Source organism: Bradyrhizobium sp. S3.12.5 (genome assembly GCF_040548225.1).
GTDB lineage: Bacteria > Pseudomonadota > Alphaproteobacteria > Rhizobiales > Xanthobacteraceae > Bradyrhizobium > Bradyrhizobium cytisi.
In genome coordinates, this window is record NZ_JBEPRF010000022.1 from 57,052 (window position 1) to 113,694 (window position 56,643).

Consider the following 56,643-nt stretch of genomic DNA (forward strand, 5'->3'; position numbering starts at 1 on the left):
GATGGCGCGATTACGATCTGCTCGGCCCGAGCGCCTTCATGGCGGCGGGTCGGCCGGGGAGGGTGCGCAGCCTGCTCGAAGGGTTTGGCTACGAGAAGCTGGACTACGCGCTGAAGCGGCGCCTGATGGCGCTGATGCTGCTGCACCACGCCAGCGACCTCAACAGCCACATCTGCATCGCGGGCTGGCAGGACAAGGTGGACGATCTGATCGCGCTGCAGGAGTTGATCTGGGCGGGGTGAGCGCCTCCCGCTCCGTCATTCCGGGGCGCGCCGCATAGCGGCGAGCCCGGAATCCATCTTCCCTCGCGTTCCGTGGCCCGATGGATTCCGGGCTCGATGCTTCGCATCGCCCCGGAATGGCGGGCAACGCTCATTAAGCGGGCTCTGGCTTCGATGCGCCTAGAAAATAGGCAATTATGCGTCTCTGTATGCAATGATCCTGAGAACCCTTTGAGACCGAAATCTGAAATGCCTTATTCTTTCAGGCTGTTGGGCCGGCGTGCGTCGCTTCCAAGCCTTGGCACGAACCTTGCGAATCCAGTTCCAACCAGAAACTTTTTGAGTTGGAGCATTTTCATGAAGCGCCGTGATTTTCTCAAGTCCGTCTCCGGATTGGCCGCCGGCGCGACGCTTCCGGTCATTCCGTCCGTGGTCTCCTCGGCCTATGCCGACGCGCGCTCGGAGACGCTGCTGATCGTCTCGGAAGGCGGCCCCAACAATCTCGACATCCACGGCGTCGGCACCAACGTGCCCGGCTATGAAGTGTCCTGGAATTGCTACGACCGGCTGATCAGCCACGAGATGAAGACCGGCCCCGGCGGCGTGCCCTATTACGACCGCGACAAGTTCAAGCCCGAGCTCGCCGAGGAGTTCAAGATCGACGACATGTCGGTCACCTTCAAGCTGCGCAAGAACGCCAAATTCCACGACGGCACGCCCGTCACCGCCAGGGACGTGAAGTGGTCGCTCGATCGTGCGGTCAGCGTCGGCGGCTTCCCGACCTTCCAGATGAGCGCGGGCTCGCTGACCAAGCCGGAGCAGTTCGTCGTCATCGACGACCACACCGTGCGCGTCGACTTCCTGAAGAAGGACAGGCTGACGGTGCCCGATCTCGCGGTGATCGTGCCCTGCATCGTCAACTCCGAGCTCGTGAAGAAGAACGCAAGCGAGAAGGATCCCTGGGGACTCGAATTCACCAAGCAGCAGACCGCAGGCTCCGGCGCTTACAAGGTGACGAAGTGGACCGCGGGCACCGAAGTGATCATGGAGCGCAACGAGGATTGGGTCTGCGGTCCGCTGCCGAAGATCAAGCGTGTGATCTGGCGCATGGTGCCGCAGGCCGGCAACCGCCGCGCGCTGCTGGAGCGCGGCGACGCCGACATCTCCTACGAGCTCCCGAACAAGGATTTCCAGGAGATGAAGGCCAGCGGCAAGCTCAACGTGGTGTCGCTGCCGTTCTCCAACGGCATCCAGTATATCGGCATGAACGTCACCAAGCCGCCGTTCGATAATCCAAAAGTCCGTCAGGCGGTGGCCTACGCGCTGCCCTACCAGAAGATCATGGATGCCGTGATGTTCGGCCTCGCGAACCCCATGTTCGGCGCCGCGAAGGACAAGCCGACCGAAGTCGCCTGGCCGCAGCCGCACAAATACAACACCGACATTGAGAAGGCGAAGGCGCTGATGGCGGAAGCCGGCCTCGCCAGCGGCTTCGAGACCACGATCTCCTTCGATCTCAACTTCGCCGGCGTCAACGAGCCGCTCTGCGTGCTGGTGCAGGAAAGCCTCGCCCAGATCGGCATCAAGACCACCATCAACAAGGTGCCCGGCGCCAACTGGCGCACCGAGTTGAACAAGAAGGAGATGCCGCTCTTCACCAACGTGTTCTCGGGCTGGCTCGATTACCCCGAGTACTTCTTCTACTGGTGCTATCACGGCAACAATTCCGTCTTCAACACCATGAGCTACAAATCGGCGGAGATGGACAAGCTGATCGACGGCGCGCGCACCGCGGCCGCCACCGGCGACATGACCACCTACGACACCGACGTGAAAGGCTTCGTCGATCTCGCCTACGCCGACATCCCGCGCATCCCCCTGTACCAGCCCTTCGTCAACGTCGCGATGCAGAAGAACATCTCGGGCTACCAATACTGGTTCCACCGCCGCCTCGATTATCGCGCGCTGGCGAAGGGGTGATGCGTCATGAGCGCGCGCGACATGGCCGCGACGCTGGCTGGCCTGCTGAGTGAGGCGGGCACTGTCCTCTCATTCCCTCTCCCCTTGTGGGAGAGGGGTAGGGTGAGGGGTAGCCACGAATTCCGACCGCGCTTGGGGCCACCCCTCACCCCAACCCTCTCCCACAAGGGGAGAGGGGGCGCAGCTGAGCGCGCCTGTAGACCGTTCTCACAGGCCATCAACATCAGGAGTCCCACGCCATGCTGACCATGATCGGCAAGCGCCTGATGTTCGCGATTCCCTCACTGATCGGGGTCGTCATTGTCACCTTCCTGCTGACGCGCGCGCTGCCCGGTGATCCCGCCGCGTACTTCGCTGGCCCGGCCGCAACGAAAGAAGCCGTCGAGCAGATCCGCAAGAAGCTCGGCCTCGACAAGCCGCTGATCGAGCAGTTCTTCCGTTACACCAACGATCTCGCACACGGCGATTTCGGCAACTCGCTCACGACAGGCCAGCCGGTCGCGGCCGAAATTCGCAACCGGCTTCCGGCTTCGGCCGAGCTGACACTGCTCGGCCTGATCGTCTCCATCGTCATCGCCATTCCGCTCGGCGTGCTCGCGGCGACAAGACCAGGATCATGGATCGATCATCTCTGCCGAATAACAACGACAGCGGGCGTCTCGCTCCCCGTATTCTTCACTGGCCTGGTGCTGGTCTATTTCTTCTATTTCCGGCTCGGCTGGTCGCCCGCACCGCTCGGGCGTCTCGATGTGTTCTACAGCGCGCCGCCGACGGTCACCGGCTTCTATCTGATCGACACACTGATTGCGCGCGACTTCGAAGCGTTCCGCTCGGCGTTGAGCCAGCTCATCCTGCCCGCGACGACGCTCGCGATCTTCTCGCTGGCGCCGATCGCGCGCATGACGCGCGCCTCGATGCTCGCGGTACTGTCGTCGGAATTCGTCCGCACCGCGCGCGCCAGCGGCCTGTCGCCGACGACAGTCATCGTCACCTATGCGTTTCGCAATGCGATGCTGCCTGTCATCACTACGCTTAGCATGGTGTTCTCGTTCCTGCTCGGCGCCAACGTGCTGGTCGAAAAAGTGTTCGCCTGGCCGGGCATCGGCTCCTACGCGGTGGAAGCGCTGATCTCGTCGGACTTCGCGCCGGTGCAGGGCTTCGTGCTGACCATGGCGGTGATGTACGTGCTCTTGAATCTGGTCATCGACATTCTCTATGGCGTGATCGATCCACGCGTGCGGCTTGAAGGGTAGGGGGACACGCTATGAGCACCGTCGCGCCAGCCGTTGAACCCGGTCCCGCCCGCACCTCGGGACTGGTCGCGATCCTCGAACAGACCCGCTATGTCCTCGGTGAGAACAAGGTCACGGGCTTTTCCTTCGCCCTGCTGATCGTGATCCTCCTTGCGGCGATCTTCGGTCCCTACACGGTGCCGTACGATCCGCTCGCCTCCGACACCGCGGCGGCGTTGAAAGCACCATCGGCGGCGCACTGGTTCGGCACCGATCAGCTTGGGCGCGACATTTTCAGCCGCGTCGTGGTGGCGACGCGGCTCGATACCTTCATCGCGGTCGCCTCCGTCGTGCTGGTGTTCCTGATGGGCGGGCTCGCCGGCATCGCAGCCGGTTACTTTGGTGGCTGGACCGATCGCATCGTCGGCCGTATCGCCGACACCATCATGGCCTTCCCGCTGTTCGTGCTGGCGATGGGCATTGTCGCCGCGCTCGGCAACACCGTGCAGAACATCATTCTGGCCACCGCCATCGTCAACTTCCCGCTCTACGCCCGCGTCGCGCGCGCCGAGGCGAACGTTCGCCGCAATGCCGGCTTCGTGCAGGCGGCGCGTCTCTCCGGCAACGGCGAATTCCGCATCCTGCTGGTGCATATCCTGCCGAACATCATGCCGATCATGATCGTGCAGATGTCGCTGACCATGGGCTACGCCATCCTCAATGCCGCCGGCCTGTCCTTCATCGGCCTCGGCGTCCGCCCGCCGACCGCCGAATGGGGCATCATGGTCGCTGAAGGCGCGGGCTTCATGGTCTCGGGCGAATGGTGGATCGCGCTCTTCCCCGGCCTCGCGCTGATGATCGCCGTGTTCTGCTTCAACCTCCTCGGCGACGGCCTGCGCGACATCGTCGATCCCCAGCGGAGGACGTGATGGCCCCATTTCCGCGAGAATTCTCTAATGATTTCAACGTCGCTCTACTGTGCATGGGGTTGTTTTCGAGCTTTTTGAGTGACGGGAGGCATCCATGACCGCCCAGCCGCTGCTCGAGGTCCAGGACCTCACCGTCGAATTCACCACCCGGCGCGGCATTGTCAAAGCCGTGCAGCACGTCAACATCTCCGTCGCCAGGGGCGAGACGCTCGCCATCGTCGGCGAGTCCGGCTCCGGCAAGTCGGTGACGTCCTACGCGGTGATGCGCATCCTCGACCGGGCGGGGCGGATCGCCGAGGGCTCGGTGATGTTCTCCGGCATCGACGTCAAGGCCGCGACCGAAGGCCAGATGCGCGACCTGCGCGGCCGCGAAGTCTCGATGATCTTCCAGAACCCGCGTGCGGCGCTGAACCCGATCCGGAAAGTGGGCGACCAGATCGAGGACGTGCTGCGCACCCATGTGCAGCAGGCGATGGTTTCGGACCACGGAGAAAAGGCGATCGAGGCGCTGGAGCAGGTCAAGATCGCGCGCCCGCGCGAGCGCTATCACGCCTATCCGTTCGAGCTCTCCGGCGGCATGTGCCAGCGCGTCGTCATCGCGCTCGCGCTCGCCTGCAACCCGCAGCTCCTGATCGCTGACGAGCCGACCACCGGCCTCGACGTCACCACCCAGAAAGCGGTGATGGACCTGATTGTCGAGCTGACCAAGCGCAAGGCGATGTCGACCATCCTCATCACCCACGATCTCGGCCTCGCCGCCGCCTATTGCGACCGCGTCGTGGTGATGGAAAAGGGCCGCGTGGTCGAGACCGCCAAGGCCGCGGACATCTTCGCCAACCCGCAGCACCCCTACACCAAGAAGCTGATGCGCGCGACGCCGCGGCTCGGTGTGAGCTTGCGGGATCTGCTGCCGGAGGAGGAGGGTGCCGCGAGCGTGGAGCCTGCCCCGGCCGTCGCCGCAAGTGCAGAGGGCCAGCAGCCCCTCCTGCTCATCGAAAAGCTGGTCAAGGAATACCCCCGCCAGGGCGCCACCGCCACGCTCGGAAAACTGTTCGGCCGCAAGCCGCCGGTCGAGCCGGACGTGTTCCGCGCGGTCGACGGCATCAGCTTCTCGATCGGCCATGGCGAGAGCGTCGGTCTGGTCGGCGAATCCGGCTGCGGCAAATCGACCACGTCGATGATGGTGATGCGGCTGCTGGACCAGACCTCAGGCCTGATCCAGTTCGACGGCGAGGACATCGGCGGCATTCAGCCTGCCGCCTTCGCCCGGCTGCCGCAGCGCAGCCGGATCCAGATGGTGTTCCAGGACCCGACCGACAGCCTCAACCCGCGTTTTACTGCGGCGCGCGCCATCGTCGATCCGATCATGCAGCTCGGCGATATCAGGGGGCGCGATGCGCTTCGCGCCCGCTGCGAGGAGCTGGCCACCATGGTCGGCCTGCCGCACAATCTGCTCGATCGCTTCCCACACCAGCTCTCCGGCGGGCAGAAGGCCCGCGTCGGCATCGCCCGTGCGATTGCGCTGCATCCAAAGCTCGTCGTCCTCGACGAGCCGACCGCGGCGCTCGACGTCTCGGTGCAGGCAGTTGTCCTGAACCTGCTTCAGGATCTGAAGGCGCGGCTAGGTATGAGTTATCTGTTCGTCTCGCATGATTTGAATGTGGTGCGCTTGTTGTGCGATCGTGTCATTGTGATGCGGACGGGGCGGATCGTCGAGGAAGGCTCTTCCGAGCAGGTCCTGAGCGATCCGCAGGACGATTACACCAAGGAGCTGCTGACGGCGATCCCGCATCCGCCGTTGCAGATCCACTGAGAGTGCACTGATTGTTTGGGAGCGTGATGGCCGAGCCGCTGGACGACTATATCGACGCCGTATCGAAGGCGCTGGCGCTGCCGGTCGAGGAGGCCTGGCGGCCCGCGGTGCGCGCCAATCTCGAAGTCTCGCTGCGGCTTGGTCGCATCGTCGACGAATTCGCGCTGCCGGACGACACCGAGCCGGCGCCGATCTTCACGGCCTGATGCTGCCATGACCACCAAGCCAGAGATGACGGCCTCCGAGATCGCGAATGCGGTTGCGCGCGGCAAGATGACCGCGCTCGATGCCACCGAAGCGGCGCTCGCGCGCATCAAGCAGCGCGACACCCTGCTCAATTCCTTCACCGACGTCACCGCCGATCGCGCCCGTGCGAAAGCGCGTGCGATCGATGCCGACATTGCGGCCGGCAAGACCGTCGGCCCGCTCGCCGGCGTGCCCTTCGCGGTGAAGAACCTTTTCGACGTCGCGGGTCTGCCCACGCGGGCCGGCTCGAAGATCAACCGCGACCTCGCACCGTCCAGGCGTGACGCGACCTTGATCGAGCGACTGGAAGCGGCCGGCGCCGTGCTGGTCGGTGCGCTCAACATGGGCGAGTACGCCTACGACTTCACCGGCGAGAACGTCCATGACGGTCCCTCGCGCAATCCGCATGACATCACGCGGATGGCCGGCGGCTCATCAGGCGGCTCCGGCAGCGCCGTCGGCGGCGCGCTCGTGCCGATTGCCCTAGGCTCGGACACCAACGGCTCGATTCGCGTGCCGTCCTCCTTCTGCGGCATCTTTGGCCTGAAGCCGACCTATGGCCGGCTGTCGCGCGCGCGCTCGTTCCCGTTCGTGGCGAGCCTCGATCATCTCGGGCCGTTCGCGCGCTCGGTGACAGATCTCGCGCTCGCCTATGATGCGATGCAGGGCCCAGATGCCGACGACGCCGCCTGCACGACAACACGTGGTCTGGAGCCGACGACGCCGCTGCTCGCAAATCCGGTCTCGGACCTGCGCATCGCGGTCGCCGGGGGGCATTTTCAGAAGAACGTGTTTCCGGAAGCCGTCGAAGCCGTCAGCCGTGTTGCCCAGGCGCTTGGTGCAACGCGAGTGGTTGACGTGCCCGAAGCCTCGCGCGCTCGCGCGGCGGCTTATGTCATCACCACCACCGAAGGCGCTTCCCTGCATCTCGATCGCCTGCGCAAGCGCCCGAACGATTTCGATCCCGCCGTGCGCGACCGGCTGATCGCAGGCGCCATGGTGCCTGCACCGCTGGTCGACCGCGCGCAAAAATTCCGCCGCTGGTATCGTGCGCAATTCGCCGAGATTTTCAAGTCCGTCGACGTGCTGATCGCGCCGGCGACGCCCTGCACCGCGCCAAAGCTCGGCCAGGTGAATTTCAATCTCGATGGCGTCGAGCTGCCGGTGCGCGCCAATATCGGCATCCACACCCAGCCGATCTCGTTCATCGGCTTGCCCGTGGTTGCAGTGCCGGTGCCGCTCGAGCCGCTGCCGATCGGCGTGCAGATTATTGCCGCGCCCTGGCGCGAGGACATCGCGCTGCGCGTCGCCCACGCATTGGAGAAGATGGGCGTGGTCGCCGCGCCGTCACCAAAAGGATTCTGAGATGGAGATCGATCTCCCCGACGTGATCGCGGAAGTCAAAGCCGCGTTCGAGCGCTATGAGCAGGCCCTCGTCGCCAACGACGTCGCCGTGCTCGGCGAGCTGTTTCGCAACGATCCCCGCACGCTGCGCTACGGCATCGGCGAAAATCTCTACGGCTATGAGGCGATCTCCGGCTTTCGCGCCGGCCGCTCGCCGGTCGGCTTGAGCCGCCGCACCGCGAAGACCGTGATCACCAGCTATGGCCGCGATGCGGCTGTCGCCTCCACTCTGTTCTATCGCGACACGGCTCCCGGCAAGGTCGGCCGGCAGATGCAGACCTGGATTCGCTTCCCGGAGGGCTGGCGCGTCGTCGCTGCCCATGTCAGCATCATCGACGAGTCGAAAGAGACCTGACCGTATGACGCTTGACGATTTTCCGCCCGGGACACTGCCGGTGGTGCCGCGTGTCGACCGTGCCTCGCCATCGATGCAGAAGGTCACGCGCGCCGAGGAACTGCGTCTCCAGCTTGCCGACGAGATCGTGCGTGGAACTCTCGCGCCCGGCGCGCCGCTCGACGAGACCGACATCGCGCGACGCTTCAGCGTCTCGCGCACGCCGGTGCGCGAAGCGCTGCGGCAACTGGTCGCGAGCGGCCTGGTCGAGGCACGACCGCATCGCGGCGCGGTCGTTGCGCAGCCGTCGATCGAGCGGCTGACGGGCATGTTCGAGGCGATGGCGGAGCTGGAGGCGCTGTGCGCAGGCCTTGCTGCCGAGCGCATGTCGGCCGCCGAGCGTCACGGTCTCGAAGCGATCCACGAGGAGCTCCGCGTCCTCAGCTACGCCGGCAATCCCGATCGCTTCCACGAGGTCAACGAGCGTTTTCATAACGCGATCTATGCGGGTTCGCAGAACGGTTACATCGCCGAGATCACGCTGGCGACGCGGGTCCGCGTGCAGCCGTTCCGCCGCGCCCAGTTCCGCAACCTCGGCCGTCTCGCAAAGTCGCAAGCCGAGCACGACCGCGTCGTCGTCGCCATCATGCGCGGCGACAAGCAGGGCGCCGCCGCCGCGATGCGCGCGCATATCGAGCTGGTGCGCGGGGAGTATGAGATCTACGCGGTGTCGGTGTGATTTCGTCGCGATCTCGTAGGGTGGGCAAAGGCGCAGGGCGCCGTGCCCACCATCTCTCCGCGACGATGTCGGAATTGGTGGGCACGCTTTGCTTTGCCCACCCTACATCACTACGAGTTACGTTGTCGCAGCTTCCGCCATAAACTTCCGCCAGCCGCCATACGCGGTGATATCCCGCGCCGCGCCCAGCGCCTCCGGCTCGACGAGAAACCCCTTCACGCTGCGGCCATCCGCAAGTCGGATCGTACCGATCGCCATCGGCGCAGGGATCGCGTTGACGAACTTGCCGAAGGCCGATGACGACAGCGACCATATCTCGAGCTCGATCGACGCGCCCTTGCCGGTTTCGATGCGCAGCAGGCCCGGCTTTGGCGGCGTGGTCTTCAGTGCATAGAGCTTGTAGTCCGGCGCGGTCCTGGTCGCCTCGATCAGCTTTGCGTTCAGCGCCTTCAATTCGCCGTTCAGCGCCATCGCGGAGAGATGTGCGCCGACCACGGCGATCGGGATCTCGTCGCCGCTGCTTGTGGCAAGCGCCGCAAGCGGCGCTTGCGCCACGCCCTTCGCACCAAGCGTCAACTTCGTATCGGCATGGAACACGCGCCCGATGCTCGCAAGCATCGCATCGCGGCCGGCGGGCGCCAGCAGCGTGATGCCGAAAGGAGTGCCGTCCGTACGCATCGCCGCCGGCACGGCAAGGCCGCAGAGGTCGAGCAGATTGACAAAATTTGTATAGGTGCCGAGCCGGCTGTTGAGCTCGACCGGATTGGCGAGCACCTGTGCGGTCGTATAGGCCGTCGGCGCCGTCGGCAGCACCAGCGCGTCGATATTGGCAAATGTGCGCTCGGCGATCTTGCGCAGGCCCTGCAAGCGGTAGAGTGCCGAGAAGGTTTCGGCTGCTGTGAGCCGCGCACCGGCCGCGGTGATCTCGCGGGTCACCGGATGGATGGAGTCCGGCGCGGACGCCAGCAGATTCTTGATCACGAGATAGCGCTCGGCAACCCAGGGGCCTTCATAGAGCAGTCGCGCCGTCTCGTAGAACGGCTCGAGGTCGAACTCGACCAGCTCAGCGCCGAGTGTGGTCCAGCGCTTCAGGGCTTCGCCGTAAGCGGCTTCGGCTTTCTTGTCGCCGAAGAAGATCAGCTGCCCGTTGCGCGGCACGCCCAGGCGCAGATTTGCCGGAAGCGGCGTGATCGCGCCCAGCGGCCGGTCGCGTGAGAACGGATCGGCCTGATCGGGACCGGTCATCACCGACAGCGCGAGTGCGGCATCATCCACCGTCAGCGCAAACACTGAGATACAGTCGAGCGTGCGACACGCCGGCACGAGGCCTGCGGTCGAGATCATGCCGAGGCTCGGCTTCAGCCCGACGATGTTGTTGAGCAGCGCCGGCACGCGGCCGCTGCCGGCTGTGTCCGTGCCGAGTGACAGCGGCACGAGGCCTGCGCCGACCGCCACAGCGGAGCCCGAGCTCGATCCGCCCGGAATGAGGTCCGCACGGACCGAATTCCTGGGAATGCCATAGGGCGAACGCGCGCCCACGAGGCCGGTTGCGAACTGGTCGAGATTGGTCTTGCCGATGATGATCGCGCCTGCCGCGCGCAGCCGCTCGACTGCCGTCGAGTCATGCGTCGGCGCATAGGAGAAGGCCGGGCAGGCCGCCGTGGTCGGAAAGCCCAGCGCGTCGATATTGTCCTTCACGGCAACAGGCACGCCATAGAGCGGCAGGCTGGCGGTATCCTTCGCGGCAAGCTTCCCGGCCTCCGCGATCGCGTCCTTCTCGTCGCGCAGGCTGATGAAGATCGCGGGATCGTTGTGGTCGCGAATGCGCTGATAGGTCCGCGCGACCGTCTGCGCCGGCGTCATTGTGCCCGCGCGATGCGCGGCCACAATCGCGGCGATCGTTTCAGGCTGCTCAGCCCCCATTTCAGCCTTCATGGCGATAAAACTCCGGCAACTTGTCTTCACCCGGAATGAAGCAAGCGATGTGCCATTGTGTACATTATCCGGGCAGCGCGGTTGCTCCGGATACTATCGAAAAATCAGTAGCTTGTGGAATACCTCGATGATCGATTGCGCTGCCGAGCTAAGGCCCGGTCAAGAGCGTCTGCTCAAACAATGAGCAGTCCGGATCAGGTGAAGCCGGCGAGGATCCGAAGCAGCTGCTCCCGGTTGGCCTTGCCGATCTTCTCCTCGACATGCCGCTCGTGCTCGATGGCGAGCCGCTTGAATTTGGCCAACGCCGTCTCACCTGGGCCGGTGAGATGCAGCGCGTGCGAGCGCCGATCCTGTTTCGACTTGATCCGTTTCACCAGCTTGCGCTGTTCGAGGCTGTCGAGCAGATGCACCAGCCGGGCGCGCTCGATGCCGAGGCGCTTTGCCACTGCCATCTGCGAGAGCCCGGGGTTGGCGCCGATCACGGTCAGCACCGAATATTGCGTCGGCCTGATGTCGACGTCGCCGAGCGTCTTGATGAAATCCTGAAAGATCCAGATCTGGAAGCGCCGCACCGCATAGCCGGCGTGGCCGACCAGCGCGTCCAGCCCGATCTCGTCCGCGTCGTTCCGCCGCGCCGCGCCATTGCCGGCGCGTTTGCGTGGGGAGGGGCGGGTGTCGGCTCGAGCTGCGCTGGCTGTCACATCGTGTCTCCTGCCGCGCGACCTTAGCGCCTTGGCGGTCCCAACGGAAGATTGTTGTTGACGACAACAATTGTCCCGCCCAACATTATGGCCAAAGCGGCCCGCAACGAGGCTGCGGCCGATTCCGGATATGGGCGAGGGAGGAAACCATGACGTCAGCCACTCGCGGTGACGCTTCGAGCCTGTTCGCAACGCCAAAGACCGTCGCCGAGCATCGCGCCGACGGCAGCATTGTGCTGCGCTCGGGCGAGCCCTTGCGCGATTGCGCGCGCTGCATCGGCGACTGGCTGGAGCATTTTGCGCGGCAGACCCCGGACAAGATCTTCCTCGCCGAGCGCGGCAGTACCGAATCGCCCTGGACCACCGTCACCTATGCGCAGGCGCTGCAGCAGGTGCGAGGCGCGGCGTCATGGATCCTCGCGAGGGGCCTCAGCGCGGAATGCCCACTCGTCATCCTCTCCGACAACAGCATCGACCATGCGTTGCTGGCGCTTGCCGCTCAGCATGTCGGTGTGCCCTCGGCCGCGATCTCGCCGGCCTATTCGCTGATGTCGAAGGATTTTGACAAGCTCAAGAGCATGATCGCGCTGCTGGAGCCGGGCGCGATCTATGTCTCCGCAACAAAGCCGTTTGCGGCGGCGCTCGCCGCGATCAAGCCGCTGCATAAGGCGCAGATCATCAGCGGCAATGCCGATGATGCCGGCGCGCTTGCCTTCCGCGCCATTGCGGCAACAGCTGAGACGCCTGACGTTGCAAAAGCCTTTGCCACGGTGACCCCGGACACGATCGCAAAATTCCTGTTCACGTCGGGCTCGACCGGCACGCCCAAGGCAGTCATCAACACCCAGCGCATGCTGACCTCGAGCCAGCAGGCCAAGGCGCAGACCTGGACCTTTCTGGAGCAGGGCCACGGCGATCTCGTCATCCTCGATTGGCTCCCCTGGAGTCACACCTTCGGTGCCAACCACAATTTCAATCTCGTGCTGCGCAACGGCGGCTCGCTCTATATCGACGGCGGCAAGCCTGCACCCGGTCTGTTCGCGACGTCACTGGCCAATCTGAAAAGCGTGATGCCGACGGTCTATTTCAACGTGCCGCGCGGTTTCGACATGCTGATTGCGGCGCTGCGCGGCGATGAGGAACTGCGCCGCCGCTTCTTCGGCGAGGTGAAGTTCGCCTTCTATGCCGGCGCCGCGCTGCCGCAGAATCTCTGGGACGCGCTCGAACAGCTCTCGATCGAGACTGTCGGCCGGCCGCTGCCGATGGTCTCGGCCTGGGGCTCGACCGAGACGTCGCCGCTGGCGACCGACTGCCATTTCCTCGCCGAACGCTCTGGCAACATCGGCGTGCCGATTCCGGGCACCGAATTGAAGCTCGTCACTTGCGGCGACAAGCTCGAGGTGCGCGTGCGCGGCCCCAACGTGACGCCGGGCTACTGGAAAGCGCCCGAGCTGACCAGGCAGGCTTTTGACGAAGAGGGCTTTTATCTGATCGGCGACGCGGTAAAACTTGCCGATGCGGGGCGTCCCGAGCGCGGCCTGTTCTTCGACGGCCGTGTCGCGGAAGATTTCAAGCTGAATTCCGGCACCTGGGTCAACGTCGGCACGCTGCGCGTCGCCGGCATTACAGCGCTTGCGCCGCTGGCGCAGGACATCGTCGTCACGGGTCACGGCGGCGATGAGGTGCGGTTTCTGGTGTTCCCGAACGTCGCAGCCTGCCGCGCTCATGCCGGTCTGCCCGGGACGGCAGATGTGAATGACGTACTGGCGCACGACAAGGTCAGGACCACGTTGGCGCAAGGTCTCGCAAGACTGAAGCAGCAGTGCGCCAACTCCTCCGGTCACGCCACGCGCGCGCTGTTGCTCGCCGAACCGCCATCGGTGGACGGCGGCGAGATTACCGACAAGGGCTACATCAACCAGCGCGCGGTGTTGACACGCCGTGCGGATGCCGTGGGGCGGTTGAATGCTGATGCGTCGGCGGAGTGGGTTGGTCTGTAGCGGTTCACGGACCCAAAGCTCGCCCAGATATGCCAGCCATTCTGCCGCATTATCCGTCGATTATTTTGTTGCCTAAGCAACTAATTCATGCGAATCGTTCCGGGCAAGGATGACGGCGGGGGAACCGCTGCGCCTGATCTGGGAGGAAACGATGCTCGGCAGGAACGGCGCCGCGGGTAAATGCCTGCGCATGTCCGAAGGCGGCAATAAGACGCGCCTCACGCCCGCCGCGTCAGCTGGTGCTGCCGCCTGTCACCGCGCCGAGGTTTTCGTGCAATCGGCGCAGCAGCTCGATCAGTACCTCGCGCTCGTCCTTGCTCAGACAGGACAGCAGACGCCGTTCGCGCTCGAACGCCGCGACGATCACCTTGTCATGGGTGGCGCGGCCCTTCGCCGTCAGCGAGATCGAATGGGTGCGGCCGTCGTTCGGATCGGTGCGGATCGACACATGGCCGCGCTTCTCCAGGCCGGCGAGCGTGCGGCTCACCGGGCCCTTGTCGAAGCCGATGACGTGGCAGATGCGCGAGGCGGGAATGCCGGGCTCGATCGCCAGCAGCGACATGATCCGCCACTCCGTGACGTTGACGCCGAACTGCCGCTGATAGAACGCGGTCGCGCTGTTCGAGAGCTTGTTGGCGATGAAGGTGATGAACGCCGGGACGTAACGATCGAGGTCGAGCGTCGGCCCGAATTCAGCGGGCGCAGGCTTTTGGCGGGATCTGGTCGAAGGCGGCATATCGGGAATCTGTCTCGCGGCGTGCCCAGAGACCTAAGGGCAAGCGCCGCCCTTTCACAAGATCAAAATGAGGGAGGATTTTTATGAGCGCACCCGGCTCCGCCGCATCAGGCGTTCCGCATCTCGACGTCGATCCCTTCGACATGAATTTCTTTGCCGACCCTTATCCCACACATGAGCTGCTACGGGAGACGGGCCCGGTGGTCTATCTCGACAAGTGGAAGCTCTATGGCGTGGCGCGCTATGCCGAGGTTCATGCGGTTCTGAACGATCCCACGACGTTCTGCTCCAGCCGCGGCGTCGGCCTGTCCGATTTCAAGAAGGAGGCGCCGTGGCGGCCGCCGAGCCTGATCCTCGAGGCCGATCCGCCCGAGCATACCCGCACCCGCGCCGTGCTGTCGAAGGTGCTGTCGCCGACCGTGATGAAGGGGCTGCGCGACCGTTTTGCCGCGGCGGCGGAAGAGCGCGTGGATGCGCTGCTGGAGCAGCGCAGTTTTGATGCGATCACGGATCTAGCAGAAGCCTACCCGCTCTCGATCTTTCCGGACGCGCTCGGGCTGAAGCCCGAGGGGCGCGATCATCTCATTCCCTATGCGAGCGTGGTGTTCAACGCCTTTGGTCCGCCGAACGAGTTGCGCAAGGAGGCGATCGCGCGTTCGGCGCCGCACCAGGCCTATGTCACCGAGCAGTGCCAGCGCGACAACCTGACGCCGGGCGGCATCGGCGCCTGCATTCATGCCCATGTCGACGAGGGCGCCATAACAGCCACGGAGGCGCCGCTGCTGGTGCGCTCGCTGCTGTCGGCCGGCCTCGATACCACGGTCAACGGTATCGGTGCCGCCGTCTATTGCCTGGCTCGCTTCCCCGATCAGTGGCAGCGCCTGCGTAGCGATCTCACGCTCGCGCGCAACGCTTTCGAAGAGGCCGTGCGCTTCGAGAGCCCGGTGCAGACCTTCTTCCGCACCACGACGCGCGATGTCGAGCTGTCAGGCGCCACCATCGGCGAAGGCGAGAAAGTGCTGATGTTCCTCGCGGCCGCCAACCGCGATCCGCGGCGCTGGGACAAGCCTGACAGTTACGACATCACCCGCCGAACCTCCGGCCATGTCGGCTACGGCTCGGGCATTCACATGTGCGTCGGCCAGCTCGTGGCGCGGCTCGAAGGTGAGACGATGCTCTCAGCCTTGGCCCGCCGCGTTGCCAGCATCGACATCACCGGCGAGCCGAAGCGCCGCTTCAACAACACGCTGCGCGGGCTCGACAGCCTGCCGGTGACGATCACGCCGGCTTGACGCTGCCGGCGGCGAAACCAATCAAGGGGAGGGACCAATGAAGAACTTGAAGTGGACGCTCGCGCTCGCTGCGAGCCTGATCGGCGGCGCCGCGAGCGCCGAGATATCCGACAATGTCGTTCGCGTCGGCGTGCTCAACGACATCTCCGGCATTTTTCAGGACACCAACGGCATGGGCTCGGTCGAGGCCGCGCGCATGGCGGCCGAGGATTTCAACGGCGGGGCTAAGGGCATCAAGGTCGAGATCGTCTATGCCGATCACCAGAACAAGGCCGATGTCGGCAACGCCATCGCGCGCAAATGGCTCGACGTCGAAGGCGTCGATGCGATCGTCGACGTGCCGAACTCCGCGGTCGGCCTCTCCATCAACTCGCTCTTGCGCGACAGTCGCATGACGTACCTGGCGTCGTCGACCGCGAGCGCCGATCTCACGGGCAAGGCCTGCTCGCCGAATACCATCCAATGGGTCAACGACACCTGGGCGACCGGCAACACCACGGCAGCGGCGATGATGTCGCGCGGCGGCAAGGACTGGTATTTTCTGACGGTCGACTACGCGCTCGGCAAGGGCATCGAGGCGGAGGCGCAGAAATATATCGAGGGCCATGGCGGCAAGGTGCTCGGCTCCTCAAAACATCCGCTCGGCACCTCCGACTTCGCCTCGTTCCTGTTGCAGGCACAGGGCTCGAAAGCGCAGGTGATCGGCCTTGCCAATGCCGGCGGCGACACCATCAACGCCGTGAAACAGGCCGCCGAGTTTGGCATCCAGCAGAGCGGCCAGAAGCTCGTCGCCTTCCTGCTCTTCATCAACGACGTTCACGGCATGGGCATCAAGGTTGCGCAGGGCCTGCAGCTCATGGAAGCCTTTTACTGGGACATGAACGATGACACCCGCGCGTTTGCAAAACGCTTCGCCGCGCGTCCCGGCATGAACGGCAAGATGCCGAGTGGCAACCAGGCCGGCGTTTATGCCTCCACGCTCGCCTATCTCAACGCGGTCGCTGCGACCGGCAGCGACAATGCCAAGGACGTCGTGCCCGAGATGAAGAAATTTAAGGGCAAGGACAGACTGTTCGGCGACACCGCGATCCGCCAGGACGGCCGCGTCGTGCATCCGATGTATCTGTTCGAGGTGAAGAAGCCGGAAGAGTCGAAATATCCCTACGACTATTACAAGCTGGTCTCGACGATTCCCGCGGAGCAGGCGTTTCGCCCGATGGCGGAGGGTGGGTGCGAGCTGGCGAAGTAGATCTCGTGCCCCGGACGCAGTGCAGCGCGTAGCGCTGCGCTGCAGAGCCGGGGCCCATGACTGCTGGGTCCCGGCTCTGCGTCGCGTCATTTCATGCCGCGCCGCGTCCAGGACACGAGAGAAGCACCGCTACACCACCTTGCTGCTCCCCTGCGTGATCAATCGCGCCGCGCGCTGGTCGCGGGCGTAGATCCAGAGCCAGCTCAGCGCTACGCTGAGGCGGTGGCGTAGGCCGATCAGGAAATAGATGTGGGCGATGCCCCAGATCCACCACGCGATGGTGCCGCGCAGTTTGATCTTGCCGAAATCGATCACCGCGAGACGCTTGCCGATCTGGGCGAGGCTGCCGGCGTGCTTGTAGCGGAACGCTCCCTTGTTCTCGCCGCGCAGCCGGGCCTTGATGGTCTCGGCGACATGCTTGCCCTGCTGCTTCGCGGCCGGCGCGATGCCGGGCACCGGCTTGCCTTCCCAGGCGTTGATATTGATGGTGTCGCCGATCGCGAAGATCTCGGGATGGCCGGGAATCGTCAGGTCGTCTTCGACCTGCACGCGCCCTGCGCGATCGGCAGGTGCGCCCAGCCATTCCGCGGCGGGCGAGGCCCGCACGCCGGCGGCCCAGATCCGGGTCTTTGCCTCGAGCAGCTTGGCGCCGAACACGACGCCCTCACGATTGATCTCGGTGACGGCCTGTCCGAGCACGACCTCGACGCCGATCTTCTCGAGCGAGGCTTGCGCATAGGCCGAGAGGTCGTCGGGAAAGCCCGCAAGCACGCGCGGGCCGGCCTCGATCAGTACGACGCGCGCCTTGGTGGTATCGATGTTGCGGAAATCGCCGGGCAGCGTGTGGTGCGCCATTTCGGCGATGGTGCCGGCAAGCTCGACGCCGGTGGGACCGGCACCGACGATCACGAAGGTCAGCCGCGCCGCGCGCTTGGCCGGATCGGTCTCGCGCTCGGCGCGCTCGAACGCCACCAGGATGTGACGGCGCAGCGTGGTCGCGTCTTCCAGCGTCTTCAGCCCTGGCGCCCATGTCTCCCACTCGTCATGGCCGAAATAGGCATGCCGCGCGCCGGTCGCGAGCACCAGCGTGTCGTAAGGCACCTCGCTGCCGTCGTCGATCAGCACGCAGCGCCTGGCAGCATCAACGCCGCTGACGGTCGCAAACAGCGTCGTCACTTCGCGCCGGTCGCGCATGAGATGGCGGACCGGCCAGGCAATCTCGCTGGTCGCAAGCGAGGCGGTCGCGACCTGGTAGAGCAGCGGCTGAAACAGATGATGGTTGCGGCGGTCGATCAGCGTGATCTCGACTGGCGCGCCCGCCAGCCGGTAGGTCGTCTCCAGCCCGCCGAAGCCGGCGCCGACGATGACGACGCGATGTGGTGTCGTGGTCATGATGTACCCTCGAATCTCGCTGCTCTATTTCCTCATTTAAGTGCCGATTGGGCGCCGCGGTCCAATAGCTGTCATCAATCACGGAAATAGGCTCGGCATATCGACCGGCCCCCCGCGAAAAAGCGCCGCAGCCTTGGACCGGACTTGGCCGAAGTAGGTAGAATTATATTTCTTGCCATCGCCGTTTGGGGCTAAATATGGTGCAAGGGAGGGCGCCGAGCCATTGGCGGCCCGACAGATTTTGCGTTCAATAGAGACAGACCCGGGCGGCGATCACCCCGTTTCCGGGTTCAATAATAAGGAGGGGAATGGTTATGAAGATGGCATTCTGGCTGGCGGGCGCGGCGGCGCTGGTGCTGGCAAATCAGGCATTCGCCGGCGACACCATCAAGATCGGTTTCGTCTCGACCTTCAGCGGACCGGGCGCCGTGATCGGCAACGACATGCGCAACTCCTTCGAGCTCGCACTCGACCACATGGGCCGCAAGATGGACGGCAAGCCAGTCGAGGTGATCTACGAGGATGACGGGCAGAAGCCTGACGTCGGCAAGCAGAAGACCGAGAAGCTGGTGCAATCCGACAAGGTCGATTTCCTCGCCGGCTACATCTGGTCGAACGTGCTCTTGGCCTCGCTCAAGACCGCGGTGGACTCGCAGACCTTCCTGATCTCGGCCAACGCGGGCCCGTCGCAGCTCGCCGGCGATTTGTGCTCGCCCTACGTGTTCTCGACCTCGTGGCAGAACGACCAGACGCCCGCCGCCATGGGCCTCTACATGAACCAGAAGGGCGTCAAGAGCGTGTTTCTGATCGGCCCGAACTACGCGGCCGGAAAGGACATGCTCGCGGGCGTGAAGAGCACGTTCAAGGGTGAGGTCAAGGGCGAGGAATACACGGTCTGGCCGAGCCAGCTCGACTTCTCCGCTGAGCTCTCCAAGGCGCGCGCCTCGGGCGCCGAGTCGATCTTCGTGTTCTATCCCGGTCCGGCCGGCGTGCAGTTCCTCAATCAATATGCGCAGGCCGGCCTGAAGAGCACGATGCCGCTCTACACGGCGTTCACCGTCGACGAGCTGTCGTTGCCGCTGCAGAAGGAGAACGCGCTCGGCGTTCCCGGTGCGCAGGAGTGGGTGAACGATTTGCCCAGCGAGCAGAACAAGCGCTTCGTCGCCGACTACCGCAAGAAGTACACCGGCCTGCGTCCGACCTATTACGGCGCGCAAGCCTATGACGCGGCCCAGCTCATCAACAGTGCGGTTGTCGCGGTGAAGGGCGACACCAGCAAGAAGGACGCGATGAAGGCCGAGATGGAGAAGGCCAACTTCAAATCGCTGCGCGGCGCCTTCAAATACGGCAACAACCACATCCCGGTGCAGAGCTTCTATCTGCAGGACGTCGTCAAGGACGCCGAAGGCCAGCTCTCGCTGAAGACGGTGGCGACGATCGTTGAGAACGACCAGGATCGCTTCCACGACAAGTGCACGATGAAATGAGCTCTATCCCCACCCTCTCCCCGTAAGAACGGGGAGAGGGTGAGACCTACATCCGCGGCATGCTCACGGGCCGCACCTCACGGGCCTGTGCCGCCAACCTGATCCCCGCATTCGGCGCGCCAAACCCCCGATAATCGCGTCGCTCGACAATCTCGAAGAAGAACCGCTCATCAAAAATGTGCGTGTAGACCTGGAAGAATTCGCCGTCGCCCTCGCGGTCGTAGAGGATGTGGTTGGCGCGGAGCTTTGCCATGACATCGGGCGCGAGATCGTATTTGGCTTCGATGTCGTCGTAATAATTATCCGGAATATCCAGGAAGTCCGCGCCGCGCGCGCGCATCGCGGCGACGGTGGCAAAGATGTCCTCGCACGCGAACGCGACATGCTGCACGCCTGAGCCGAAAAACTCCGAGATGAAACGCGCCGGCAGCGTGCGGTTGGCGGACGAGCCGTTGAGCACGAAGCGCAGGCTCTGGTCGCCGTTGATGACGGCCTGGCTCTGCACCAGGCCGCGGGGGTCGGCGATCTCCATCTGCGGCAGGCGCTTGAGGTCGAGGATGCCGGTGTAGAACAGCAGCCAGGACAGCATCTCGTCATAAGGCATCGACTGCGCGATGTGGTCGATGGCGAGCAGCGCATCCGCGCTCGTATCGCTCGCAATCGGCGCAAAATCCGTGTCCCAGTTCTTGCCGGCCTGGTCGAGGAAATAAAGAAGGCTGCCGCCGACGCCGTGGATCGCGGGGATCTCCAGCTCGCCCGGTCCGACCGGCTGGTAGAAGGTGCGCGCCTTCAGCGTCTCGGCACGCTGCATGGCAAGGCCCGCATTGTCGACGTCGAGCGCGATGGCGCAAACGCCGGGACCGTGCGTGACGTAATGCGAATGCGCAAAGCCGTCGGTCTCGCAATTGATCACGAGCTCGACCTTGCCCTGCGACCAGCGCTCCACCGCCTTGCTGCGATGCTTGCCGCTTCTGCGGAAGCCGAGCTGTGAAAACAGATGCGCGAGCTCGCCGGCCTTGGTCTCGTTGACGGCGAACTCGATGAAGCCCGTGCCGCTGCTCTTGGCCTTCGGCGCCAGGGGCTCGCCGACGAGCTTTGGCCAATCCGGGGCGAGCTGGTCCTGCAACAGGATCAGCGAGCGCAGGCCGTCCACCGCGGTCTGCGCCGCCGAGCCGGCGCGGAACTGGTCGTTGAAGATCTCCAGCGACCACGGCCCGGAATAGCCGGTCGCCGCGATCGCCTGCATGAACTCGCCGACCGGCAGATCGCCCTGACCGGGGAAGGAGCGGAAGTGCCTGCTCCACGACAGGATGTCGAGCTCGAGCTTTGGCGCGTCGGCCAGCTGCACCAGAAAGATCTTGTCGCCGGGGATCGAGGCCATCGCGCGCACCGGGAAGCCCGGCGCCAGCGCGTGAAAGCTGTCGAGGATGACGCCGATCGCGGGATGATCGGCGCGCCGCACGATCTCCCAGGCGTCGCGGTAGTCGTTGACGTGGCGGCCCCAGGCCAGCGCCTCGTAGCCGACGCGCAAAGACCGCTTGGCGGCGCGGTCACCGAGCTCGCGAAAATCATCGGCTGCGCGGTCGATACCGCCGAGCGAGTGAGGGGAGACATTGGAGCAGATCAGCAGCAAATCGGTGCCGAGCTCCTGCATCAGATCGAATTTGCGCTCGGCGCGGGCAAAATTGCGCGAGCGCTGCGGCTCCGGCATGCCCTCGAAATCGCGGAAAGGCTGGAATGCGCAGATATCGAGATTGAGGTCCTTGCAGAGACTTGCGATGTCGCGCGGGCCTGATCCGAACGACAGCAGGTCGTTCTCGAAGATCTCGACCGCCTCGAAGCCGGCGGACGCGATGGCGCGAAGTTTTTCGTCGAGGGCCCCGCTGAGTGAGACTGTTGCAATGGAGCGTTTGTTCATGCCGCACTCTCCTCCATGGCGCCACCCAGGAACAATTGCCCGATGCGCGGATCGTTTAAAATGCGTTCAGCCTTGTCGACCATGCGGGTCTGGCCGAGTTCCAGCACGATGCCGATATCCGAGATCTCCAGCGCCGAGCGCGCGTTCTGCTCGATCATCAGGACGGTGACGCCGCGCTCACGCAGGCTCTTCAGAATATCGAAGGTCTGCTGCACCATCAGCGGCGATAGGCCGATCGAGGGCTCGTCGACCAGCACGAGCTTTGGTTCGAGCAACAGCGAGCGGGCGATCTCAAGCTGCTTCTGCTCGCCGCCGGAGAGCGTCGAGGCCTGCTGTGCCGACTTGCGGCGCAGCGCGGGGAACAGGTCGAGCGCGGCCTCGATGCGCGTCGGCAGGTCGATGTCCTTGCCTGCCGCGACGCCGCCGAGCTCGATATTGTGGCGGACCGACAGTTCCGGAAAGATGTTGCGGCCTTGCGGCACATAGCAGATGCCGGCGTTGAGCAGCGCGCGCTGGCTCAAATTGCTGACATCGCGGCCGGCAAAATTGATCTTGCCTTCGCGCAGCTTGAGCAGGCCAAAGATCGCCTTGAACACGGTGGATTTACCGGCGCCGTTCGGGCCGATGATCGTGGTGATGGTCGCCGGCGGCACCGAAAACGTCGTGCCGTTCAGGATCGTCATCTTGCCGTAGCCGCCGACGAGGTTGTGAACCGAGAGGATCGGATCGCTCATGGCTCGCTTTCCCTAATGTCCGAGATAGGCTTCGATCACGGCGGGGTTCTTCCGGACCTCGTCCGGCCGGCCCATCGCCAGGACCTTGCCTTCCGCCATCACCATGACCCGCGAGCACAGCGACATCACGAACTCCATGTTGTGCTCGATCACGACGAAGGTCGCATTCTTCTCGCGGTTGATCGCGACCAGGCGCTCCTTCAAATCCGACAGCATCGTCGGATTGACGCCGCCGGCGGGCTCGTCGAGCAGCACCAGGCGCGGCCCGCCCATGAAGGCCATGGCAGCGTCGAGCAGCTTCTGCTGGCCGTAGGAGAGACCGCCGGCAGGCTCTGCTGCGAGATGATCGAGCTTGAAGAAGCCGATCATCTGGTCGGCGGTATCAGTCAACCCGGCATCGGAGCGGCCGACGAGGCGCGAGGCCATGTTGCCCTGATGCTCTTGGCCTGCGAGGATCAGGTTCTCGCGCACCGAGAGTTTTGGAAAGACCTGCAGGAGCTGGAAGGTGCGGCTGACGCCGAGCTTGTTGAGCTCGGAGGGGCGCAAGCCCGTGACGACCTTGCCGTCGAGCTTGACCTCGCCGCCTGATGGCGTGAGCTGGCCGAGGATGCAGTTGAACAGGGTGGATTTGCCGCAGCCGTTCGGGCCGATCAGGCCGAGGATCTCGCCCTCGCGAACATCGAACGAGACGCCGTCGACCGCGGTAATGCCGCCAAAGCTCTTCTTGATGTCGGTGACTTCGAGGACCGCACTCATTGCGCCGTCTCCAGGCGGGACTTGGCGACGGCGCGCAGCGCGGAGGCTGCCTTGGTGCGCCGTGCGGCCATAGTGCGGTCGAGAATTCCCAAAATGCCGGTCGGCGACCAGATCAGAAGTCCCATCACTGCGATCGCGTAGAGCATCAGATAATACCCTTCGGTGAAGCGCAGCCATTCCGGCAGCAGCACCGCGATCATCGCGCCGAGGAACGGGCCGAAATAGAAGCCGGCGCCACCGACGATCACCATCATCAGGAGATCGAGCGACAGCGACAGGTTGAACGGCACCGGGTCGATATATTGCGTCAGCGGTGCATAGAGCGCGCCGGCGACGCCGCCGAGCGCCGAGCCGATCGCAAAGGCCATCAGCGTGTAGCGGCGGGTATCGATGCCGAGCGATTGCGCACGCAGCGGATTTTCACGCAGTGCCATGAAGGCGCGGCCCCAGGGCGAACGAATCAGCCACCAGACCGCGACGGACACGATCGCGAGCGAGCTGAGGCAGATATAGTAGAATGGCAGCGGCTTGTTGGTCGCGATGCCGAAGACATGCGGCCGCGGAATGTTGGAGATGCCGTAGATGCCGCCAGTGAGCCAGCTCTCGTTGCGGAACACCAGGAAGGCGAGGGTGGAGAAGGCAAGCGTGACGAAGGCGAGGTAGTGGTGCTGCACGCGCAGCGCGGGATAGCCGAGCACCCAGCCGACCGCGAAGCTTAAGGCGATCGCGACGACAATGGCAGCCGGCAGCGGCCAGCCATGCGTCGTCATGATCGCGGCCGCATAGGCGCCGATGCCGACGAAAGCGCCCTGCGCCAGCGAAACCTGCCCGGCATAGCCGAGCGTGAGGTTGAGGCCCATCGCGGCGATGGTCATCACCGCCCACTGGCTCAGGATGAACAGGCCGTAGCGGTTGAAGTTCATGGGAATGACGATCAGGCCGGCAATGACAATGAGGCCGAGCGCGATCTTCAGGGGTTTGGCGAAGCCGCTCATACCGTGCGCTCCTCGGGGCGGCCGAGCAGTCCTTGCGGCCGGAACAGGATGACCACGATCAGGAAGACCAGCGGCACGGCCGCGCGGTATTGCGTCGAGACGTAGGATGCCGCGAGATTGTCGAGCACGCCGATCAACAGGCCGCCGGCGATCGCACCGCGCACCTGGTTGAAGCCGCCGACGATCGCGGCGATGAAGGCAGCCTGGCCCAACACTTCACCGCTCGAAAACTTTGCCAGATAGATCGGCGTGATCAGCAGCGAAGCCAGCGCGACCAGGAAGGCGTTGATCAGGAAGGTTAGCAGGATCATACGCTCGACCGGCACGCCGATGATGCGCGCAACGGTTGGGTTTTGGGCTGCCGCCTGCATCTGGTGGCCAAGCGAGGTACGGTTGAGCAGCGTGGTCAGGCCGAACACGGCAAGGATGGCGACGACGAGGACGCCGATGCTCTGCAGCGACACGGCGTGGCCGAGGATGGAGATGTCTCCGGTCGGCACGATCGACGGAAAGGGCGAGGCCTCCGCGCTGAAGAACTGCTTGACGGCCTCCTTGATGCCGATCGCCAGCGCCATGGTCGCGATCGCGAGCGGCAGCACGCCATGGCGCATCATCGGATCGACCAGCAGTATCTTGAAGGCCAGCCCAAGCAGGATCATCGACAGGAGGATACCAAGGATGATCGCGAGCCAGAACGGTGCGCCGACATGCATCGCCGCCAGCATCAAGAACGCGGGCAGCATCACGAACTCGCCTTGTGCGAAATTGATGGTCTGCGAGGTCTGCCACAGCAGCGTGAAGCCAACCGCGACCAGCGCGTAGATCGCGCCGGTGGCAAGTCCCGCGACCAGAAGATCGAACAGATTGGACATTATTGCCTCGCGTGTCCCTCGTCCTGCTATGTCGTCTCCGTCTCCCCCGTCTCTCTTTCTTCTCCCTCGCCCCGTTCTTACGGGGAGAGGGTTGGGGTGAGGGGCTGTCTCCGCGAACTCAATTCTCACTGTACCCGCGGAAGCAGCCCCTCACCCCGCCCTCTCCCCGCGAAGGGCGGGGAGAGGGAGACGAAAGATCTCTCCCCGCGAAGAGCGGGGCGAGGGAGAAGAACTCCCCGGGAAGGAGAGAAAAGAAGCACCTCACTTCATCTTCGGCAGCACCTGCTTCACGACCTGCTTGCCTTCGACCACCTCGACCAGAAAACTCTGCCGGTCGATGTCGCCGTTTGCATCGAAGGTGACGTCCATCAAAATGCCCGGCTCGTCCGCGGCCTTAATGGTCAGGCCATGCAGCGTGTCGGCGAAGGCCTTGGAATCGATCTTGCCCATCTTCTCGGTGGTGGCCTTCACCATGTAGACGGCGAGATAGCCCTTCAGGCCGTTATGATCGGGAACGTAATTGTACTTCTTCGAGAAGCGGTCACGGAATCCCTTGATCAGGTCGACCGGGGCATCCGTGGTGAGGCCGACATGGCCGCGCGCGCCGTTGGCGGCATCGCCGGCGAGCTCGATCACCTTCTGGCCGATCAGCGTGGTCTCACCCATCAGCGGCGCGGTGACGCCCTGGCGCTTCAGCTCCTTGAGGATACGCGCGCTCTCTTCCTCGTTGAGATAGACGAACACGGCGTCCGGGTTGGCGGCCTTGATCTTGCCGACGTCGGCGGCGAAATCGGCCTGGCCCGCCTCGGTGGAGAGATCGGCGACGACCTTGCAGCCGAGCCGCTCCAGCTCCTTGACCACGACGTCGCGCCCGCCGCGGCCAAAGTCATTGTTGACCCAGACCACCGCGACGGACTTCGCCTTCATGTCGTCGTGGATGTACTTTGCGACCTTCGGCATCGAGGACTGCTGGCCGAACGAGGTGCGGAACAGGAACTTGTTGCCGGCCTGGGTCAGCTCGGCGGCTTCGCCTCCCATGATCTGGGCGATGCCGGCTTCGGCTGCGAGCGGGGCGGTCACCTTTACCGAACCGGAATAGCCGGGTCCGAGCAGCACATAGGGCTCGGCGTCGAGCGCCTTCTGCACCTGCGCGCGCGCCACGCCGGGGTTGGACTGCGAGTCGGCATGGGTGACCTCGAGCTTGCGGCCGAGCACGCCGCCCTTGGCGTTGATCTCCTCGATCGCGAGGTCGATTCCGTTTTTCCAATTGGTGCCGACGGTGGCACCGCCACCTGACAGTTCGGCGACGTCGGCGAGCTTGATTGCCTGCGCGTGGGCACCGGCTGCAGCGGCGAAGGCAAGCAGGGCGCCCGCCAATAGGGTCGATTTCATGGTCTCTCCTCCCATTTATTGATTTTGATGTTGCCCGCGGCCTTGTGTCCGGCCGCTTCGCCTCAAGCTGCCTGATAGGCGGCGCTGCGCGCGGCCATCACGGCGTCAAAAGCCTCTCCCATGACTTCGGTCGAGGGGGCAAGGCCCGTGAACAGTTCGAAGGCGTCGGCAGCCTGGTAGATCGCAAGCTCGCGCCCGGTCATGATCCGCGCGCCCTTCTCTTGCGCTGCGGCAAGGAGCGGTGTGATCAGCGGCGAATAGACGGCGTCGGCGACCCACAGGTTTTCACGCAGCAGCGTCGGCGCGACTGGCGTTTCCCGGTTCGGGAGCATGCCGACCGGCGTGCCGTTGACGAGGCCGGTTGCGCCGTCGAGCGCGTCCTCGACACTCGTGGCCACCCTGGCGCCACCCTGTTTGGCGAGCAGCGCGGCGAGTCTTTCGGCCCGCGCCGGTTCACTGTCGAAGATGCGGATGTCAGCCACCTTCAGGCTCGCCAGCGCAAAGGCGATCGCCTTGCCGACGCCGCCGGTGCCGATCACGGCAACCGCATTTCCGGTGGGCGCCAGCAGCGGCGTGACGGCGTGCGCAAAGCCCGTGGTGTCGGTGTTGTGGCCAATCAGGCGACCGTCCTTGACGACGACGGTGTTGACCGCGCCCATGGCGGCCGCAGCCGGCGCCAGCTCGTCGAGCAGCGGGACCACCGCTTCCTTGTAGGGAAAGGTCACGTTGACGCCGGCAAAGCCGAGCCGCCGCACGCCCTCCAGCATCATGCCGAGCGCGGTCGCGTCAGCGCCGGCGACCTCGATGAGTTGGTAATGGCCGCGCAGGCCGAGGGCCTCGGCAGCGCGCTCATGCATGGCGGGAGAGGCGGAATGCGCGATCGGCGCGCCGATCAGGCCGGTCAGGAGCTTCTTGGAAGCGGCAGGTCCGCGCTTTGACATGATCCACTATCGCCTGGTGAGATGCGTTCATTTCCGGCCATTAGCCGCGAAATTCGCGCAATTCCAAGTGGGACGATAGTCTTTCCTCCGCCTAACACAATTACCCATTTATCTGTTAAACCTAACATAGTGTTATTTCTTCCGTCCACGCCCTGAAGTGGCCTTGCCGTTGCCTCGGGACGGCTCGACCGCGCGCATCTCGGCACGGAGCGACTCGATGAAATACTCGACATGGAGCGACAGCGGTGCGCCGCGCTTGACTGCGATATAGGTGTCGAACCGCGTCGGCTCGGTGATCTTGAGCAGCTCGATCCCGGGATAGCCGCCATGGGCCACCGTGAACTGGTCGATGATGGCAATGCCGAGCCCGGCCTTCACCAGCGCGCAGACCGTGGTGCCGAAGCGCGCACGGATGGTGATGTTGTAGTCGAGGCGGTGGCGCGCAAAGATCTCGGCCATGATCCGGCCGTAGGGATCGTTCGGATCGATGCCGATCAGCGGATAGCGGGTGATCTCGGCGGCGGAGACCTGCTTGCGGCCGGCAAGCTCGTGGCCGGGCGGCACGATGCAATAGAGCTCGCCCGAGGCGAGCGGCATGAAGTCGAGGCCGGAATGCTCCAGCCGGTAGCTCATCGCCACGCATTCGCCGCGGCCGAGCATGAGATAGTCGATCGCTTCCTCGAGCTTGAGGATGTTGATGTCGATGCCGAGATCGGGATAGCGGCGGCGGACGCGCTCGATCGCGCGCGGCACCATCACCTGCGAGATGCTCGGCACCGAGCCGATCCGCAGTTCCGACAATCCGCCGCGGCCGATCTTGGAGATGATCTCGGAGAGGTCGTCGACCTTCTTGTAGACGCCGTTGATCTGCTCGAAAATGTTCTCGGCTTCCGGCGTCGGGAAGTAGCGGCCGTTCTGGCGCTGGAAGAAGCGGATGCCGAGCGAGCGCTCAGTGTATTTGACCAGGCGGCTGATCCCCGGCGCCGACACGTTCAACAGCTTCGCCGCGCCGCCAATGGTGCCCGTCACCATCACGGCACGGATCACTTCAACCTGGCGCAGAGTCATCATGGTCTTGGCATCCGAAAGACGATCGTGGCGGCGATCATCTCACGACAGCGGTGATGTCATCCAGCGGCAAGTGTGACTTTAGTGGAGGCGGAGGAGCACGGGTAACGTCGCAGTCAGGGTGTTTCGACCAAAAACAGCGCGCTAAAATTGAAAGCATCGTCGCGCGATCGGTTGCATCGGCGCCGTCTGCTGCGACCTGCATGCTAGCCCGCAGGGTTTTCCGGTGAGGCGCTGTCAACGAGCTCGTCGCGCTCGCTTTGCAGCACGTCGCGCGCGAACTCGATGATCTTCTGCTTGTTTGCCGTATCGCGCACGGCGAAAAACACGCGATTCAATTCCAGGCCGAGCACGCTGTTGAGGGCGATGTTCTCGTCTTCCATCGTGGCTTTCCCGCTCTAGACGCCTTAGGTGTAACTTGACGTCACTTCCTCCACAAGTAGATTGAATCTGCAGAGCCAATGGCACACCGGGAAACTACGGAAGCGGCGAATTGAGGCGGCCCCTAAAGACGTGCTATACGGAGCGGCGAGGGTCAGGGAACGCACCGATGTCCGCCGTCGACTATGGCCGGGAAGCGCTGGACTTCATCGAAGGGCTGCAAGCCTATCGTAGGGTTCCGGACGCAATGAATGCGCTCGAAGGGGCCTTCGGACGCTTTGGCTTCGAAACCATCATCGTGACGGGGTTGCCGAATCCCGACCAGCGGTTCGCGCAGATGGTGCTCGCCAAGCGCTGGCCGGCGGCATGGTTCAGCCTGTACACCGAGAACAATTATGACCGCGTTGACCCGGTGGTGCGGATGTGCCGGCAATCGGTCAACCCGTTTGAGTGGTCCGAAGCGCCTTACAATGCCGAGCTCGATCCGGGTGCGGCGGAGGTCATGAACCGCGCCACCGATTTTCGCATGTCGCGCGGCTTCATCGTCCCGATTCATGGGCTTACCGGATATGAGGCGGCCGTCTCGCTCGGCGGCATCCATCTCGATCTCAATGCCCGCAGCAAGCCGGCCCTGCACCTGATGGCGATGTATGGCTTCGATCATATTCGCCGTCTGCTCGATCCGACGCCGCATCAGTTGACGCGCCTCACCCCGCGCGAGCGCGAGGTGATCGTCTGGGCCTCGCAAGGCAAGTCGGCCTGGGAGATCGGCGAGATCCTGCACATTACGCAGCGCACCGCCGAGGAGCATCTTGCAACCGCCGCGCGCAAACTGGGAGCGGTCAACCGTACGCATGCGGTTGCGTTGGCAATCCGCCACAAGATCATCAGTCCCTAAGCGACATACTGGGAAATTTCCCAATACCGAGCCGGCCTCTTTTCGCAGAGGCTGCCCCTCATTGAGGAAAGATGGGGGCTTTCATGATTCATGCAATTACCGCGCTAAATCGCCACCTTTACGAAGACGTTATCGAGCAGCATTTCCGGCTACGTCACGACATCTTTGTCGAAGAGCGGCACTGGGAAACGTTGCGCAAACCGGATTGCCGCGAGATCGACTCCTACGACAACGAGGACACCGTCTATCTGCTTGCGCTCGAGGGGCGCCGCGTCGTTGGCGGCCACCGGCTCTACCCGACGACCAAGCCCTCGATGATGAGCGAGGTCTTCCCGCATCTGGCGGCTATTCGCGGCTGCCCTGCGGATCCGCTGGTCTGGGAATGGTCGCGCTATTTCGTCGTACGCGACCGCCGCGACGGAGCTCTCAATCTGCAACTCATGGCAGCGGTGCAGGAGTTTTGCCTCAGCCAGGGCATCGCGCAGGTCAGCGCGATCATGGAGACGTGGTGGTTGCCGCGCTTCCATGAGGCCGGCTTCGTCGTCACCCCGCTTGGTCTGCCGGAGCTCGTGGAGAAAGCCTGGACCATGGCGGCCACCATCGACGTTCGTCAGGAGACGGTCGATTCCCTGCATGATCGTGTCGGCATGGCTTCGGTCGTGCGTCAGGACGGCCCGCGTCTGGATGCCGTCGCCCACGCCAACCTCTGCGGCCGCACCGCCGCGCAACGAAAGAGCGCCTGAGATGTCGAACATGATGCGAGACAGCCAGATCATGGCGCAAACCAAGGACGAGAATCTCGGCTACATGTCCGACATGGCGCTCGAGCTGGCGCAGATGGCCGAAGACACCGGGTTGGCGACGCTGGCCTATCTGTTCCGGATGGCGGCGCTGGAGGCCTCGACGGCCAACAGCGAGCTCAACGAGCCGGATGATCTCCCCCACCAGATCACGTCGCACTAGACGTATCTCCATTCCGACAAGCGGCACACCCTCTCTCCGGCAACGGCGGGAGGGTGATCGTTTGGGTGCGGCAGGCTGACCCACCCTGCGCGGCAGTCTTCTTGCAGGGCCGGTTTTGCACGGCCTGATTTTGATCGCATGCACCGGCATGCAACAAAGTGCATGTCTGGCGCGGAATCGCTCTTGCCTCGGAACGATACTGCCATTACCCATTTTTCGGCCTTGTAGAGGCGGGGGGAGCTCTTTCACGGATGGCGACTGTGTTCGAACATCGGCGCGCGTCCGTATGCGCCTGAAAGAGTTTTGATGCTGCTCGTCGTCGAACAATTCTTGAACGGATTGCAGTTCGGCCTGCTGCTGTTTCTGCTCGCCGCCGGCCTGACGCTGGTGTTCGGGATCATGGATCTCGTCAACCTCGCGCACGGCTCGCTCTACATGATGGGCGCCTATTTTGCCGCGACCTTCGCGGCGTGGACCGGCAGCTTCCTGCTCGGCGCGTTGCTGGCGTTAGGCGCGACTCTTGTGCTCGGCATCGTGCTCGAGATGAGTGCGCTGCGGCATCTCTATGGGCGCGACCATCTCGACCACGTGCTCGCGACCTTCGGCCTGATCCTGTTCTTCAATGAAGCCGTGCGGCTGATCTGGGGCCCGGCGGGCCTCGCGCTGCCGCTGCCGGCCTGGCTCACGGTGCCGGTGCCGATCCTGCCCGGCATCCACTATCCGGCGTACCGCCTCGCCATCATCGTCGTCGCACTGCTGGTGGCGCTGCTGCTCTACCTCGGCGTGATGCGCACCCGCATCGGCATGCTGATCCGTGCCGGCGCCTCCAACCGCGAGATGATCGGCGCGCTCGGCATCAACATCAAGCTGCTCTACACGCTGGTGTTCGGGCTCGGTGCCGCGCTCGCGGGGTTGGCCGGCATGATGCAGGCGCCGATCCTCACCGTGCAGATCGGCATGGGTGAGAACATCCTCATCCTCGCCTTCGTCATCATCGTGATCGGCGGCATCGGCTCGATCCGCGGCGCGTTCCTCGCTGCGATCTTCGTCGGCATGATCGACACGCTCGGCCGCGCCTTCCTGCCCAATCTGCTGCGGCAGGTGCTGAGTGGCGCCGCTGCCTCCACCGCCGCGCCCGCGCTGTCGTCCATGCTGATCTACCTGCTGATGGCGATCGTGCTGGTGGTGCGGCCGGAGGGGCTGTTCCCGGCCAACCGTCGATGAAGGCTTTTACTGTGAGCAAGGCCGTCACGGCCCTGATGCTGGCGGGCCTCTTGCTGCTGCCGCTCTATTCGTACCTGTCCGGCAACATCTTCATCATGACGCTGTTCACCCGCATCGTCATCCTGGCGCTAGCGGCGGCAAGCCTCAACCTCATCATGGGGTTTGGCGGCATGATGAGTTTTGGCCACGCTGTCTATCTCGGCATAGGCGGCTACGCCGTCGGCATGCTGGCGCAGGAAGGCACAGGCTCCGGCTTCATCCAGTTTCCGGTCGCGCTCGCGGCGTCTGCGATCTACGCTCTGGTGATCGGCGCGCTGTCTCTGCGTACCCGCGGCGTCTATTTCATCATGATCACGCTCGCCTTCGCGCAGATGGCCTATTACGTCGCCTCGGGCCTCGCACGTTATGGCGGCGACGACGGCTTGACCGTTTACAAGCGCAGCGACTTCTCCGGGCTGATCAACCTGTCGAACCGGACGCAGTTCTATTATCTCTGCCTGGCCTGCCTGTTCGCGGTGATCTTCCTGATCTGGCGCATCGTCAATTCGCGCTTCGGCCTCGTGGTGCAGGGCCTGCGTTCCAACGAGCAGCGCATGCAGGCGATCGGCTTTCCCGCCAAGCGCTACCAGCTCGTCTGCTTCGTCATCTCCGGCACCATGTGCGGGCTCGCCGGCGCGCTGCTCGCCAACAACACCGATTTCGTCAGCCCGGCCATGATGTACTGGACCCGCTCCGGCGATCTCATGGTGATGGTGATCCTGGGCGGCATGGGCACGCTGTTCGGCCCTGTCATGGGCGCTGTGGTCTATCTGCTGCTGGAAGAGTTTCTGTCGCAGATCACCGAATATTGGGCGCTGATCATGGGCCCGCTGCTGCTGCTGATCGTGCTGTTCGGCCGTGGCGGCATCATGGGCCTGCTGGGGAGGCTCAATCGTGGCTGAACCGCTGCTCCGCGTCGAAAAGCTGGTGCGCCGTTTCGGCGGCATCACAGCGACGGATAACGTCTCGCTCGACGTTGCCGCGGGCGAGCTGCACGCCATCATCGGCCCGAACGGCGCCGGCAAGACCACGTTGATCAGCCAGCTCACCGGGCATCTCGAGCCGCATTCCGGCAGCGTCTCGTTGGGTGGCCGCGATATCACCTATCTGCCGGCCTATCGCCGCTGCGCGCTGGGCCTCGCGCGTTCGTTCCAGATCACTTCCCTGCTGCTCGACTTCACCGCCGCCGACAATGTCGCGCTGGCGGCGCAGGCGCATGCAGGTCACTCATTCCGTTTCTTCGCCAATGCCCGCAAGGAGAGGGGCCTGCGCGATGCCGCGCATGCCGCGCTTGACCGCGTCGGCCTGTTGCACCGAGCCGACGTCGTGGTGAGCAGGCTCAGCCATGGCGAGCGGCGCCAGATCGAGCTTGCGGTCGCGCTGGCCAGCAAGCCAAAACTGCTGCTGCTCGACGAGCCGATGGCGGGCCTCGGCGTCACCGAATCCCAGCGTATGGTGACGCTGCTCCAGGAGCTGCGCAAAGAGGTCTCGATCGTGCTGGTCGAGCACGACATGCCCGCGGTGTTCGCGCTGGCCGACCGCATCTCGGTGCTGGTCTATGGCCGCGTCATTGCCTCCGGCGACCCGGCCGCGATCCGCGCCAACGAGGACGTCAAGCGCGCCTATCTCGGCGATCAGCATGTGGTGACGCACCATGGCTGAAAAAGGGATGGCTGACGCGCTGCTCGACGTCGACAGCATCGAGACCTGCTACGGCCTCAGCCAGGTGCTGTTCGGCCTGTCCCTGTCGATCAAGCCGGGCGAGATGGTTTCGCTGATGGGCCGCAACGGCATGGGCAAGACCACGACGATCCGCTCCATCATGGGCCTGACGCCGGCACGCGCCGGCAGCATCCGTTTTGCGGGCACGGAAGTCCGGCAGCTACCGTCGTACCGGATCGCCAAGCTCGGCATCGGGCTGGTGCCTGAGGGCCGCCAGATTTTTCCGAACCTCACCGTGCGCGAAAACCTGGTTGCTGCCGCCGCCGACCGCTTCAACAGCGCCAATCCCTGGACGCTCGCTGCGATCTACCTGCTGTTCCCGCGCCTTGCCGAGCGCGCCGCCAACATGGGCAACCAGCTCTCCGGCGGCGAGCAGCAGATGCTCGCCATCGGCCGCGCGCTGATGACCAACCCAAAGCTCCTGATCCTGGATGAAGCGACCGAGGGGCTAGCGCCGCTGATCCGCGGAGAAATCTGGAGCTGCCTGTCGCTCCTGAAGAGCCGCGGCCAGTCGATCCTGGTCGTCGACAAGAACGTCGACCACCTCGCCCGCATCTGCGACCGCCACTTCATCATCGAGCGCGGCAACACCGTGTGGAGCGGCACGTCGGATGAGCTGATGGCCGAGCCGGATCTGCAGCACAAATATCTGGGCATTTGAGCCCCCGCTCTCTCCCTGTCATTGCGAGCGTAGCGAAGCAATCCAGACTGCCTCCGCGGAAAGATCCTGGATTGCTTCGCTACGCTCGCAATGACGAAGGAGAGGGCTGCGCCCTCACCATCGCCGAAATCAAAACATCTCGAAATATTCGCGTTGCTCCCAGTCGGTCACCTCCGCGAGGAAGCGGTCGATCTCGGCATTTTTGATGTGGGTGTAGTAGTCGATGAACTCCGCGCCGAATTTTTCGCGAAAGAACGGATCGTCCTTCAGCGCAGAGACGGCATCGCGCAGGCTCTTCGGCAAGAACGGCGCTTTGGTCTCGTAGGGCGTGTCGGCCGAGGGACCGGGATCGAGCTTGCGATCGACGCCGTCGAGACCCGAGAGGATCTGGGCAGCCATATAGAGATAGGGATTGGCGGCGGGCTCGCCGACGCGGTTTTCCAGGCGCGTGGCAGCATCGCCCGCGCCACCGAGCACGCGGATCATCACGCCGCGATTGTCACGGCCCCAGATCGCGCGGTCCGGCGCCAGCGAATAGGAGCGGTAGCGCTTGTAGCCGTTGATGGTGGGCGTGGTGAACACGGTGGCCGCACGGGCGTGATCGAGCAGCCCGGCGAGATAGGCGCGGCCGAAAGCGCTGATGGGCTGGCTACCGTCCTTGGCCATGAAAACGTTCTCGCCGCCTGTGCGCGAGACGATCGACTGGTGCAGGTGCCAGCCGCTCGCGAACAAATTCGGCAGTTTCGGCCGGCACATGAAGGTGGCGTGATAGCCGTGCCGGCGCGCGATCTGCTTCACGGCGCTGCGAAACAGCACCATGTTGTCGGCAGGCTCCAGGCCCTTCTTCGGCGCAAAGGTGAATTCGCACTGGCTCGGCCCGAACTCGACCTCGACGGAGCGCAAAGGTAATCCAAGCGCGACGATGTCGCGGCGCAGGATCTCCAGCACCGGCTCCATCTGATCGAAACGCTGCTCGGTGAGATATTGATAGCCGTGAGAGAGCAGGCTCACCGACGGCGGCGTGCCGGGTTGTCCCGCGTCCTCCGGGCGCATGTGCGGGTCGTCGAGCCTGAAGATGTGGAATTCGACCTCGAGGCCGGCGACGAAATCGTGGCCGCGGTGGCCGAGTTCGTCGAGCACCTTGCGATAAAGCCCGCGCGTCGCGAACGGCACCGGCCGGCCGTCGTTGAAATAGAGATCGCACAACACCCAGCCCGTCGCCGGCGCCCATGGCAGCACGCGAAAGGTGGTGGGATCGGCGACCATCAGCGCGTCGGCCGCGCCCTCCATCTCCTTCATGCCGAAGCCGCCGCCCGATGTGAACACCGGAAACACCGTGCGGTGCGAGGTGTCCTTGGCGAGCATGGTGGTGGTGATGGAGCAGCCGCTCTCCAGCGCGGCGATCGCTTCGGCGGCAATGATGGTCTTGCCGCGCAAGATGCCGTGCTGGTCGGGGAAGGCGAGGCGGATGACCTCGAGGTTCTTGTCCTCGACGATGCGGCGCATGCGCGTCGCGGCGTCCGTCTGCTCATCCGACCACAGCGCATGACGCGCGACGAAAGTCACTTTGCTACTCCTCTAGTCGTGAGACGCAAAGCATGCGCCACATTCTCCGTCATTGCGAGCGAAGCGAAGCAATCCAGAAATGTGTCCGCGGAGGCAGACTGGATTGCTTCGCTGCGCTCCCAATGACGAGGATAGATCGTCACTCCGCCGCCGTCAGCCGATGCACGTTGTCGGCGATCTCCTTCGGCACCGGAGCGGTCCACGGCGCGCCGCGGCGGCGCTTGACGTCGACTTCCATCCAGTAGGTCTCCCAGCCCCGCGTCGGGCCGATGCCGTCCATGGTCGCCGGGCCCTGAATGGAGCGCGCATTGGCCTCGTCGAGGAACAGCATCGGCTTCTCGCCGCCGCCGACCTTCTCCATCTCCTGCCGCAGCAAGCGGCGATACTGCACGATCGCCTTGTCGCTCGAGCCGAGATGCTCCCTGGTGCGGTCCTGGATCGCGCCCATCGATTCCACCGCCCATTGGTCGTGGACGTTGATGTCGTTGCCCATGCCGGTATAGGTCGCGGTCTGCTGCTCGTGCGGATCGAAGCCGTAGTCGTTGCTGCGGTTCTTGCGCGACTTGTAGTCGGGCAGCTCGTAGAGCTCGAGCCGCTGGTCGCGCATCTTCATCTCGTCGACCGGGTTCGAGTAGCTGGTGAAGATCGCGTACCAGTAGCAGTTCTCATCGTCGATCGGCACGTGCCACTGCGTGATCGTCATCTCCGTGCTCATGGGGATGACGAAGCCATGCGGGAACAGCTGGTTGGTGACGCGCACATGCGTCCGCTCCTCGTCGATCTCGCGCAACGCGATCAGTCGGAGCCCATACTCGGTGTGCTCGACATTGATGATCGGGCGGTCGTATTCGCGCAGGATCTTTGTCATCGGCAGATCCGAGCCGGCCGACGCGCCGCGAAACTGCTTGCCGTAAGCGGTGGACGTGTCCTCGTCCTCGAAGAAACGGTGCAGATAGGAGGCGTGCGCAGGATCGATGCCGACCTCGAGCGCCTGCAGCCAGTTGCAGGCCATGTGGCCCTTGAACGCAAACGTGTGCGTGCCGGGTGCAACGAAACAGTCGAGCTCCGGAAATGCCGGCGGCTTACCCTCGCCGAGATAGGCCCAGAGGATGCCGCTCTTCTCCACCACGGGATAGGAGCGCTGCCGGATGTTCTGGCAGAGTTTTGAATCCTTCGGCTCGGCCGGCGTTTCGATGCATTGGCCGGTAGCGTCGAACAGCCAGCCGTGGAAGGCGCAGCGCAGGCCGCCATGCTCGAGCCGCCCGAAGGCAAGGTCGGCGCCGCGATGGGCGCAATGACGATCGATCAGTCCATAGCGTCCCGTCTCGTCGCGAAACAGCACCAGGTTCTCGCCGAGCAGCCTGACGGGCCGGATCGGCCGCTCGCCCTCGAGCTGGTCGACCAGCGCGGCCGGCTGCCAGTAGCTCCGCATCAGCTTTCCGCACGGGTCGTTCGGTCCGGTGCGGGTGATCAGGTCGTTCTGCTCCTGGCTCATCATGGCGAGTGCATCCTTAGTGGAATGGCGGCTGTTCGCCTATTGAACGAATGGGCGAATTATGACATGCCTTGGATCGGCAGCAAGCACTATTTTGCAGGACATTCCCCACCCCATGCCCAAGCTGAAACGAAGCGAGACCGACGAGCGCACGACGGATTTCGTCGAAGCGCTCGATCGCGGCCTGCGCCTGTTGCAATGCTTCGGCACCAACTCGGGCCCGATGACCCTGAGCGATCTCGCCCGCGCCACCGAGCTGCCGCGCGCCACCGCGCGGCGCATGCTATTCACGCTCCAGCGCGGCGGCTTTGTCAGTGGCGACGGAAAACTGTTCTCGCTGACGCCGCATGTGCTGACGCTGGCGGCGTCCTATCTGCGCTCCAACCAGCTCGTCACGGTGCTGCAGCCCGTGCTCGATCGCGTTGCCACCGCGGCCAACGAAATCTCCTCGCTCGCGGTGCTCGATGGTGACGACGTCGTGTTCATCGCGCGCAGCAGCCCGGCGCGGATGTTCTCCGGCGGATTGGAGATCGGCTATCGCTTGCCGGCGTTTTGCACCTCGGTCGGCCGCGCCATGCTCGGCCAGCTCGACGACGCGGATTGTCTCGCGCGCCTGAAGGCAGCGAAGCGCGAGGCGCTGACGCCGCAGACGGTGACCGATCCCAAGACGCTGCTCGGGCGGATCGCCGCCGATCGCGCACAGGGCTATTCACTGGTCGACCGCGAAGCTGAGCCGCATTTCCGCTCGATCTCGGTTCCGGTCCGCCGCTATGACGGCGCGATCATCGCCGCCATCAACATGGGCGCCCATGTCGATCGCGTGCCGGCGCAGGAGCTGCTCGGCCGCTTCTTGCCGCTGCTGCGAGAGGGCGTCGATGCAGTGCGCTCGCAATTGCTGTGACCTCAACCACGGAGCTATAATCTGCTCCACACAAACCAGGGAGCATGCCATGCAACACACCATGGTTCCCAGTGATCGGGTGGAGCACGTCGCCGTCTACGGGCGCGACGGCACGAAGCTCGGCACGATCGAGCGATTGATGCTCGACAAGGTGAGCGGAACAGTCGCCTATGCCGTGATCAAGACCGGCGGGCTGCTCAGTACCCACCACCACTATCCTCTGCAGTGGAGCGCGCTGAAATACGATCGAACACGTCAGGCGTTCCAGGTCGAGCTTACCATGGACGAGTTCAGCAGTGGTCCATGTGAGTTCGACGGCGACGAGTTCGATTGGGGCGACCGCTCGCGGCCCTATCCGCATCCGAATTACTGGTCGGTCTAGCCGCGTCTGATGACTTGCAGTCCGGGTCGGCGAAGCGATACCCGAGGACGCTGCACGTCGGCCTTGATCGACGCGCTCACGGCCGGTTGCGCATCCAGTCGGCGAGACCGGACAGTGCGCGGTCGAGGTCCTGCCGCGCGGCAGCGTCAGTGACCGTCTCCTCCATCGCGCCGCGCATGCACAGCAGCCACGCATCGCGCTCGGCGTCGCCGATGGCAAAGCCGATGTGCCGTTGCCGCAGCCGTGGATGGCCTTTCTCGGGAGAATAGAGCTTCGGGCCACCGGTCCATTCGGTGAGATAGCGCTTCAGCACGTCCCTGATCAGGCCGAGATCGTCCGCATGCATCGCGCGGATGATTTTTGCCTCCGGTAGCGCATCCTTGCGGTCGTAGAAGCGGTCGACCAACAGGTCGATCGTGGCACGGCCGCCGATCCGCTCGAACATGGAGGTGGTGACGTCGCTGTCGGTCATTCCTGAAGTCCCGGCCTACAGCGCCACGCTGCGCAGCCCGAAGCTCCGCGCTTCGTTCTGCAGCACCGGCCGCACCGCATCGATCAGCCTTGCAGCCGCCGCATCGACACTCAGCCCCGCCGTATCCACCACCGCCGTCGCGCGCGCATAGAGCGGCTCGCGGCTGAGCAGGATATTGCGCAGTTCCGCCATCGCAGAGCGATCATCCGCCATCGGGCGCAGATCGCCCTGGCGGCGGACGCGGGCCATGTGCTCTTCCGGCTCGGCCTTCAGCCAGATCGTGTAAAACGACGACAGGATCTGGTCGAAGGTCAGCGGCTCGGACACGATGCCGCCGCCGGTCGCCAGCACCATCAGCTCGTTGCGCGCGAGCAGCTGTTGCAGCGCAGCCTGCTCCATGCGGCGAAAGCCTTCCTGGCCGTAGAGCGCGATGATCTCGGCGACCGAGAGGCCATTCTGCTGCTCGACCTCCTTGTTGAGCTCGACAAAGCTCCAGCCGATCTTTTTCGCCAGCATCCGCCCGAGCGTGGACTTGCCGGCGCCGCGCAGGCCGATCAGCGCGATGCCGCAGAACGGCGCGCGCCGCGGCGCGGAGGCGGTGCCGCCGGCGAGCAGATCTTTGGCCTGCGCGATCTGCGCCGGCGTCGCCTTGCGCAGCAGATCGCGAAACATCTGCCAGTCCGGCGTCGGATCGGCTGAGGGCAGCAGGTCTTCCAGATGCGCGCCCATCGCGTCGGAGACGCGGCGCAGCAGGACGATGGAGACATTGCCCTTGCCGCTCTCGAGCTGCGCGATGTAGCGCTCCGAAATTCCTGATACCTTGGCGAGCACTTTGCGCGACATGCCGCGCAACGCGCGCATGGTGCGCACGCGCTGGCCGAGCTGTTCGAGAAAGCGGGATTCGGCGTCGGGACTATCGGTCATGAGCCTTCTTTAGCGGATGCTTTCTTCAAAGGAGGTCTTGTTTAAAGAAGGTCTTGCGGCGCGCTTTAATGAAACATAATGCCTGCTGGCATTGACAGCAAGCCGTCACAGTGTCTTTCTATGAATTATAATTCTAAATTCGGGGGAGACGACCGTGAGCGAGGGATCCTACAACGCGGTGACCTGGCTGCTCGACCGTAACGTCGAGGAAGGCCGGGGCAACAAGCTCGTCTTCGACGATACCGTCTCGCGGCTCACCTACGGCGAACTCCAGCGCGAGACACGCCGCGCCGCCAACATGCTGCGCCGGCTCGGCGTCCGCCGCGAAGAGCGCGTGGCGATGATCATGCTTGATACGATCGACTTCCCGATCGTGTTTTTGGGCGCGATCCGCGCCGGCATCCTGCCGGTGCCGCTCAACACGCTGCTGACTGCTGACCAATACGCCTACATCCTCGCCGACTGCCGCGCCCGCGTGCTGTTCGTGTCCGAGGCGCTCTATCCCGTCATCAAGGACGTCGTCGGCCGCATGCCGGATCTCGAGCATGTCGTGGTCTCCGGCGCCAAGCAGAATGGCCACAAGCAGCTCGCCGAAGAGATCGCTGATGAGAGCGATCAGTTCCCCACGGTTGCCACGCATCCGGACGAGCCGGCATTCTGGCTCTATTCGTCCGGCTCGACCGGCATGCCCAAGGGCGTGCGGCATCTGCATTCGAACTTGCAGGCCACCGCCGACACTTACGCGAGCAAGGTGCTCGGCATTCGTGAGAACGACGTCGGCCTCTCCGCCGCAAAACTGTTCTTCGCCTATGGCCTCGGAAATGCGCTGACCTTCCCGATGTCGGTCGGTGCCACCACGATCCTGAACAGCGAGCGGCCGACACCCGCGCGGATGTTCGATTTGATGAACAGATACAATCCGTCGATCTTCTACGGCGTGCCGACATTGTTCGCGGCGATGCTCAACGACGAAGCGATGAAGGGCGAGCGCGGCGGCAAGAGCTTGCGCATCTGCACCTCGGCCGGCGAGGCGCTGCCGGAATCCGTCGGAAACAGTTGGAAGTCGCGCTTTGGTGTCGACATTCTCGACGGCGTCGGCTCGACCGAGCTCTTGCACATCTTCCTTTCGAACGCGCCCGGCGACATCAAATACGGCTCGTCCGGCAAGCCGGTACCGGGCTATGCGGTGCGGCTCGTCAACGAGGCCGGGCAGGACGTCGCCGACGGTGAGGTCGGTGAACTACTGGTCGATGCGCCCTCGGCCGGCGAGGGCTACTGGAACCAGCGCCACAAGAGCCGTCGCACCTTTGAAGGCCCCTGGACCCGCACCGGCGACAAATACGTCAGGGATGCCGAAGGCCGTTACACCTTCTGCGGCCGCGCCGACGACATGTTCAAGGTCTCCGGCATCTGGGTCTCGCCGTTCGAGGTCGAGAGCGCGCTGATCACGCATCCGGCGGTGCTGGAAGCCGCCGTCGTGCCCGAGGCCGATCCGGAGGGCCTGCTGAAGCCAAAGGCCTTCGTCGTGCTGCGTCCGGGCGTGAAGACGACGGACTTGCAGGAGATGCTGAAGGATCACGTCAAGCAGAAGATCGGCCCGTGGAAATATCCACGCTGGATCGACGTGGTGGACTCGCTGCCGAAGACGGCGACGGGAAAGATCCAGCGGTTCAAGCTGCGCGACGGCGCGAATTAGCAACAAGCCGTCATGGCCGGGCTTGTCCCGGCCATCCACGCGCGACCGCGATTGAGGAAAGACGTGGATGCCCGAGTCAAGCCCGGGCATGACGACGGAGAAGGACGGACGAAGAAATGACTCTCGCCCCCACCGGCTTTCTCAGCATCGGCGCGGCCCGTCTCGAATACAAATGGCTCGCGCCGCAAAGCGCCGATGCGCCGACCATCGTCATGCTGCACGAAGGCCTCGGCTCCGTCGGCCTGTGGAATGACTTTCCGGAAAAGCTCCAGCAAACGACCGGCACCGGCATCTTCACCTATTCACGGGCGGGCTATGGCCAGTCGAGCCCGGTCACGCTGCCACGTCCGCTCGACTACATGCAGCGCGAGGCGCTCGACGTGCTGCCGAAGGTGCTCGATGCCATTCCCTTCAAGCGTGGCCTCTTGCTCGGCCACTCCGACGGCGCTTCGATCGCGGCGATCTATGCCGGCGCGCATCAGGACCATCGCCTGCAAGGCATCGCGCTGATCGCGCCGCATTTCATCGTCGAGGACATCTCGGTGGAATCGATCGCCGCGATCAAGACGGCCTATGAGACCACCGACCTCAAGGCAAAGCTCGCGCGCTGGCACGGAGACGTCGACAATGCCTTCTACGGCTGGAACGGCGCCTGGCTCGATCCGAAATTCCGCGATTGGGACATCTCGGAGTATCTGGCCTACATCCGCGTTCCCATCCTGGTCGTGCAAGGAAGGGATGACCAATATGGGACACTGCGGCAGGTCCAAATTGCGCAGGAGGAATGTTATTGCCCGGTCGATCTGACGATTATTCCAGGCGCCGGGCATTCTCCCCACCGTGAAGCGGCGGCGCCAACGGTTGACGCAATCGAGCAATTTGCAAAGGCCGCTTTGCGGGACGACCGAGGTCTCCAAGCTGTGCGACGCGTATAGGGCGGCCTATCTGCAGCCCCGGTGTTGCAGATGAAGCAAAGTGCATGTGTGGTCCACATTTAGGCTAGACGCCTCTCAGAATATGCACTATTGTGCATCTAACGGTATAGCGAAAACAAGCTCAAGGGTGGCTCATGGCCGGGGAAGATCGGCGCCTCGCAGGCGGCGCGACATTCATCGATTTCCAGACCGAACCGTCCCGCTACAAGCACTGGAAGCTGGCGGTCGACGGTGACGTCGCGACGCTGACCATGGACGTCGACGAGAATGGCGGCCTGTTCGAAGGCTACCTGCTCAAGCTCAACTCCTACGATCTCGGTGTCGACATCGAGCTTGCGGACGTGGTCCAGCGGCTGCGCTTCGAGCATCCCGAGGTGAAGGTCGTGGTGATGCGCTCGGCCAAGAACCGCGTGTTCTGCGCCGGCGCCAACATCCGCATGCTCGCGGGCTCGACCCATGCCCACAAGGTGAACTTCTGCAAGTTCACCAACGAGACCCGTAACGGCATGGAGGATTCTTCGGAGAATTCCGGCCAGCGCTTCATCACTGTCGTGAACGGCTCCGCTGCCGGCGGCGGCTATGAGCTCGCGCTCGCGACCGACCACATCATTCTCGCCGACGACGGCGCTTCCGCCGTGGCGTTACCCGAAGTGCCGCTGCTCGCGGTGTTGCCCGGCACCGGCGGTCTCACCCGCGTCGTCGACAAGCGCAAAGTGCGCCGCGACCACGCCGACTTCTTCTGCACCATCGAGGAAGGCGTGAAGGGCAAGCGCGCCGTGCAATGGCGCCTCGTCGACGAGATCGCGCCGAACTCCAAGCTGGAGGCCAGGATCGTCGAGCGCGCCAGGGAATTCGCGGCCGCGTCGAAACGCGCCGGCAGCGGCAAGGGCATCGCGCTCTCCCCTCTCAAGCGCACGATCGACGAGACCAGCATCCGCTATGGTTTTGTGACCGTCGATATCGACCGCGCCGCACGCATTGCCACCATCTCGATCAAGGCGCCGGAGGCAGCAGCCCCCACCGACATCGACGGCATGATGGCGCAGGGCGCATCGTTTTGGCCGCTGCAAGTGGCGCGCGAGCTCGACGACGCCATCCTTCACTTGCGCATCAACGAGCTCGAGATCGCCATGCTGGTGTTCAAGAGCCATGGCGACCGCGCCCACGTGCTCGCCAGCGATGCCTTCCTCGAAGCCAACAAGACGCACTGGCTGGTCAACGAGATCCGCCACTACTGGAAGCGCGTGCTCAAGCGCATTGACGTCACCTCGCGCACGCTGGTGGCGCTGGTCGAGCCCGGCTCGTGCTTTGCCGGCACCTTGGCCGAACTCGTCTTCGCCGCCGACCGCTCCTACATGCTGATCGGCACGCGCCAGGGCGACAACCAGCCGCCGCCCTCGATCGAACTTTCCGCCATGAATTTCGGCCCGTATCCGATGAGCCACGGCCTGACGCGGCTTCAGTCGCGCTTCCAGGCCGATCCGGCGGACGTGGAGCGTGCCGAAGCCACGCTCGGCATAGCGCTCGACGCCGAGCAGGCCGAGGAGCTCGGCCTCGTCACCTTCGCGCTCGACGATATCGACTGGGACGACGAGGTCCGCGTCTTCCTGGAGGAGCGCGCGAGCTTCTCGCCCGACAGTCTCACCGGCATGGAAGCGAGCCTGCGCTTCGTCGGCCCCGAGACGATGGAATCGAAAATCTTTTCACGGCTGACCGCGTGGCAGAACTGGATCTTCCAGCGCCCCAATGCCGTCGGCGAGGAAGGCGCGCTGCGCCGCTACGGCAGCGGCCAGAAGCCGAAATTCGATATGACACGGGTGTAACGACTGCCGTGTCCCGGGCGCGGCGCAGCGCGAAGCGATGCGACGCAGAACCGGGACCCAGGCGAACCAGACATAGGTCCCGGCTCAGCAGTGCAGCACTTCGCGCCGCACTGCGTCCGGGACACGAGACCGACCAAGGAGCACGGCCATGAACATCATGAACGTCGACTACTCGACAAAGATTCCGAACAACGTGAATCTCGCCGAAGACCGCCAGGTGCTGAAGGCGCTTGAAGGCTGGCATCCCGGCTATATGGACTGGTGGAGCGACATGGGGCCGGAAGGCTTTCAGGAGTCGCTGGTTTACTTGCGCACCGCTTACTCCGTCGATCCGCGCGGCTGGGCCAAGTTCGACTATGTCCGCATGCCCGACTATCGCTGGGGCATCCTGCTTGCGCCGCAGGAAGAGAACCGCGTCGTTCCCTTCGGCGAGCACTTGGGCGAGCCTGCCTGGCAGGAAGTCCCGGGCGAATATCGCGCCATGCTGCGCCGGCTGATCGTGATCCAGGGCGACACCGAGCCGGCCTCGGTCGAGCAGCAGCGCCATCTCGGCAAGACTGCGCCCTCGCTATATGACATGCGCAATCTGTTCCAGGTGAACGTCGAGGAAGGCCGCCACCTCTGGGCGATGGTCTACCTGCTGCAGAAGTACTTTGGCCGCGACGGCCGCGAGGAAGCCGATGATTTGCTGCGCCGCCGCTCCGGCGATGCCGACGCACCGCGCATGCTGGGCGCTTTCAACGAGGCGACGCCGGACTGGCTGTCGTTCTTCATGTTCACCTACTTCACCGATCGCGACGGCAAGATGCAGCTGCACAGCCTCGCGCAGTCGGGCTTCGATCCCTTGTCGCGCACCTGCCGCTTCATGCTGACCGAGGAAGCGCACCACATGTTCGTCGGCGAGACCGGCATCACCCGCGTGGTGCAGCGCACTTGCGATGCGATGCGCGAGGCCGGCATCACCGATCCCACGGATATCGCCAAAGTCCGCGCGCTCGGCGTGATCGATCTTCCGACCATCCAGAAGAAGCTGAACCTGCACTACACGCTGTCGCTCGATCTGTTCGGCTCGGAAGTCTCGACCAACGCGGCCAATGCCTTCAACACCGGCATCAAGGGCCGCTATCACGAGACCCAGATCGACGACGATCACCAGCTCAAGAACGCCACCTATCCGGTGCTCAAGTTCATCGACGGCGAGATCAAGCTGGTCGACGAGCCGGCGCTGACCGCGCTCAACATGCGCCTGCGCGACGACTACAGCCAGGATTGCGTCAAGGGCATGTTGCGCTGGAACAAGGTGATCTCGACCGCCGGCTACGATTTCAAGCTGACGCTGCCCAACGTTGCCTTCCACCGCCATATCGGCGAGTTCAAGGACGTGCACGCGACGCCCGACGGCATCTTGATCGACGACGCCACCTGGGCGAAGCGCAAGGACGACTGGCTGCCTTCGACCGCCGACGGCGACTTCATCACCTCGCTGATGCAGCCAGTCACGGAAACCGGCAAGTTCGCGTCGTGGATTTCGCCGCCGAAGGTCGGCATCGACAACAAGCCGGGTGATTTTGAGTATGTGAGGATCGAGTCGTAGGCGTTAGGGGCGAACGCTCGCGTCATGCAAATGGTGTCATCACCCGCCTTGTGCGCACTTGCGCACGGGAGCGGGTGATCCAGTATTCCAGAGGCGGCTGTGCTCCAGCCGAGAAGCTGCGGCGTACTGGATGCCCCGCCTTCGCGGGGCATGACAGCAGAGGGTGTCGCGCTATCCCTCGCCAACTACCCCGCGATCTCCAGCCCCGCATTCGCGTACACCACACCGCCATCGACCGCGATGGTGTTGCCGACGACGTAGTCGCCCGCACGCGAAGCGAGGTAGATCGCAACGCCTGCCATGTCCTCGTCGGTGCCGATGCGCCGCGCGGGAATACGTTTTGCGACGTCGTCTGAATGATCGCGCGCGGCGCGGTTCATGTCGGACTTGAAGGCGCCCGGTGCGATCGCGGTGACATTGATGTTGTCCTTGATCAGTTTCGTCGCCATGCGCCGCGTCAGATGGATTACGGCAGCCTTGCTCGCGGCGTAGGAATAGGTCTCGCCCGGATTGACGAAGATGCCGTCGACGGAGGCGATGTTGATGACCTTGGCGGGCCGCTCGTGCGACGCCGCCGCGCGCAGCGGCTTTGCCAAAGCCTTGGTCAGGAAGAACAGCGATTTGACGTTGAGGTCCATCACCTTGTCCCAGCCGCTTTCGGGGAATTCGTCGAACTCGGCACCCCATGCCGCACCGGCGTTGTTGACGAGGATGTCGAGCTTCGGCTCGAGCTTGATGATTTCGCCGGCCAGCTTGTCGCAGCCTTCGACGGTCGAGATGTCGATCGGCAGCGCGATGCACTCGCCGTCATATTGCGCCGAGAGCTCTTTCGCGGTGGCTTCGCAAGGGCCCGCCTTGCGCGCGGTGATGTAGACCTTCGCCGCACCTGCTCCGAGGAATCCGGCCGCGATCATCTTGCCGATGCCGCGCGAGCCGCCGGTCACGAGTGCGATGCGGCCTTTGAGCGAAAACAGATCGTTGGACATGGTGCCTCCCTTGGGTTGGCGCCGTTTTGAGCGCCGAGGGGAGGGGTGTCAACTCGGTGTTGTCCCGGCGAAGGCCGGGACAACAGTCAAGCCGCGGCAAACCGGCGAAAGCCGTTCCACATCGCGGTCGCGGCGCCCGAGGTCAGCACCGGCAGAATGCGCGCGTCCTGGTAGTTGCCGTTGAGCGAGACGCGCGGCAGCGCGGTCATGTGGCCGGCGTTCCCTGCGAACAGCATGCCGGGCCGTGTCGTCACCGCGGTCTTGAAGCCGGCGGATGCTGCGAGCGCGAATTCGCGCATCCCGGCTGCCTCGCGGTCGCCATAGGGATAGGCGAGATGCAGCACCGGACGCTCCAGCGCGTTCTCGATCCGCACCCGGCTGACTGCCATCTCCTGCGCGGCGATCTCCTCGCTCTGCTTGGCGAGATTGCAATGGCTGACGGTGTGGGCGCCGATCGTGACCAGTGGATCGGCCGCGAGCCGCTTCACCTCGTCCCAGGACAGGCAGAGGCTGCGGCACAGCGCTTCCATGTCGATACCGTGGGCGGCGCACAGCGCCTCGATCTCGCGCTTCAGATCGTGCTCGCCCGGAAGAGCGCGGAGCCAGTCATGCAGGCGGTCGAACGCCGCCTGCTTCGCGGCAGGCGTGCTCGCATCGAGCCGCAACGCGGAATGGCCGATCCGCACGTCGACCTGCTCGGCCTTGGCGATGACGGCCTCGAGCGCGGTCCACCACAGCCGTCCGGTGCCCTCAGCGAAGTCGCTGGCAACATAGATGGTCGCGGGCGCGTCAAATTCGCGCAGCACCGGAAGAGCGTGCTCCCAGTTGTCGCGATAGCCGTCGTCGAGGGTGAAGGCGGCGATGCGGCGGTCGAAGCGGCCTTGCACCAGCCGTTCGTGCAGCTCGTCCATGCTGACGATGTCGATCTCGCGCGCGCGCAAATGGCGCAGCGTCGCACGCAGGAAGTCGGGGGTGACCTCGAGATGCCGGTTCGGCTGGAATACGCGCTCACGAGCCGGCCGCACATGGTGCAGCATGAAAATGGCGCCGACGCCCGACAGCAGCGGGCGCAGCAGATGGTGCGCCCCGCTGAAATAGAGTGCTCCCAGCCCGGCGCGAATGACGTTGTTACGGAGTTGCTTCATGTCCGGCTGGCCGCCCCTGGGCATTCCGCCCTCAACTTAGGGTGTTACCCTTGAAGAAAAAGTTATTCCAATTCTCCACGTGTGGCCCCCGAAAGGGCCCTATTCCGGTTTGACAGCCCGCCAAGGGTTTGTTTTGTCTCCGGTTCCAGAGTTTGGGTCGTCGAATGCAGATGCTTTTCAGGTGGGCCAGCAAATGGTGGCCGGGGCTGATTCCCCTTGCCGTCATGTGGGGATTTGCGGGCTGGAATAACACCTTGCCGGTCGAGGCCGACCTGTCGGCCCGCAGCTCGGCCGCGCTCAAGGACACCGTCCTGGACAAGACCCGGATCGCGGTGGACGGCCGTGACGTCAGCCTGGCCGCGGACGCCTTCTCCGACGAGGGGCGCCGCGATGCCGTGACCACGGTCGAGATGGTTCCCGGCGTACGGCTGGTCGATGACCAGACCCGCCTTGTTGCCGAAGCAAAGCCCTTCGTCTGGAGTGCCGAGCGGGACGTGGTGCGGGTGACGCTGTCGGGCTCCGCGCCGCTGCCTTCGATGAAGGCGCGCCTGACGGAAGCCGCCCGCAAGGAGGTCAATGGGACCGAGGTCGCCGATCAGATGGGCCTGGCCCGCGGCGCGCCGGCGCGGTTCGAAGCGGCCGCGATGCTGCTGCTCGACCAGATCGGCAAGCTGAAGGACGGCAAGATCACGATCTCCGACACCAAGGTCAATCTGTCGGGCATGGCGCGCGACCTCGGCGGCCGCGAAGCGATTGCGGCTGCGCTCAAGAACCTGCCCGAAGGTTTTTCGATCGCCGCCAACGAGATCAAGGCACCGCCTTACATCTTCCAGGCCTACAAGGATCCGGTCGCCGCCACCGTGACGATGACCGGCTACGTGCCCGACAACAATGTGCACGCCGCGATCGAGACCAGCGCGTCGCGAAAATTCTTTACCGAGAAAGTCGTCGACAATCTAAAGGCCAGCGTCGGTGCTCCCGGCTCCTTCAACACCGCGGTGGTCGCAGCGCTCGGCGCGCTGTCGCGGCTGTCGACCGGCACGCTCGTGGTGTCGGATCGCGAGGTGAAGCTGTCGGGCGATGCGCTGTACGAAGGTGCGGCCAACGACATCCGCGCCGGCCTCGGCAAGGACTTTCCAAAAATCTGGCAATACAAGCCTGAAATCACGGTGAAGCCCGCGGCGGGGCCGGTCGACGGCACCGTCTGCCAGCAATTGTTCTCGGAGCTGCTGGCCAAGGGCAAGATCCGCTTCGCAACCAAGCGCGCCGACATCGATCCCGACTCCGCCGGCATTCTCGATCATCTGATCGAGACGGCGCTGCGTTGTCCCACCACAAATATCGAGGTCGTGGGTCACACCGATTCCGACGGCGAGGACGCCTTCAACCAGGCGCTGTCGGAGAAACGCGCCCAGGCGGTGATCGATTTTCTGGTCAGGGCCGGCCTGCCGGCGGACCGCTTCACCGCGGTCGGCTACGGCAGCACGCAGCCCGTCGCCGGCAACGACACCGACGACGGCAAGGCGCAAAACCGCCGCATCGAATTTCTGGTGAGGTGACGATGCCCTATCTTGTCTCGTTCCATACGGGTTGGCTGATCGGCTCGGTGATGCTGGGCTTCTGCATGGGCTGGATCTCGGTGGTCCAGCGCGGCAACGGCACCTCGAAGGTGACTGCGCGCTGGCTCGCCGCGCTGGTCGCGGGACTGGTTGCGGCCTCGTTCGCACATGTGGTCCCGGGCCGCTTCGGCTACTGGCTCGACCTCGGCCTGGTCCTGTTCGCCTGCTATCTGGTCGGCTGCACCATCGGTGCGTGGCTGCGCTATTGGGTGGTTTCGCGGAGCCAGCCTGTGGCCTGAACCGCGATCCGCTGCCGGGCGATCGATTGTCTCAAACTCCGATAACTGACTGATCGGTAAGCTGATTGCCGAGGAGCACGTTTGCGCTTGACATTAATACGTACGTACGTATTATAACGCCCATGCCAAAGCCCTCACTCAAAGATGCCATCCTCGACGCCGGCCTGAAGGTCATGTTCCGGACCGGCTATCACGGCACCAGCGTGCGCGACGTCACCGCCGCGGCGGGCGCGCCGCAGGGGTCCTTCACCAACCATTTCCGCTCCAAGGAGGCATTCGCCTCCGAAGTGCTCGACCGCTATTTCGACGTCACCAGGGGGCTGGTCGCCGAGGCCCTCGACGACATCGCGCTGACGCCGCGGGCGCGGCTCAGGCGCTATCTCGACATCATCACCGGCCGACTCGAGGCCGACGGCTACGGTCGCGGCTGCCTGATCGGCGATCTCAGCCTGGAGGCGAGCGGTAGCAGTGAGCTGTTGCGCGCGCGTCTCGCGGCGATCTTCGCCGAATGGCGCGCACCGTTCGCCGCCTGCATCAGGGATGCCCAGACCAGCGGCGAGATCGCATCCGAGTTCGAGCCTGACGAGCTTGCCGAGTTCCTGCTCGCGTCCTGGCAGGGCGCGATCCTGCGCATGAAGGTCGACCGCAATCCCAAAGCGCTCGATCGTTTCAAGACCATCGCATTCCAAACCGTGTTCAAGGAGACGACATGACCAAGCGAAACGAAATCGAGATTCGTAAAGCGTCCGTCCTGGGAAGCAGCATGGCTTATCGCGAGACAGGCGCGGAAGGTGCGCCGGTCGCGCTGTTCCTGCACGGCAATCCGACCTCGTCGCACATCTGGCGCAACATTTTGCCGCTGGTGTTGCCGGTCGCGCATTGCATCGCGCCTGATCTCATCGGCTTCGGCCAATCCGACAAGCCCGACATCGCCTACCGCTTCTTCGACCACGTGCGCTATCTCGATGCCTTCATCGAGCAGCGCGGCATCACGTCGGCCTATCTCGTCGCGCAGGACTGGGGTACCGCGCTCGCATTTCATCTCGCCGCACGCCGGCCAGATCTCGTGCGCGGTCTGGCCTTCATGGAGTTCATCCGCCCGATGCCGACCTGGCAGGACTTTCACCAAGCCGACGCTGCGCGTGAGACCTTCCGGAAATTCAGGACGCCGGGCGAGGGCGAGGCCATGATCCTGGAGGCAAATGCCTTCGTCGAGCGCGTGCTGCCCGGCGGCATCGTCCGCAAGCTCAGCGATGACGAGATGGCGCCCTATCGCGCGCCGTTCCCGACGCCGGAGAGCCGCCGTCCCATTCTCACCTTTCCGCGCGAATTGCCGGTCGCAGGCGAGCCCGCCGATGTTTATGAGGCGCTCCAATCAGCGCATGCTGCGTTGGCCGCATCGACCTATCCAAAGCTGCTGTTCTCAGGCGAGCCCGGTGCGCTCGTGGCGCCGGAGTTCGCCGAGACGTTTGCGGCGTCGTTGAAGCATTGCGCTCATGTCCGCCTCGGCGCCGGATTGCACTTCCTTCAGGAGGACCATCCTGAGGCGATCGGCCGCTCCGTCGCCGGCTGGATTGCCGGCATCGAAGCGGTGCGTCCGCAACTCGCAGCCTGAGCGGGCGGCTCCCTCCAAACAGCATGCTCGCCGCCGGCCTCGCGCCGGCGGACGGCCGCGCCAGCGCCGGCCTCTGTGATATCGCGGTGCAACCGATTATCAGGACCAGGCCTCGGCCGCGCGATTCGTCGCGCGGCTGTTTGCGCTGCAGCCAGCCGGCGCGGGCCGCCCCTCTTTCAACAGGCCGGTGCCGTCCATAGATTGATTTCGCCTTAAGGCGTGACGGAACATTGTCCGGTCGAAATCATCAAAACTTCACGGCCCCTGCGCAGGATTGCCATGGAGATTCGCTTCAGCCCTGCCATCGAACTTGCCGCCGAAAGCGCCAAACCGTGCACCTTGAGCCCGCAAACCTGCCTAAAATATTGAAGGCACGCGATTTTGTTCACTTTGGCGAATTCCACTCCGCCTCGAAACGCGCTAGTGGAGGGGCGGGGGGCATGCGCGAGGCCGGAGCCGGCGGCAAGCGTTTGTTGAGTGCTTGTTCGTTGAGTGCCTGTGCGTCGTCCGCCTGTTCGCCGGCCACCCTGGCCGCTGAAGCGTTATTCGAGGTCTAGATGCTGGAAGCCATACGCAGGGCGATGACGTTTCTGCGCCAGAAGCAAATCCTGCATAAGCTTGGAGTTGTGATCAGCGTCGCGGTCATCGGCATCGCTTGCTATGTGCTCTATCACATGCTGCGCGGCATCGATACCAACGAGGTGATCGAGGCGATCAAGAGCACCGAGCCGCGCCAGATTGCGATGGCCGCGCTGTTCGTCGCCGCGGGCTATTTCACGCTGACGTTCTACGATCTGTTTGCGGTGCGCGCGATCGGCCATTCACACGTGCCCTATCGCATCAACGCGCTCGCGGCCTTCACCAGCTATTCGATCGGGCACAATGTCGGCGCCAGCGTCTTCACCGGCGGCGCGGTGCGCTACCGCATCTATTCGGCCTATGGGCTGAACGCGATCGACGTCGCAAAAATCTGCTTCCTCGCCGGCCTCACCTTCTGGCTCGGCAATGCCGCCGTGCTCGGTCTCGGTATCTCCTATCATCCGGAGGCGGCCGCCGCGATCGACCAGCTGCCGCCCTGGCTGAACCGGACGTTTGCGATGATGATCCTCGCAGCGCTGGTCGGATATGTGGTCTGGGTCTGGACCCAGCCACGGGTCGTCGGACGCGGCCCCTGGACCGTGGTGCTGCCGGGCGGCCCGCTGACGCTGCTGCAGATCGCCATCGGCATCATCGATCTCGGCTTCTGCGCGCTCGCGATGTACGTGCTGGTCCCCGACGAGCCCAATCTCGGCTTCGTCGTGGTCGCCGTCATCTTCGTCTCGGCGACGCTGCTCGGCTTCGCCAGCCATTCGCCCGGCGGGCTCGGGGTGTTCGACGCCGCCATGCTGGTCGGCCTCTGGCAGATGGACCGCGAGGAGCTGCTCGGCGGCATGCTGCTGTTCCGGGTCCTCTATTATCTGTCGCCCTTCGTCATCTCTGTAATCTTGCTGACGTTTCGCGAGGTTATCATCGGCGCCCGATCCAAGCGGCTGCAACAGGCGGCGCTCAAGCTCGATCCAGGCCCACCGCCTGAAGCCGCTTATGTGAGAAAGCGCAGCGACAGCGGCGCCTGACCGGCGCAAAAGCCAACAAGGAGAAGCCCGCCCCGATGGCGATCGACGCTCCCTCGTCTCCCACGGTGCAGCCCTGGTCCGACCGGCTGCGGCACTCGACCATCATCCTGATCGCCGCCGCACTGGCGCTGTCGGTGGTGGTCTCGCTCGGCGAATTGTCGGTGCTGCGGGCGGCGACGGTGTTCTTCTGCATCGCTGCTGCTGCGCTGATCCCCTGGCGGCTGCATGATACCGCTGCCTCGCGCGACGACACCCGCCGGGTCAATCCGGTCGAAAGCGCGGCGGTGGCCGCGGTCGTCGCCGGCATGCCGGATCCGGCCGTCCTGCTCGACCGCGCCGGCCGCGTCATCCATCTCAATACCGCCGCCGCCCAGCTCGCGCCGGCGCTACGCAAGAACGAGCTCGCCCAGTTCGCGCTGCGCTCGCCCGAGATCATCACGGCGCTGCGCGAGTCCATTGCGACCACCGAGCCGCGGCGCGCGACCTATCTCGACCATGTCCCGGTCGATCGCTGGATGGAGCTGACCATCACCCCGGTGCCGGTGCCGACCAATTTCGGCGGCGCCGACAAATGCATGCTGATGACCTTCCACGACCAGACGCCACTGCGCCGGGTCGAGGAGATGCGCGCCGACTTCGTCGCCAATGCCAGCCACGAATTGCGCACGCCGCTGGCCGCGCTCTCCGGCTTCATCGACACGCTGCAGGGCCAGGCCAAGGATGATCCCAAGGCGCGCGAGCGCTTCCTCGGCATCATGCACAATCAGGCCACCCGCATGGCGCGCCTGATCGACGATCTCTTGTCGCTGTCGCGGGTGGAGCTGTCGGCCCATGTGCGGCCGGATACGCTGGTCGACCTGCTGCCGATCATCTTCCAGGTCGCCGACGGGCTCGAGCCGCTGGCTCGGGAACGCCAGGTCGAGGTCGAGACCCATCTGCCGGAAGCCCCGGTCATGATCGCGGGCGACCGCGAGGAGCTGCTGCGCCTGTTCGAGAATCTGATCGAGAATGCGCTCAAATACGGCGCCTCCGGCGGACGCGTCATCGTGTCGCTGACGGCGACCCCGGCCACTGATGGAGCTCAGGAAATCCGGGTCATGGTGCGCGACTTTGGCCCCGGCATCGCGCCCGAGCACCTGCCGCGCCTGACCGAGCGGTTCTACCGGGTGGACGTCGGCGACAGCCGCTCCCAGGGTGGGACGGGGCTCGGATTATCGCTGGTGAAACATATTCTTAACCGCCATCGCGGCCGGCTTTTGATCGAAAGCGTGCCCAAGCAGGGCGCCACGTTCACCGCCTGTTTTCCCCAGGCCAAGCCTCCGGCTGCGAGCTGAAATTCAAGCTATTTCAGTGGCTTAAGACTGTCATCCGACTGTCACTAAACCTTCGTAAAAGCACAGCCGACCGCTCCTAAAGGGGCGGCGCGGGGAGCGCGATCGGGCGCTGATGGCGCTTCGCTCCCCTGTATGGAGACCAGCATGAATTTCATCAAAACGATCGTCGCTGCCGGCTTGGTCGCCGCAACGACGACGGCGGCCTTTGCCGCCGATATCACTGGCGCAGGCGCGACCTTCCCGTTCCCGATCTATTCGAAGTGGGCTGATGCCTACAAGAAGGAGACAGGCAACGGCCTGAACTACCAGTCGATCGGTTCAGGCGGCGGCATCAAGCAGATCCAGGCCAAGACCGTGACCTTCGGCGCCAGCGACGCGCCGCTCAAGGCCGAGCAGCTCGAGAAGGACGGCCTCGCCCAGTGGCCGATGGTGATGGGCGCCATCGTTCCCGTCGTCAACCTCGAAGGCGTCAAGGCCGGCGAGCTGGTGTTCGACGGCGAGACCCTCGCCAACATCTATCTCGGCAAGATCACCAAGTGGGACGACGCCGCGATCAAGAAGCTCAATCCGAATGTGAAGCTGCCGTCAGACGCGATCACCGTGGTCCGCCGCTCGGACGGTTCGGGTACCACCTTCAACTTCACCAACTACCTCTCCAAGGCCAGCGCCGACTGGAAGAGCAAGGTGGGTGAAGGCACCGCCGTCGAGTGGCCGGTTGGCGTCGGCGCCAAGGGCAACGAAGGCGTGTCGGGGAACATCAGCCAGACCAAGAACTCGATCGGCTATGTCGAGTACGCCTATGCCAAGCAGAACAAGCTGACCTACACCGGCCTCATCAACAAGGCTGGCAAGCCGGTGCAGCCGACGGTCGAAGGTTTCCAGGCGGCCGCTTCCAATGCCGACTGGGCCAAGGCTCCCGGCTACTACGTCATCCTGACCGACCAGCCCGGCGACAAGTCCTGGCCGATCACCGCTGCGACCTTCATCCTCATGCACAAGGATGCCACCGACAAGGCGGCCTCGCAGGAAGCCATCAAGTTCTTCCGCTGGGCGTTCAAGAACGGCGGCAAGGCGGCTGAAGAGCTCGACTACATCCCGATGCCCGACAGCGTCGTCCAGCTGATCGAGAAGACCTGGGCTGCCGAGATCAAGAGCTAAGCTCTTCGCTCTCGTGTCCCGGACGCGCTGCAGCGTGTAACGCTGCTGCGCTGAGCCGGGACCCGCAAGAACGAGGCCCCGGATCAGCGTCGCAACGCTTCGCAGCTAGCGCCGCATCCGGGGCACGAGACCAGTGACCCAAAAACAAGTACCGTCAGTACAGGGGATCGGCGTGGCAGAAATGGCCGTTCAGAGCGATGTAATCGACGATGCCGGACCATATGATCGCGCCAAGGCCTTGAGCGCGTTCAAGCTCGGCGACGTCACCTTCTACTGGATCACGCGGCTCAGCGCGATCTCGGTGCTCCTCATTCTCGGCGGCATCATCCTGTCGCTGATCGTCGGCGCCTTCCCGGCGATGAAGGAATACGGCTTCGCGTTCCTGTGGACGCAGCGTTGGGCGCCGTCGGCCGATCCGCCCGTGCTCGGCGCGCTCGGACCGATGTATGGCACGCTCGTCACCTCCTTTATCGCGATGCTGATCGCCATTCCGGTGGGTCTCGGCATTGCGATCTTCCTCACCGAGCTTTGCCCGCAATGGCTGCGCCGCCCGATCGGCATGGCCATCGAACTGCTCGCCGGCATCCCCTCGATCATCTACGGCATGTGGGGCTTCTTCGTGTTGGGCCCGTTCCTGGCCAACACGTTTCAGCCCTTCATGATCAAGATCTTTGACGGCGTCCCGGTGCTGGGTGCGATCTTCGCGGGTCCCCCGTCCTATCTCAGCCTGTTCAATGCCGCGCTGATCCTCGCCATCATGGTGCTGCCCTTCATCACCTCGATCTCGGTCGACGTGTTCAAGACGGTGCCGCCCGTGTTGAAGGAGGCTGCTTACGGCGTCGGCTGCACCACCTGGGAAGTCGTGCGCAGCGTGGTGATCCCCTACACCCGC

General features: G+C 64.2%; 53 protein-coding genes (2 of these 53 cut by a window edge). 34 read left to right on the forward strand and 19 right to left on the reverse strand.

The genetic code is table 11. From position 1 onward, the window contains the following. The 9 genes from ABIC09_RS28295 to ABIC09_RS28335 all read left to right on the forward strand — a co-directional run. Positions 1-242, forward strand: the 3' end of a protein-coding gene (locus tag ABIC09_RS28295; protein WP_502917707.1) for an aminoglycoside phosphotransferase family protein. Its footprint begins 700 nt before the window's first position; only the last 242 of its 942 coding nucleotides appear in the window; its start codon lies beyond the left edge, outside the window; it ends in the stop codon at positions 240-242. 336 nt (positions 243-578) lie between these two features. Next, complete coding sequence (locus ABIC09_RS28300; RefSeq protein WP_354111300.1) at positions 579-2,201, forward strand: ABC transporter substrate-binding protein; 1,623 nt, start codon at positions 579-581, stop codon at positions 2,199-2,201. 239 nt (positions 2,202-2,440) lie between these two features. After that, a complete protein-coding gene (locus ABIC09_RS28305; protein ID WP_148751016.1) occupies positions 2,441-3,454 on the forward strand; it encodes an ABC transporter permease in 1,014 nt (337 codons plus the stop codon). Positions 3,455-3,465: 11 nt separating this feature from the next. Then, positions 3,466-4,362 (forward strand): ABC transporter permease, encoded by an 897-nt coding sequence (locus ABIC09_RS28310; RefSeq protein WP_148751015.1) that lies wholly within the window; start codon positions 3,466-3,468, stop codon positions 4,360-4,362. 94 nt (positions 4,363-4,456) lie between these two features. After that, a complete protein-coding gene (locus ABIC09_RS28315) occupies positions 4,457-6,175 on the forward strand; it encodes a dipeptide ABC transporter ATP-binding protein (protein WP_354111301.1) in 1,719 nt (572 codons plus the stop codon). A 26-nt stretch (positions 6,176-6,201) separates the two neighbouring features. Next, positions 6,202-6,381 (forward strand): DUF4089 domain-containing protein, encoded by a 180-nt coding sequence (locus ABIC09_RS28320; RefSeq protein WP_354111302.1) that lies wholly within the window; start codon positions 6,202-6,204, stop codon positions 6,379-6,381. Positions 6,382-6,388: 7 nt separating this feature from the next. Next, positions 6,389-7,786, forward strand: coding sequence for an AtzE family amidohydrolase (locus ABIC09_RS28325; protein ID WP_354111303.1), 1,398 nt, complete (start codon positions 6,389-6,391; stop codon positions 7,784-7,786). Position 7,787: 1 nt separating this feature from the next. After that, positions 7,788-8,180 carry an oxalurate catabolism protein HpxZ gene (gene hpxZ, locus ABIC09_RS28330; protein WP_354111304.1) on the forward strand — a complete coding sequence of 131 codons (393 nt, stop codon included), beginning with the start codon at positions 7,788-7,790 and terminating at the stop codon, positions 8,178-8,180. 4 nt (positions 8,181-8,184) lie between these two features. Beyond that, positions 8,185-8,898 carry a GntR family transcriptional regulator gene (locus tag ABIC09_RS28335; RefSeq protein WP_354111305.1) on the forward strand — a complete coding sequence of 238 codons (714 nt, stop codon included), beginning with the start codon at positions 8,185-8,187 and terminating at the stop codon, positions 8,896-8,898. A gap of 117 nt (positions 8,899-9,015) precedes the next feature. Here the strand turns inward: ABIC09_RS28335 and atzF are convergent, their stop codons facing one another. Both atzF and ABIC09_RS28345 read right to left on the reverse strand, forming a co-directional pair. Beyond that, positions 9,016-10,821 (reverse strand): allophanate hydrolase, encoded by a 1,806-nt coding sequence (gene atzF / locus ABIC09_RS28340; RefSeq protein ID WP_502917708.1) that lies wholly within the window; start codon positions 10,819-10,821, stop codon positions 9,016-9,018. Positions 10,822-11,027: 206 nt separating this feature from the next. Further along, positions 11,028-11,534 (reverse strand): MarR family winged helix-turn-helix transcriptional regulator, encoded by a 507-nt coding sequence (locus ABIC09_RS28345; protein WP_354031482.1) that lies wholly within the window; start codon positions 11,532-11,534, stop codon positions 11,028-11,030. Between the two features lie 149 nt (positions 11,535-11,683). Here ABIC09_RS28345 and ABIC09_RS28350 point away from each other — a divergent pair, with 149 nt between their 5' ends. Next, positions 11,684-13,534 carry a feruloyl-CoA synthase gene (locus ABIC09_RS28350; protein ID WP_354084260.1) on the forward strand — a complete coding sequence of 617 codons (1,851 nt, stop codon included), beginning with the start codon at positions 11,684-11,686 and terminating at the stop codon, positions 13,532-13,534. Between the two features lie 232 nt (positions 13,535-13,766). On the opposite strand, the gene ABIC09_RS28355 is transcribed toward ABIC09_RS28350, so the two are convergent. Continuing rightward, positions 13,767-14,270, reverse strand: coding sequence for a MarR family winged helix-turn-helix transcriptional regulator (locus tag ABIC09_RS28355; protein ID WP_354111307.1), 504 nt, complete (start codon positions 14,268-14,270; stop codon positions 13,767-13,769). An 83-nt stretch (positions 14,271-14,353) separates the two neighbouring features. Between ABIC09_RS28355 and ABIC09_RS28360 the strand changes: the two genes are divergently transcribed. Both ABIC09_RS28360 and ABIC09_RS28365 read left to right on the forward strand, forming a co-directional pair. Beyond that, positions 14,354-15,562, forward strand: coding sequence for a cytochrome P450 (locus ABIC09_RS28360; protein WP_354111308.1), 1,209 nt, complete (start codon positions 14,354-14,356; stop codon positions 15,560-15,562). A 37-nt stretch (positions 15,563-15,599) separates the two neighbouring features. After that, positions 15,600-16,811, forward strand: a complete 1,212-nt coding sequence (locus ABIC09_RS28365; protein ID WP_354111309.1) for an ABC transporter substrate-binding protein — start codon at positions 15,600-15,602, stop codon at positions 16,809-16,811. A gap of 129 nt (positions 16,812-16,940) precedes the next feature. On the opposite strand, the gene ABIC09_RS28370 is transcribed toward ABIC09_RS28365, so the two are convergent. Next, positions 16,941-18,203 carry an NAD(P)/FAD-dependent oxidoreductase gene (locus tag ABIC09_RS28370; protein ID WP_148751006.1) on the reverse strand — a complete coding sequence of 421 codons (1,263 nt, stop codon included), beginning with the start codon at positions 18,201-18,203 and terminating at the stop codon, positions 16,941-16,943. 314 nt (positions 18,204-18,517) lie between these two features. Between ABIC09_RS28370 and ABIC09_RS28375 the strand changes: the two genes are divergently transcribed. After that, entirely contained in the window at positions 18,518-19,690 is a 1,173-nt protein-coding gene (locus ABIC09_RS28375; RefSeq protein ID WP_354111310.1) for an ABC transporter substrate-binding protein, read from the forward strand. Between the two features lie 46 nt (positions 19,691-19,736). Here the strand turns inward: ABIC09_RS28375 and ABIC09_RS28380 are convergent, their stop codons facing one another. The 9 genes from ABIC09_RS28380 to ABIC09_RS28420 all read right to left on the reverse strand — a co-directional run bounded on the left by ABIC09_RS28380 (position 19,737) and on the right by ABIC09_RS28420 (position 28,749). After that, positions 19,737-21,608 carry a bifunctional sugar phosphate isomerase/epimerase/4-hydroxyphenylpyruvate dioxygenase family protein gene (locus ABIC09_RS28380; RefSeq protein WP_354111311.1) on the reverse strand — a complete coding sequence of 624 codons (1,872 nt, stop codon included), beginning with the start codon at positions 21,606-21,608 and terminating at the stop codon, positions 19,737-19,739. Beyond that, the gene (locus ABIC09_RS28385; RefSeq protein WP_148751003.1) at positions 21,605-22,342 is read right to left on the reverse strand and encodes an ABC transporter ATP-binding protein; all 738 of its coding nucleotides are present in this window, start codon (positions 22,340-22,342) and stop codon (positions 21,605-21,607) included. Before ABIC09_RS28385 ends, ABIC09_RS28380 begins: the two co-directional genes overlap by 4 nt. 12 nt (positions 22,343-22,354) lie before the next feature. Beyond that, positions 22,355-23,098 (reverse strand): ABC transporter ATP-binding protein, encoded by a 744-nt coding sequence (locus ABIC09_RS28390; protein WP_148751002.1) that lies wholly within the window; start codon positions 23,096-23,098, stop codon positions 22,355-22,357. Continuing rightward, positions 23,095-24,093, reverse strand: coding sequence for a branched-chain amino acid ABC transporter permease (locus ABIC09_RS28395; protein WP_148751001.1), 999 nt, complete (start codon positions 24,091-24,093; stop codon positions 23,095-23,097). Before ABIC09_RS28395 ends, ABIC09_RS28390 begins: the two co-directional genes overlap by 4 nt. Beyond that, positions 24,090-24,965, reverse strand: a complete 876-nt coding sequence (locus ABIC09_RS28400; protein WP_148751000.1) for a branched-chain amino acid ABC transporter permease — start codon at positions 24,963-24,965, stop codon at positions 24,090-24,092. Before ABIC09_RS28400 ends, ABIC09_RS28395 begins: the two co-directional genes overlap by 4 nt. Before the next feature lie 261 nt (positions 24,966-25,226). Continuing rightward, a complete protein-coding gene (locus ABIC09_RS28405; protein ID WP_354111312.1) occupies positions 25,227-26,357 on the reverse strand; it encodes an ABC transporter substrate-binding protein in 1,131 nt (376 codons plus the stop codon). Positions 26,358-26,419: 62 nt separating this feature from the next. Further along, complete coding sequence (locus ABIC09_RS28410; protein WP_354111313.1) at positions 26,420-27,298, reverse strand: shikimate dehydrogenase; 879 nt, start codon at positions 27,296-27,298, stop codon at positions 26,420-26,422. 132 nt (positions 27,299-27,430) lie between these two features. Next, on the reverse strand, positions 27,431-28,369 hold the full coding sequence (locus tag ABIC09_RS28415) for a LysR family transcriptional regulator (protein WP_354031493.1): 939 nt from the start codon (positions 28,367-28,369) through the stop codon (positions 27,431-27,433). A gap of 203 nt (positions 28,370-28,572) precedes the next feature. After that, positions 28,573-28,749 carry a hypothetical protein gene (locus ABIC09_RS28420; RefSeq protein ID WP_354084251.1) on the reverse strand — a complete coding sequence of 59 codons (177 nt, stop codon included), beginning with the start codon at positions 28,747-28,749 and terminating at the stop codon, positions 28,573-28,575. A 167-nt stretch (positions 28,750-28,916) separates the two neighbouring features. Between ABIC09_RS28420 and ABIC09_RS28425 the strand changes: the two genes are divergently transcribed. From ABIC09_RS28425 to ABIC09_RS28455, 7 genes are all read left to right on the forward strand, one after another. Beyond that, positions 28,917-29,645: a helix-turn-helix transcriptional regulator gene (locus ABIC09_RS28425; RefSeq protein ID WP_354031494.1), complete on the forward strand. Its 729-nt coding sequence runs from the start codon at positions 28,917-28,919 to the stop codon at positions 29,643-29,645. Between the two features lie 83 nt (positions 29,646-29,728). Further along, positions 29,729-30,388, forward strand: coding sequence for an acyl-homoserine-lactone synthase (locus tag ABIC09_RS28430; RefSeq protein WP_187434809.1), 660 nt, complete (start codon positions 29,729-29,731; stop codon positions 30,386-30,388). Between the two features lies 1 nt (position 30,389). After that, positions 30,390-30,608 (forward strand): hypothetical protein, encoded by a 219-nt coding sequence (locus ABIC09_RS28435; protein WP_354031496.1) that lies wholly within the window; start codon positions 30,390-30,392, stop codon positions 30,606-30,608. A gap of 306 nt (positions 30,609-30,914) precedes the next feature. Then, entirely contained in the window at positions 30,915-31,832 is a 918-nt protein-coding gene (locus tag ABIC09_RS28440; RefSeq protein WP_148777384.1) for a branched-chain amino acid ABC transporter permease, read from the forward strand. Continuing rightward, positions 31,829-32,773 carry a branched-chain amino acid ABC transporter permease gene (locus ABIC09_RS28445; protein WP_148750991.1) on the forward strand — a complete coding sequence of 315 codons (945 nt, stop codon included), beginning with the start codon at positions 31,829-31,831 and terminating at the stop codon, positions 32,771-32,773. The genes ABIC09_RS28440 and ABIC09_RS28445 overlap by 4 nt, the downstream gene beginning before the upstream one ends. Next, positions 32,766-33,533, forward strand: coding sequence for an ABC transporter ATP-binding protein (locus tag ABIC09_RS28450; protein ID WP_148750990.1), 768 nt, complete (start codon positions 32,766-32,768; stop codon positions 33,531-33,533). The genes ABIC09_RS28445 and ABIC09_RS28450 overlap by 8 nt, the downstream gene beginning before the upstream one ends. Next, complete coding sequence (locus ABIC09_RS28455; RefSeq protein ID WP_354084248.1) at positions 33,526-34,254, forward strand: ABC transporter ATP-binding protein; 729 nt, start codon at positions 33,526-33,528, stop codon at positions 34,252-34,254. The genes ABIC09_RS28450 and ABIC09_RS28455 overlap by 8 nt, the downstream gene beginning before the upstream one ends. 129 nt (positions 34,255-34,383) lie before the next feature. Here ABIC09_RS28455 and ABIC09_RS28460 read toward each other — a convergent pair whose 3' ends face one another. Together ABIC09_RS28460 and ABIC09_RS28465 are read right to left on the reverse strand one after the other, a co-directional pair. Next, positions 34,384-35,820: a glutamine synthetase family protein gene (locus tag ABIC09_RS28460; protein WP_354111314.1), complete on the reverse strand. Its 1,437-nt coding sequence runs from the start codon at positions 35,818-35,820 to the stop codon at positions 34,384-34,386. Positions 35,821-35,959: 139 nt separating this feature from the next. Continuing rightward, positions 35,960-37,318, reverse strand: coding sequence for an aromatic ring-hydroxylating dioxygenase subunit alpha (locus ABIC09_RS28465; RefSeq protein WP_354111315.1), 1,359 nt, complete (start codon positions 37,316-37,318; stop codon positions 35,960-35,962). Positions 37,319-37,430: 112 nt separating this feature from the next. Here ABIC09_RS28465 and ABIC09_RS28470 point away from each other — a divergent pair, with 112 nt between their 5' ends. Then, positions 37,431-38,216: an IclR family transcriptional regulator domain-containing protein gene (locus tag ABIC09_RS28470; RefSeq protein ID WP_354111316.1), complete on the forward strand. Its 786-nt coding sequence runs from the start codon at positions 37,431-37,433 to the stop codon at positions 38,214-38,216. A 49-nt stretch (positions 38,217-38,265) separates the two neighbouring features. Continuing rightward, on the forward strand, positions 38,266-38,598 hold the full coding sequence (locus tag ABIC09_RS28475) for a PRC-barrel domain-containing protein (protein ID WP_148750986.1): 333 nt from the start codon (positions 38,266-38,268) through the stop codon (positions 38,596-38,598). A gap of 76 nt (positions 38,599-38,674) precedes the next feature. Here the strand turns inward: ABIC09_RS28475 and ABIC09_RS28480 are convergent, their stop codons facing one another. Both ABIC09_RS28480 and ABIC09_RS28485 read right to left on the reverse strand, forming a co-directional pair. Then, positions 38,675-39,070: a group II truncated hemoglobin gene (locus ABIC09_RS28480; protein WP_354111317.1), complete on the reverse strand. Its 396-nt coding sequence runs from the start codon at positions 39,068-39,070 to the stop codon at positions 38,675-38,677. A 15-nt stretch (positions 39,071-39,085) separates the two neighbouring features. Further along, positions 39,086-39,994, reverse strand: a complete 909-nt coding sequence (locus tag ABIC09_RS28485) for a helix-turn-helix transcriptional regulator (protein WP_148750984.1) — start codon at positions 39,992-39,994, stop codon at positions 39,086-39,088. 154 nt (positions 39,995-40,148) lie between these two features. Here ABIC09_RS28485 and ABIC09_RS28490 point away from each other — a divergent pair, with 154 nt between their 5' ends. The 4 genes from ABIC09_RS28490 (at position 40,149) to boxB (ending at position 46,042) form a co-directional block, all read left to right on the forward strand. Next, complete coding sequence (locus ABIC09_RS28490) at positions 40,149-41,690, forward strand: benzoate-CoA ligase family protein (RefSeq protein WP_354111318.1); 1,542 nt, start codon at positions 40,149-40,151, stop codon at positions 41,688-41,690. Positions 41,691-41,806: 116 nt separating this feature from the next. Beyond that, on the forward strand, positions 41,807-42,625 hold the full coding sequence (locus ABIC09_RS28495) for an alpha/beta fold hydrolase (protein WP_354111319.1): 819 nt from the start codon (positions 41,807-41,809) through the stop codon (positions 42,623-42,625). Positions 42,626-42,759: 134 nt separating this feature from the next. After that, on the forward strand, positions 42,760-44,448 hold the full coding sequence (gene boxC, locus ABIC09_RS28500) for a 2,3-epoxybenzoyl-CoA dihydrolase (protein ID WP_354111320.1): 1,689 nt from the start codon (positions 42,760-42,762) through the stop codon (positions 44,446-44,448). Between the two features lie 157 nt (positions 44,449-44,605). Beyond that, the gene (gene boxB, locus ABIC09_RS28505) at positions 44,606-46,042 is read left to right on the forward strand and encodes a benzoyl-CoA 2,3-epoxidase subunit BoxB (RefSeq protein ID WP_354111331.1); all 1,437 of its coding nucleotides are present in this window, start codon (positions 44,606-44,608) and stop codon (positions 46,040-46,042) included. A 185-nt stretch (positions 46,043-46,227) separates the two neighbouring features. Here boxB and ABIC09_RS28510 read toward each other — a convergent pair whose 3' ends face one another. After that, a complete protein-coding gene (locus tag ABIC09_RS28510; protein ID WP_354084239.1) occupies positions 46,228-47,028 on the reverse strand; it encodes an SDR family oxidoreductase in 801 nt (266 codons plus the stop codon). Between the two features lie 86 nt (positions 47,029-47,114). Further along, the gene (locus tag ABIC09_RS28515; RefSeq protein WP_148751072.1) at positions 47,115-48,173 is read right to left on the reverse strand and encodes a polysaccharide deacetylase family protein; all 1,059 of its coding nucleotides are present in this window, start codon (positions 48,171-48,173) and stop codon (positions 47,115-47,117) included. A 164-nt stretch (positions 48,174-48,337) separates the two neighbouring features. Here ABIC09_RS28515 and ABIC09_RS28520 point away from each other — a divergent pair, with 164 nt between their 5' ends. The 8 genes from ABIC09_RS28520 to pstC form a co-directional block, all read left to right on the forward strand. Then, entirely contained in the window at positions 48,338-49,732 is a 1,395-nt protein-coding gene (locus ABIC09_RS28520) for an OmpA family protein (protein ID WP_354084238.1), read from the forward strand. 2 nt (positions 49,733-49,734) lie between these two features. Beyond that, positions 49,735-50,031, forward strand: a complete 297-nt coding sequence (locus ABIC09_RS28525) for a hypothetical protein (protein ID WP_354111321.1) — start codon at positions 49,735-49,737, stop codon at positions 50,029-50,031. 122 nt (positions 50,032-50,153) lie between these two features. Next, complete coding sequence (locus tag ABIC09_RS28530) at positions 50,154-50,744, forward strand: TetR/AcrR family transcriptional regulator (RefSeq protein ID WP_187434807.1); 591 nt, start codon at positions 50,154-50,156, stop codon at positions 50,742-50,744. Continuing rightward, positions 50,741-51,646: a haloalkane dehalogenase gene (locus ABIC09_RS28535; RefSeq protein WP_354084237.1), complete on the forward strand. Its 906-nt coding sequence runs from the start codon at positions 50,741-50,743 to the stop codon at positions 51,644-51,646. The genes ABIC09_RS28530 and ABIC09_RS28535 overlap by 4 nt, the downstream gene beginning before the upstream one ends. Before the next feature lie 557 nt (positions 51,647-52,203). Beyond that, complete coding sequence (locus tag ABIC09_RS28540; RefSeq protein ID WP_148750976.1) at positions 52,204-53,259, forward strand: putative bifunctional lysylphosphatidylglycerol flippase/synthetase; 1,056 nt, start codon at positions 52,204-52,206, stop codon at positions 53,257-53,259. Between the two features lie 35 nt (positions 53,260-53,294). Further along, entirely contained in the window at positions 53,295-54,593 is a 1,299-nt protein-coding gene (locus ABIC09_RS28545; RefSeq protein WP_148750975.1) for an ATP-binding protein, read from the forward strand. A gap of 144 nt (positions 54,594-54,737) precedes the next feature. Next, positions 54,738-55,751 carry a phosphate ABC transporter substrate-binding protein PstS gene (pstS, locus tag ABIC09_RS28550; protein ID WP_354084236.1) on the forward strand — a complete coding sequence of 338 codons (1,014 nt, stop codon included), beginning with the start codon at positions 54,738-54,740 and terminating at the stop codon, positions 55,749-55,751. Between the two features lie 181 nt (positions 55,752-55,932). After that, positions 55,933-56,643, forward strand: the 5' portion of a protein-coding gene (pstC, locus tag ABIC09_RS28555; protein WP_354031512.1) for a phosphate ABC transporter permease subunit PstC. Its footprint extends 279 nt past the window's final position; the window shows 711 of its 990 coding nt (coding positions 1-711); the start codon lies at positions 55,933-55,935; its stop codon lies off the right edge, out of view.

Coding starts and splice junctions, on each gene's coding strand:
- ABIC09_RS28455 (WP_354084248.1), top strand. CDS start 33,526: ATGGCTGAAAAAGGGATGGCTGACGCGCTGCTCGACGTCGACAGCATC.
- ABIC09_RS28350 (WP_354084260.1), top strand. CDS start 11,684: ATGACGTCAGCCACTCGCGGTGACGCTTCGAGCCTGTTCGCAACGCCA.
- ABIC09_RS28445 (WP_148750991.1), top strand. CDS start 31,829: ATGAAGGCTTTTACTGTGAGCAAGGCCGTCACGGCCCTGATGCTGGCG.
- ABIC09_RS28325 (WP_354111303.1), top strand. CDS start 6,389: ATGACCACCAAGCCAGAGATGACGGCCTCCGAGATCGCGAATGCGGTT.
- ABIC09_RS28395 (WP_148751001.1), bottom strand. CDS start 24,093: ATGAGCGGCTTCGCCAAACCCCTGAAGATCGCGCTCGGCCTCATTGTC.
- ABIC09_RS28440 (WP_148777384.1), top strand. CDS start 30,915: ATGCTGCTCGTCGTCGAACAATTCTTGAACGGATTGCAGTTCGGCCTG.
- ABIC09_RS28405 (WP_354111312.1), bottom strand. CDS start 26,357: ATGAAATCGACCCTATTGGCGGGCGCCCTGCTTGCCTTCGCCGCTGCA.
- ABIC09_RS28390 (WP_148751002.1), bottom strand. CDS start 23,098: ATGAGTGCGGTCCTCGAAGTCACCGACATCAAGAAGAGCTTTGGCGGC.
- ABIC09_RS28385 (WP_148751003.1), bottom strand. CDS start 22,342: ATGAGCGATCCGATCCTCTCGGTTCACAACCTCGTCGGCGGCTACGGC.
- ABIC09_RS28300 (WP_354111300.1), top strand. CDS start 579: ATGAAGCGCCGTGATTTTCTCAAGTCCGTCTCCGGATTGGCCGCCGGC.
- ABIC09_RS28530 (WP_187434807.1), top strand. CDS start 50,154: ATGCCAAAGCCCTCACTCAAAGATGCCATCCTCGACGCCGGCCTGAAG.
- ABIC09_RS28435 (WP_354031496.1), top strand. CDS start 30,390: ATGTCGAACATGATGCGAGACAGCCAGATCATGGCGCAAACCAAGGAC.
- ABIC09_RS28475 (WP_148750986.1), top strand. CDS start 38,266: ATGCAACACACCATGGTTCCCAGTGATCGGGTGGAGCACGTCGCCGTC.
- pstS (WP_354084236.1), top strand. CDS start 54,738: ATGAATTTCATCAAAACGATCGTCGCTGCCGGCTTGGTCGCCGCAACG.
- ABIC09_RS28415 (WP_354031493.1), bottom strand. CDS start 28,369: ATGATGACTCTGCGCCAGGTTGAAGTGATCCGTGCCGTGATGGTGACG.
- ABIC09_RS28335 (WP_354111305.1), top strand. CDS start 8,185: ATGACGCTTGACGATTTTCCGCCCGGGACACTGCCGGTGGTGCCGCGT.
- hpxZ (WP_354111304.1), top strand. CDS start 7,788: ATGGAGATCGATCTCCCCGACGTGATCGCGGAAGTCAAAGCCGCGTTC.
- ABIC09_RS28545 (WP_148750975.1), top strand. CDS start 53,295: ATGGCGATCGACGCTCCCTCGTCTCCCACGGTGCAGCCCTGGTCCGAC.
- ABIC09_RS28430 (WP_187434809.1), top strand. CDS start 29,729: ATGATTCATGCAATTACCGCGCTAAATCGCCACCTTTACGAAGACGTT.
- ABIC09_RS28355 (WP_354111307.1), bottom strand. CDS start 14,270: ATGCCGCCTTCGACCAGATCCCGCCAAAAGCCTGCGCCCGCTGAATTC.
- ABIC09_RS28510 (WP_354084239.1), bottom strand. CDS start 47,028: ATGTCCAACGATCTGTTTTCGCTCAAAGGCCGCATCGCACTCGTGACC.
- ABIC09_RS28310 (WP_148751015.1), top strand. CDS start 3,466: ATGAGCACCGTCGCGCCAGCCGTTGAACCCGGTCCCGCCCGCACCTCG.
- ABIC09_RS28375 (WP_354111310.1), top strand. CDS start 18,518: ATGAAGATGGCATTCTGGCTGGCGGGCGCGGCGGCGCTGGTGCTGGCA.
- ABIC09_RS28520 (WP_354084238.1), top strand. CDS start 48,338: ATGCAGATGCTTTTCAGGTGGGCCAGCAAATGGTGGCCGGGGCTGATT.
- ABIC09_RS28320 (WP_354111302.1), top strand. CDS start 6,202: ATGGCCGAGCCGCTGGACGACTATATCGACGCCGTATCGAAGGCGCTG.
- ABIC09_RS28380 (WP_354111311.1), bottom strand. CDS start 21,608: ATGAACAAACGCTCCATTGCAACAGTCTCACTCAGCGGGGCCCTCGAC.
- ABIC09_RS28465 (WP_354111315.1), bottom strand. CDS start 37,318: ATGATGAGCCAGGAGCAGAACGACCTGATCACCCGCACCGGACCGAAC.
- ABIC09_RS28540 (WP_148750976.1), top strand. CDS start 52,204: ATGCTGGAAGCCATACGCAGGGCGATGACGTTTCTGCGCCAGAAGCAA.
- ABIC09_RS28515 (WP_148751072.1), bottom strand. CDS start 48,173: ATGAAGCAACTCCGTAACAACGTCATTCGCGCCGGGCTGGGAGCACTC.
- ABIC09_RS28305 (WP_148751016.1), top strand. CDS start 2,441: ATGCTGACCATGATCGGCAAGCGCCTGATGTTCGCGATTCCCTCACTG.
- atzF (WP_502917708.1), bottom strand. CDS start 10,821: ATGGGGGCTGAGCAGCCTGAAACGATCGCCGCGATTGTGGCCGCGCAT.
- ABIC09_RS28410 (WP_354111313.1), bottom strand. CDS start 27,298: ATGTCAAAGCGCGGACCTGCCGCTTCCAAGAAGCTCCTGACCGGCCTG.
- ABIC09_RS28470 (WP_354111316.1), top strand. CDS start 37,431: ATGCCCAAGCTGAAACGAAGCGAGACCGACGAGCGCACGACGGATTTC.
- ABIC09_RS28420 (WP_354084251.1), bottom strand. CDS start 28,749: ATGGAAGACGAGAACATCGCCCTCAACAGCGTGCTCGGCCTGGAATTG.
- ABIC09_RS28535 (WP_354084237.1), top strand. CDS start 50,741: ATGACCAAGCGAAACGAAATCGAGATTCGTAAAGCGTCCGTCCTGGGA.
- boxC (WP_354111320.1), top strand. CDS start 42,760: ATGGCCGGGGAAGATCGGCGCCTCGCAGGCGGCGCGACATTCATCGAT.
- ABIC09_RS28485 (WP_148750984.1), bottom strand. CDS start 39,994: ATGACCGATAGTCCCGACGCCGAATCCCGCTTTCTCGAACAGCTCGGC.
- ABIC09_RS28425 (WP_354031494.1), top strand. CDS start 28,917: ATGTCCGCCGTCGACTATGGCCGGGAAGCGCTGGACTTCATCGAAGGG.
- ABIC09_RS28365 (WP_354111309.1), top strand. CDS start 15,600: ATGAAGAACTTGAAGTGGACGCTCGCGCTCGCTGCGAGCCTGATCGGC.
- ABIC09_RS28360 (WP_354111308.1), top strand. CDS start 14,354: ATGAGCGCACCCGGCTCCGCCGCATCAGGCGTTCCGCATCTCGACGTC.
- ABIC09_RS28315 (WP_354111301.1), top strand. CDS start 4,457: ATGACCGCCCAGCCGCTGCTCGAGGTCCAGGACCTCACCGTCGAATTC.
- ABIC09_RS28525 (WP_354111321.1), top strand. CDS start 49,735: ATGCCCTATCTTGTCTCGTTCCATACGGGTTGGCTGATCGGCTCGGTG.
- ABIC09_RS28400 (WP_148751000.1), bottom strand. CDS start 24,965: ATGTCCAATCTGTTCGATCTTCTGGTCGCGGGACTTGCCACCGGCGCG.
- ABIC09_RS28495 (WP_354111319.1), top strand. CDS start 41,807: ATGACTCTCGCCCCCACCGGCTTTCTCAGCATCGGCGCGGCCCGTCTC.
- ABIC09_RS28370 (WP_148751006.1), bottom strand. CDS start 18,203: ATGACCACGACACCACATCGCGTCGTCATCGTCGGCGCCGGCTTCGGC.
- boxB (WP_354111331.1), top strand. CDS start 44,606: ATGAACGTCGACTACTCGACAAAGATTCCGAACAACGTGAATCTCGCC.
- ABIC09_RS28480 (WP_354111317.1), bottom strand. CDS start 39,070: ATGACCGACAGCGACGTCACCACCTCCATGTTCGAGCGGATCGGCGGC.